The sequence below is a fragment of the Pseudomonas sp. FME51 genome, from assembly GCF_014897305.1.
Map to the genome: position 1 here is coordinate 230685 of NZ_JABUYN010000006.1, position 42539 is coordinate 273223.

The 42539-nt window shown below is 58.3% G+C and carries 34 protein-coding genes and 1 pseudogene (1 of these 35 only partly in view); 26 read left to right on the forward strand and 9 right to left on the reverse strand.

Annotated elements, in window-relative coordinates; all coding sequences use genetic code 11:
• The 20 genes and pseudogenes from INT39_RS12960 to INT39_RS13055 form a co-directional block, all read left to right on the forward strand.
• A protein-coding gene (locus INT39_RS12960; protein WP_193074335.1) for an NAD(P)/FAD-dependent oxidoreductase crosses the window boundary here: on the forward strand, window positions 1–1121 show its 3' portion. 163 nt of this gene lie to the left of the window's left edge; 1121 of the gene's 1284 nt are visible here — the last part of the coding sequence; its start codon lies off the left edge, out of view; the stop codon is at window positions 1119–1121.
• Window positions 1122–1217: 96 nt separating this feature from the next.
• A complete protein-coding gene (locus INT39_RS12965; RefSeq protein ID WP_193074336.1) occupies window positions 1218–1622 on the forward strand; it encodes a PA2779 family protein in 405 nt (134 codons plus the stop codon).
• A gap of 3 nt (window positions 1623–1625) precedes the next feature.
• Complete coding sequence (locus tag INT39_RS12970) at window positions 1626–2552, forward strand: PA2778 family cysteine peptidase (protein ID WP_193074337.1); 927 nt, start codon at window positions 1626–1628, stop codon at window positions 2550–2552.
• A gap of 415 nt (window positions 2553–2967) precedes the next feature.
• On the forward strand, window positions 2968–4548 hold the full coding sequence (gene tssA / locus INT39_RS12975; RefSeq protein WP_193074338.1) for a type VI secretion system protein TssA: 1581 nt from the start codon (window positions 2968–2970) through the stop codon (window positions 4546–4548).
• Window positions 4549–4566: 18 nt separating this feature from the next.
• Complete coding sequence (gene tssB, locus INT39_RS12980; RefSeq protein WP_193074339.1) at window positions 4567–5073, forward strand: type VI secretion system contractile sheath small subunit; 507 nt, start codon at window positions 4567–4569, stop codon at window positions 5071–5073.
• A gap of 18 nt (window positions 5074–5091) precedes the next feature.
• Window positions 5092–6570, forward strand: a complete 1479-nt coding sequence (gene tssC / locus INT39_RS12985) for a type VI secretion system contractile sheath large subunit (protein WP_193074340.1) — start codon at window positions 5092–5094, stop codon at window positions 6568–6570.
• 6 nt (window positions 6571–6576) lie between these two features.
• Window positions 6577–6981, forward strand: coding sequence for a type VI secretion system baseplate subunit TssE (gene tssE / locus INT39_RS12990; protein WP_193074341.1), 405 nt, complete (start codon window positions 6577–6579; stop codon window positions 6979–6981).
• 9 nt (window positions 6982–6990) lie between these two features.
• Window positions 6991–7260, forward strand: a pseudogene (locus tag INT39_RS12995) (PAAR domain-containing protein); the annotation flags it as partial.
• 37 nt (window positions 7261–7297) lie between these two features.
• Window positions 7298–9088 (forward strand): type VI secretion system baseplate subunit TssF, encoded by a 1791-nt coding sequence (gene tssF, locus INT39_RS13000; protein WP_193074343.1) that lies wholly within the window; start codon window positions 7298–7300, stop codon window positions 9086–9088.
• Window positions 9052–10059: a type VI secretion system baseplate subunit TssG gene (gene tssG / locus INT39_RS13005; protein WP_193074344.1), complete on the forward strand. Its 1008-nt coding sequence runs from the start codon at window positions 9052–9054 to the stop codon at window positions 10057–10059. Before tssF ends, tssG begins: the two co-directional genes overlap by 37 nt.
• Window positions 10060–10069: 10 nt before the next feature.
• Window positions 10070–12685 carry a type VI secretion system ATPase TssH gene (gene tssH / locus INT39_RS13010; protein ID WP_193074345.1) on the forward strand — a complete coding sequence of 872 codons (2616 nt, stop codon included), beginning with the start codon at window positions 10070–10072 and terminating at the stop codon, window positions 12683–12685.
• Window positions 12686–12695: 10 nt separating this feature from the next.
• Entirely contained in the window at window positions 12696–14228 is a 1533-nt protein-coding gene (locus INT39_RS13015; protein ID WP_193074346.1) for a sigma-54 interaction domain-containing protein, read from the forward strand.
• Between the two features lie 45 nt (window positions 14229–14273).
• Window positions 14274–14447: a type VI secretion protein gene (locus INT39_RS22830; protein ID WP_319021356.1), complete on the forward strand. Its 174-nt coding sequence runs from the start codon at window positions 14274–14276 to the stop codon at window positions 14445–14447.
• An 18-nt stretch (window positions 14448–14465) separates the two neighbouring features.
• Window positions 14466–15653 carry a type VI secretion system-associated FHA domain protein TagH gene (gene tagH / locus INT39_RS13025; RefSeq protein WP_193074347.1) on the forward strand — a complete coding sequence of 396 codons (1188 nt, stop codon included), beginning with the start codon at window positions 14466–14468 and terminating at the stop codon, window positions 15651–15653.
• A gap of 5 nt (window positions 15654–15658) precedes the next feature.
• A complete protein-coding gene (tssJ, locus tag INT39_RS13030) occupies window positions 15659–16126 on the forward strand; it encodes a type VI secretion system lipoprotein TssJ (protein WP_193074348.1) in 468 nt (155 codons plus the stop codon).
• A 2-nt stretch (window positions 16127–16128) separates the two neighbouring features.
• Window positions 16129–17460: a type VI secretion system baseplate subunit TssK gene (tssK, locus tag INT39_RS13035; RefSeq protein WP_193074349.1), complete on the forward strand. Its 1332-nt coding sequence runs from the start codon at window positions 16129–16131 to the stop codon at window positions 17458–17460.
• Window position 17461: 1 nt separating this feature from the next.
• On the forward strand, window positions 17462–18349 hold the full coding sequence (gene icmH / locus INT39_RS13040; protein WP_193074350.1) for a type IVB secretion system protein IcmH/DotU: 888 nt from the start codon (window positions 17462–17464) through the stop codon (window positions 18347–18349).
• A gap of 2 nt (window positions 18350–18351) precedes the next feature.
• The gene (gene tssM, locus INT39_RS13045; protein ID WP_413468924.1) at window positions 18352–21822 is read left to right on the forward strand and encodes a type VI secretion system membrane subunit TssM; all 3471 of its coding nucleotides are present in this window, start codon (window positions 18352–18354) and stop codon (window positions 21820–21822) included.
• Window positions 21822–22550 carry a PP2C family protein-serine/threonine phosphatase gene (locus tag INT39_RS13050; RefSeq protein ID WP_193074352.1) on the forward strand — a complete coding sequence of 243 codons (729 nt, stop codon included), beginning with the start codon at window positions 21822–21824 and terminating at the stop codon, window positions 22548–22550. Before tssM ends, INT39_RS13050 begins: the two co-directional genes overlap by 1 nt.
• 15 nt (window positions 22551–22565) lie before the next feature.
• Window positions 22566–23570 carry a serine/threonine-protein kinase gene (locus INT39_RS13055; protein ID WP_193074353.1) on the forward strand — a complete coding sequence of 335 codons (1005 nt, stop codon included), beginning with the start codon at window positions 22566–22568 and terminating at the stop codon, window positions 23568–23570.
• A gap of 276 nt (window positions 23571–23846) precedes the next feature.
• Here INT39_RS13055 and INT39_RS13060 read toward each other — a convergent pair whose 3' ends face one another.
• Both INT39_RS13060 and INT39_RS13065 read right to left on the reverse strand, forming a co-directional pair.
• Window positions 23847–25211: a DUF1329 domain-containing protein gene (locus INT39_RS13060; RefSeq protein WP_193074401.1), complete on the reverse strand. Its 1365-nt coding sequence runs from the start codon at window positions 25209–25211 to the stop codon at window positions 23847–23849.
• Between the two features lie 29 nt (window positions 25212–25240).
• Window positions 25241–27025: a DUF1302 domain-containing protein gene (locus INT39_RS13065; RefSeq protein ID WP_193074354.1), complete on the reverse strand. Its 1785-nt coding sequence runs from the start codon at window positions 27023–27025 to the stop codon at window positions 25241–25243.
• A 493-nt stretch (window positions 27026–27518) separates the two neighbouring features.
• On the opposite strand from INT39_RS13065, the gene INT39_RS13070 reads away from it, so the two are divergent.
• The gene (locus tag INT39_RS13070; protein WP_193074355.1) at window positions 27519–28544 is read left to right on the forward strand and encodes an AraC family transcriptional regulator; all 1026 of its coding nucleotides are present in this window, start codon (window positions 27519–27521) and stop codon (window positions 28542–28544) included.
• Window positions 28545–28639: 95 nt separating this feature from the next.
• On the opposite strand, the gene INT39_RS13075 is transcribed toward INT39_RS13070, so the two are convergent.
• On the reverse strand, window positions 28640–29482 hold the full coding sequence (locus tag INT39_RS13075; RefSeq protein ID WP_193074356.1) for a class I SAM-dependent methyltransferase: 843 nt from the start codon (window positions 29480–29482) through the stop codon (window positions 28640–28642).
• A gap of 181 nt (window positions 29483–29663) precedes the next feature.
• Between INT39_RS13075 and INT39_RS13080 the strand changes: the two genes are divergently transcribed.
• The 5 genes from INT39_RS13080 (at window position 29664) to INT39_RS13100 (ending at window position 34573) form a co-directional block, all read left to right on the forward strand.
• The gene (locus tag INT39_RS13080) at window positions 29664–30860 is read left to right on the forward strand and encodes an acyl-CoA dehydrogenase family protein (protein ID WP_193074357.1); all 1197 of its coding nucleotides are present in this window, start codon (window positions 29664–29666) and stop codon (window positions 30858–30860) included.
• Between the two features lie 164 nt (window positions 30861–31024).
• The gene (locus tag INT39_RS13085; RefSeq protein ID WP_193074358.1) at window positions 31025–31789 is read left to right on the forward strand and encodes an SDR family NAD(P)-dependent oxidoreductase; all 765 of its coding nucleotides are present in this window, start codon (window positions 31025–31027) and stop codon (window positions 31787–31789) included.
• 104 nt (window positions 31790–31893) lie between these two features.
• Window positions 31894–32943, forward strand: coding sequence for a phosphotransferase (locus tag INT39_RS13090; protein WP_193074359.1), 1050 nt, complete (start codon window positions 31894–31896; stop codon window positions 32941–32943).
• Window positions 32944–33158: 215 nt separating this feature from the next.
• Complete coding sequence (gene surE, locus INT39_RS13095; protein ID WP_193074360.1) at window positions 33159–33950, forward strand: 5'/3'-nucleotidase SurE; 792 nt, start codon at window positions 33159–33161, stop codon at window positions 33948–33950.
• Between the two features lie 92 nt (window positions 33951–34042).
• On the forward strand, window positions 34043–34573 hold the full coding sequence (locus INT39_RS13100; protein WP_193074361.1) for a methylated-DNA--[protein]-cysteine S-methyltransferase: 531 nt from the start codon (window positions 34043–34045) through the stop codon (window positions 34571–34573).
• Window positions 34574–34671: 98 nt separating this feature from the next.
• Here INT39_RS13100 and INT39_RS13105 read toward each other — a convergent pair whose 3' ends face one another.
• The 6 genes from INT39_RS13105 to dctP all read right to left on the reverse strand — a co-directional run bounded on the left by INT39_RS13105 (window position 34672) and on the right by dctP (window position 42321).
• Window positions 34672–36471, reverse strand: a complete 1800-nt coding sequence (locus INT39_RS13105; RefSeq protein ID WP_193074362.1) for an acyl-CoA dehydrogenase — start codon at window positions 36469–36471, stop codon at window positions 34672–34674.
• Window positions 36472–36577: 106 nt separating this feature from the next.
• Window positions 36578–37762, reverse strand: a complete 1185-nt coding sequence (locus INT39_RS13110; RefSeq protein WP_193074363.1) for an acetyl-CoA C-acyltransferase — start codon at window positions 37760–37762, stop codon at window positions 36578–36580.
• A 60-nt stretch (window positions 37763–37822) separates the two neighbouring features.
• Complete coding sequence (locus INT39_RS13115) at window positions 37823–39157, reverse strand: MFS transporter (RefSeq protein ID WP_319021357.1); 1335 nt, start codon at window positions 39155–39157, stop codon at window positions 37823–37825.
• A 202-nt stretch (window positions 39158–39359) separates the two neighbouring features.
• A complete protein-coding gene (locus INT39_RS13120) occupies window positions 39360–40670 on the reverse strand; it encodes a TRAP transporter large permease (RefSeq protein ID WP_193074364.1) in 1311 nt (436 codons plus the stop codon).
• A complete protein-coding gene (locus INT39_RS13125; protein ID WP_193074365.1) occupies window positions 40667–41209 on the reverse strand; it encodes a TRAP transporter small permease subunit in 543 nt (180 codons plus the stop codon). Before INT39_RS13125 ends, INT39_RS13120 begins: the two co-directional genes overlap by 4 nt.
• Window positions 41210–41280: 71 nt before the next feature.
• Entirely contained in the window at window positions 41281–42321 is a 1041-nt protein-coding gene (gene dctP, locus INT39_RS13130) for a TRAP transporter substrate-binding protein DctP (protein WP_193074366.1), read from the reverse strand.
• Window positions 42322–42539 lie beyond the last annotated feature (218 nt).

The window sequence follows — 42539 nt, forward strand, 5'->3', positions numbered from 1 at the left end:
TGACTGTGCTGGAAGCTGCCGGAGTCGGATTCGGCGCGTCCGGACGCAATGGTGGGCAGATCGTCAACAGTTACAGTCGTGACTTGGATGTCATTGAAAAGCAGGTCGACCCGGAACACGCCCATCTGTTGGGCGAAATGGCCTTTGAGGGCGGACGCATCATCCGTGACCGGATCCAGCGTTACGGCATCAACTGCGACCTGAAGGATGGCGGTGTCTTTGCCGCAGTGAATGCCAGACAGCTCGATCACCTGGAACAACAGAAGAAGCTCTGGGAGCGTTACGGTCATGATCAACTCGAACTGCTCGACGCTCAGGCGATCCGCAGCGTGGTCGACACTCAGCGATATGTCGGCGGCATGCTGGACAGGAGCGGCGGACATATCCATCCGCTCAATCTGGTTCTCGGCGAGGCCGCTGCAGTGGAGTCCCTTGGAGGCATAATCCATGAGCAGTCCCCCGTGATACGGGTCCAGCAAGGCGCAACGCCTGTGGTGCATACCGAACATGGTCAGGTCAGCGCGCAATTTGTCGTGGTGGCAGGTAATGCTTATCTGGGTGATCTGCTGCCCGCGCTGTCCGCCAAGTCCATGCCTTGCGGCACCCAGGTGGTGGCTACCGAACCGCTGCCGCCCGATCTGGCTCGCTCATTGCTGCCGCAGGACTACTGCGTTGAGGACTGCAATTATCTGCTGGACTACTATCGTCTATCCGCCGATAAACGTCTGATCTTCGGCGGTGGTGTGGTTTATGGTGCACGGGATCCGGCGAACATCGAGAGCCTGATTCGACCGAATATTCTGCGTGCGTTTCCGCAGTTGCAGAAAGTTAAAATCGATTATGCCTGGACCGGCAACTTCCTACTGACCCTGTCGCGCCTGCCGCAAGTGGGCAGGCTGGGCTCCAATATCTTCTATTCCCAAGGCTGCAGCGGCCATGGTGTGACCTATACCCACGTGGCCGGCAAGGTACTGGCCGAAGCCATTCGAGGCCAGGCGGAACGCTTCGACGCCTTCGCAGCCTTGCCGCACTACCCCTTCCCCGGCGGCCGCCTGTTTCGCGTGCCCTTTACCGCCATGGGCGCCTGGTATTACCAGGTGAGGGATCGTCTCGGCTGGTAGCAGCCGGAACCGCAGGGGCGTTGTGCGGTCACAGAAGATGTTGCAAGGGTTTACCCAAAAAACGAAAGCAAGAAGCCAACCCAGGAGTTGTCCCCCATGAAACACACATCCACCACCCGCCGCTATCTGGCCATCATCATGGCCACCCTCTTCATGCTCACCAGCATGGCCAGCATCCATGCACAGGCCTCCATGGTCGGTACCCATGAAGTAATCGCCTCTGAACAGCTCAGCGTCGATCGTGACCAACTCAAATCAATGTTGGACGACGAAGCCGTACAGGACAAACTTGCGAGTATGGGTGTCTCTCCTGAGCAGGTTGAGCAGCGGATCAACAGCCTGACAGCTGATGAGCTGGCCCATTTCAACGCCCAGCTGGATGAAGCCCCCGCGGGTGCCGGCGTGCTAGGTGTGATCGTCTTGTTTCTGGTGATCTTCATCATCACCGACATGCTCTGCGCCACCAATATCTTCAGATTCGTCAACTGCATCAACCGCTAACCGGTGCGGTTCTCGTTACGTCTTGCCGCCCTGCTCGGACTGACCGTTCTGCTGTCAGCCTGCGCCGGGCGCGCACCCATAGCGCTTGATGCAGCCACCCTGTCCCAGTTTCCCGACAGGGTCATGCTTGACAACGTACCCTTCCACGCTCAAGACGCCTATCAATGCGGTCCTGCCTCACTGGCAATGATGCTGAATCATCGCGACATTGCGGCCACCCCCGATCAGCTGAAAGACCGAGTCTACCTCCCCGAGCGCAACGGTACCCTGCAGGTGGAAATGGTATCCGCTGCACGTGAGCAGGATCTGTTGGTATACCCGCTGGAGAAGAAACTCGATGCCATTCTCAGCGAACTGAACGCAGGAAACCCGGTAGTGGTCATGCAGAATCTGGCATTCGACTGGTACCCACAATGGCATTACGCCGTGGTGATCGGGTACGACCTGGCTGCCGAAGAGATGATAGTCCACAGCGGCTTGAACGCTTCTCAGAAAGAGCCTTTCCGGGTCTTCCTTCGTACGTGGCACAAGGCCGACCGATGGGCCAGAGTTATGCTCCCGCCGGGCCAACTGCCTGCCACCGCCAAACCGCTCAATTACCTGAAAGCCGCCAGTGATCTGGAACAAACCGGCCGCTTGCAAAGCGCCCTGCGCTCCTATGAACGCGCCGCAATCGAATGGCCAGACCAACCGACAGCCCGCCTGGGGTTGGGCAACACCCGCTGGGCCCTCAACGACAAACACACCGCTCTGGAAGACTTCCAGCGCCTGGTGAATGAATTTCCCGACTTCCAGCCGGGCTGGAATAACCTGGCTACCGGACTGGAAGATCTCGGGTGTCCAGCGCAGGCAGCAACAGCCAGAGAGTGCAGCCAGTCAGTCGACAAACCCTCCTCTTGCACAAACCTGAAGTGCGGAACAAGTCATTAACATAAAACTTGTGACGCACCTCACCTTAAACTCCGATAACTTGCAGATTGACTAGAAACACTCAAACTCAACAATAAAAAATCAGCCTCTTTCATACATACAGATCAATAACCCATTCACGTCAAAGCCTCTCAAAGCAGAACCAGGTCACACACGCCTTCGCGCATACAGCCGTCTACCCCGCAGCTTCCAGCTCCGCACCCATATACTGCTAATTACCCATAAAGCAGATCAGTTCACATTATTCGCCTTGAATAGCGACCCACTCATCAATAGCATACGAGCCGTCTTTAACTGAAACTGCGCAACTTGCTGCACAGTTAAAGTGCGCAACTTCTTGCGCTAATACGACACTGGCCATACCCACTTCTCGGGTGATGACGAAACTCACTATTCATCAAGGATTGATGTAAACATGCTCGACCAACATTACATCAATTTAATGCAATCACCGATCGCAGAGCATGACTTCGCCGGCGAAGACACCCGCTATACACCCGAATTTGAAGCGCTGGAAGAAGAGCTGACCAAGGATGCCTCGGTTCATCGCACCACAGGGACCGATTGGTCGGTCATGCGTGAAGGCGCAGAATTACTGCTGCAGACACAATCCAAAGACCTGCGTGTTGTCTGCTGGCTGGTCTGGAGCCTGTATCACACCGAGAGCTTCGCTGGCCTCGCGGCCGGACTTGGCATGCTGCGACATGCATGCTCGCAACATTGGCAGGAACTGCACCCGTTCAGAATCCGTACCCGTACTGCAGCTATCGATTGGCTTTGCAAGCGCCTCGAGCAAGTATTGGGCGAACAGGCTCCCAATGCCGCCCAAATAGACACCTTCAGCAGTATCGCCACCCATTTGCGCGAACTCGACAGCCTGCTGACAGAACATCTGCAGGAGGCTGCACCGCAGCTCATGCCGTTGTATCGACGTGTGGATGAACAGGTGAAGCGCGCCGAAGCGGAACCGCAGCCCCAAACAGTGGCCGCCCCATCATCAACAGCAAATATCAGTCAACCAGCGATATCCGCAGCAGCCCCAGCAGAAGCCATCACGCCGCTCGACGCACCTATCGTCGATAACCGTGATGCCCATCGCAGCCTGCGCGCCCTGCAGGATCAGGCCCGTTCCCTGACCGCCTGGTGGTTGCAACAGAACCCCGGCGATGTCCGCGCTATCCGGCTGGCACGCACGTTATTGTGGCTGCCGATCGACAGCTTGCCGGAACATAACGCCGAGCAGATCACCAGCTTGCGCAACCTGCCCGCCGACCGGCTCAAGACATATCAGGAGCGCCTCAATCAGGGGCAATATCAGGCGCTGCTGTCTGAGGTCGAAACCAGTCTCAACCGCGCCCCATTCTGGCTTGGCGGCCAGTATCTTGCCTGGCGCTGTCTCGAAGCACTGGACGCGCAGGCCGCGATGCAGGAGTTGGAATCTCAGCTTCGCCACCTGCTGGAACGTCTACCGGGGCTGGATGATCTGCGCTTTCATGATGGCGAACCTTTTGCCGACAGCGACACCCGCCAGTGGCTGGCCAGCCGCGTCTTGACTGGCAGCCTGGCTATGCAGAGCACTGCCTGCGAGCCCGCAGAACAAGCAGCCGCGCCTTGGGATGTCGCGTTTCAGGAAGCACTGCTACTGCTGCGTCAGGAGGGGTTGCGTCCAGCCATGCAATTACTGATGCAAGGCAGCCGCCAGAGCGACAGTGAGCGTGCTCGTTTCTATTGGCAGCTGGCCGAAGCGCGACTGTGCCACCAGGCCCGCCAGCATGAAATAGCCTGCGCTCGGCTCGAGGCCTTGCAGCAGACTCTTCAGTCCTCCGGACTGGATAAATGGGAACCCACACTCAATCTGGAAGTACTGCGTCTGCTGTATGCCTGCTGTGAAGTGCTGCCGCAGAACCAGCTAGTGCGTGATCGCAGGGAAGAGATCTTCCACCGGCTGTGCCATCTCGACTTCGAGGTGGTACTGAACAAGGCCCTCGGGCCATAAAAGTAGCGGAGAAACAGCATGGCCAAAGAAGGCACAGTAGCCCCCAAGGAACGCATCAATGTGACGTTCAAGCCCGACACCAATGGTGCTTCGGAAGAAATCGAGCTGCCCCTGAAGTTGATGGTGCTGGGCGACTTCATCCAGCGTGAGGACGACCGCAAGATCGAGGACCGCAAGCCCATTGCCATCGACAAGGCCACCTTTGACGAGGTGCTGGCCAAGCAGGAACTGAACCTGAGCTTCAATGTGCCCAACCGACTGCAGGACGAGGCCGCCCACGAAGATCTGGCAGTCAACCTGCAGATCAACTCGATGAAGGATTTCAACCCAGCCAGTTTGGTGGACCAGGTGCCGGAACTGCGCAAGCTGATGGAGCTGCGTGATGCGCTGGTGGCCTTGAAAGGGCCGCTGGGCAACGCTCCGGCCTTCCGCATGGCTATTGAAAGCGTGCTCAGCGATGATAATTCCCGAGAGCGCGTACTCGCCGAACTGGGCTTGGCCCAGCAACAGACACCGGACGCCTGATTACACAAGGATGCAAGCATGAGCACCCAGACAACCATCATCAGCGCACCCAGCGCCAGCGAAGACGCCAGCATTCTCGACCGCATCATCGCCGAGACCCGCCTGACTCCAGACGACGAGGCCTATGGCATTGCCCGCCGCGGCGTGTCCGCCTTCATCGAAGAGCTGCTGAAGCCGCAGAACGAAAAAGAGCCAGTCAAGAAAGCCATGGTCGATCGCATGATTGCCGAAATCGACGCCAAACTCAGTCAGCAGATGGACGAGATTCTGCACCACGCCAACTTCCAGGCGCTGGAGTCCTCCTGGCGCGGCCTGAAACTGCTGGTCGACCGCACGGACTTCCGTGAAAACATCAAGTTCGAGATGATCAATGCCTCCAAGCAGGATCTGCTCGATGACTTCGAAGACAGCCCGGAAATTGTTCAGTCTGGCCTGTACAAGCACGTCTATACCGCGGAGTACGGTCAGTTCGGTGGTCAGCCGGTCGGTGCCCTGATTGCCAACTACTTCTTCGACCCGAGCTCTCAGGACATCAAGACCCTGCAGCACGTGGCCAGCGTTGCGAGCATGGCCCATGCGCCCTTTATCGCTGCCGCCGGACCTCGCTTCTTCGGGCTGGAAAGCTTCACCGGGCTGCCTGACATCAAGGACCTGAAGGATCACTTCGACGGTCCGCAATTTGCCAAGTGGCAGGGCTTCCGCGAACGCGAAGAGGCGCGTTACGTCGGCCTGACACTGCCGCGCTTCCTGCTGCGCAACCCCTATGATCCTGAAGACAACCCGGTGAAGAGCTTCGTCTACAAGGAAAGCGTCGCCAATAGTCATGAGCATTATCTGTGGGGCAACACCGCGTTCACCTTCGCTGCCCGGCTGACCGAGAGTTTCGCCAAGTTCCGCTGGTGCCCTAACATCATCGGGCCACAGAGCGGTGGCGCGGTCGATGACCTGCCATTGCACCATTTCGAAAGCATGGGCGAAATCGAGACCAAGATCCCCACCGAAGTGCTGGTATCGGATCGCCGCGAGTATGAACTGGCCGACGAAGGCTTCATTGCTCTGACCATGCGCAAGGGCAGCGACAACGCCGCCTTCTTCTCAGCCAACTCGACGCAGAAAGCCAAGTTCTTCGGCAACTCCGAGGAAGGCAAGACCGCTGAGCTGAATTACCGGCTCGGCACCCAGCTGCCCTATATGTTCATCGTCAACCGTCTGGCGCATTACCTGAAGGTGCTGCAGCGCGAGCAGATCGGCTCCTGGAAGGAACGTACCGACCTGGAGCTGGAACTCAACCGCTGGATCCGCCAGTACGTCGCCGACCAAGACAACCCCAACCCTGAGGTACGCGGTCGTCGTCCGCTGCGCGCCGCGCAGATCAATGTTGCCGATGTGGAAGGTGAGCCGGGCTGGTATCGGGTCACCCTCAGCGTTCGCCCGCACTTCAAATACATGGGAGCGGATTTCACCCTGTCGCTGGTCGGCAAGCTGGACAAGGAGTAATCGGCGATGGGCTACGGCAGTCTGTTCGAACGTCTCGGAGGGGAGTCTGCACACCGCGCCGGCTGGGGGCTGCAACAGGCGGCGACCGACTCGGTGGCTTGCCACTTGTCCAAGATGCTCAGCACCCGCGCCGGCAGCGTGTTGACCCTGCCCGATTACGGGCTGCCCGATCTCAATGATATGCGCCTGTCTCTGCATGATTCACTGCAGCAGGCGCGGCTCGCCATCGAACGTTTCATCGAGGTCCACGAGCCTCGATTGTCCCAGGTGAGGGTTTTGGCCCTCCCTCGAGACCATGACCCGCTGAGCCTCGCCTTCGCCATCGAAGGTCGGCTGGAAGTGGAAGGATTGAAGTGCAACGTCAACTTTTCCGCACGCCTGGATGGCAGCGGCAAGGTACAGGTCGAATAGGATATTTCCATGTCTGGGAAACCCGCCGCCCGTCTGGGCGACCCCACAGCCTGTCCGAAAAAGGGCCACGGCAACAATCCCATCGTCGCAGGATCGGCCGATGTGCTCATCGACGGTAAACCGGCGGCACGGATGGGTGATCCCACCGCCTGCGGTGCCAGTTTGGTGGGTGCCACCAGCGCAACGGTATTGATCAATGGCAAGCCCGCAGCAGTGCTGGGCAGCACCGGCAACCATGGCAGTACCGTGATCGCCGGATCCGGAACGGTGATCATCGGCTGACGCCGACCACCCCACCACTACACAGGGATGCATAGTGTCGTTCAACCATTACTACCAGAGTGAACTGACCGCGTTGCGGCAGCTCGGCAAGCGCTTTGCCGAGCGCAGCCCCGCGCTTGCGCCATTCCTCGGCCAGAGCGGCAAGGACCCGGATGTCGAACGCCTGCTCGAAGGATTCGCATTTCTCACCGGGCGACTGCGCCAGAAGCTCGATGACGAGCTGCCGGAACTGACCCATTCCCTGATGCACCTGCTGTGGCCAAACTACATGCGACCGCTGCCGGCCATGAGCATCCTGCAGTTCGACCCTCTGCGCCATGCCGGTGAGTCACTGGTGGTGCCGCGCAATACACCGGTGGAATCCAAGCCGGTGGACGGAGTCAATTGCCGCTTTCGCACCAGTTACGCTACCGAGGTGCTGCCGCTGGCAATGCATGCGCTGGATTACTCCATCAAAGGCAAAGGCGCCCTGCTGAACCTGCAACTGATGATGACGGCCTCTGGCAGCCTGCTTGATGTCAATCTGCGGCAACTGCGACTGCATTTCGCTGGCGAGCGCTATATCAGCCAGATGCTGCTGCTCGGTCTGCTGCGCAATCTGGAGAACATCGAACTGGTATTGCTCGACAGCGATGGCGCGCCCCTGACACTGCCCGCCGAGGTCACGCCACGGATGCTGCAGTTGGGCCCGGAACAGGTACAACCGGTAGGCTTTGCGGATGAGGAAGCGATGGTGCCTTATCCGCTCAACACTTTCCGAGGCTATCGCTACATCCAGGAGTATTTCGCTTTCCAGGACAAGTTTCTGTTTGTCGACATCCTGGGGCTGAACCTGCTGCAACGGCTCCCGGAAGAGCTGTTGAAACAAGCCCGGGGGCTGGAGCTGCGTTGCAATATCGCCAAGGCCGGCGAGCAGCGCATCCGGCCATCGGTAGACAACGTCCGGCTGTATTGCACGCCTATCGTCAACCTGTTCAAGCATGATGCGACGCCAATCCGGCTGGACGGGCGTCAGGATCATTATCTGCTGCGCCCCGCGACCTATGGCAATCGCCACTGCGGTGTCTTTTCCATCGACAAGGTGACCGGCTGGAAGCCCAGCGGCCTGGGTTATGAAGAGTATGTTCCCTTCGAGTCCTTCGAGCACGACACCAGTTTCGGCGCCGAATCGGCTCGGCCGCATTACAGCGTGCGGCAATATGCGTCTCCGGTGGGCGACGGACTGGAAACCTACCTCAGCTTCGGTTTATACAGCCTGGAATATCACGAGACGCTGTCCATCGAGCTGACCTGCACCAATCAGAACCTGCCTTTGAAACTGGCGCTCGGCGATATCTGTCAGCCCTGTGAAGGCACGCCTGAATTCCTCGGCTTTCGCAATATCAGTGCGGTAACGCCCTGCCATTCACCCCCGCTGAACCGGGACTTCCTCTGGAAGCTGATCAGCAACATGTCACTGAACTACCTGTCGCTATCCAACGTCGAGGCGCTCAAGGTCATTCTCGAAACCTACGACCTGCCACGGCATACCGATCAGCATGCAGCCAAGGTCAGCAAACGCCTGCTCAGTGGATTGAAAGGCATCAGTCATAGCCACGTCGACCGGTTGCATCGCGGCCTGCCCGTTCGGGGTATCCGCACCGAGCTGGTCATGGATGCCGATGGTTATCTGGGCGAAGGCGATCTGTTTGTATTCGCCTCCGTTCTCAACGAATTTTTCGCACTTTACGCAAGCCTCAACTCCTATCACGAGTTGCGGGTCAAGAGCACCAAGGGAGAGGTTTATCAATGGTCGCCACGGATGGGGCAACAACCCCTGCTTTGACCCCAATCGCCCGCAACATCCGCGAGTACAGCATGTTTCAGGGCGTACAGCTGGTGCTGGAGCGTTTGCGGCACGCCCATCCCGATCTGGATGATGAGGCGCTGTACGAGCGATTGGAGTTGCAGGCAAACCCGAGCATGGGGTTTCCCGGCAGTGAGATCGAATCGGTACGGTATTTCGAAGAGCATGGCGAACTGCGGGCCTGCCTGCGCGTAAATCTGGTCAGCCTGTTTGGTGCCGGCTCACCGTTGCCGGCGTTCTACGGTGAACAGGCATTGGGCGATAGCGCTGACGGCAACCCCACCCGCCTGTTCATGGACCTGTTCAATAACCGGCTGCAACGACTGCTGCTGCCGGTCTGGCAGAAATACCGTTATCACGCACGCTTTTCCCCGGGCGCACGCGACTCGGTTTCTGCCCTGCTGTTTTCGCTGATAGGACTCAGCGGCGACACCATTCGCAACTCGACGGAGCTCAACTGGAAGCGCCTGCTGCCCTATCTGGGGCTACTGAGCCTGCGGGCGCAGTCAGCAGCAATGATCGAGTCGGTGCTGCGTTACTACTTCAAGCATGAGCAGCTGCACATTGAGCAGTGTCTGGAGCGCGAAGTGGACATTCCTGGGGATCAGCGCTGCCAGCTGGGTCTGGGCAACAGCACGCTCGGTGACAGCTTGGTACTCGGTGAGCGGGTGCGTGATCGCAGCGGCAAGTTTCGCATTCACATTCTCAATCTTGACTGGGCACGTTTTCACGACTTTCTGCCACCAGGCTGTGACAACCAGCCGCTGCGCGTGCTGATTCGTTTCGTGCTGCGTACCCCTCTGGACTACGACGTGCGCCTGCATTTGCGGCCGGACGACATTCATGAGCTGCGCCTGGGTGCAGGCAATGCCTGCCGCCTGGGCTGGACCAGCTGGCTGGGCTGTGAACACGCCGACGGCATGGTGACTCTTGGCAGTTGCGCTCCCTAAGGAATAAATAATGATCAATGTAGATTTGCAACAACTGGTACAGGCCCTTGATGCCGATAGCCGTCGGGATCTGGAAGCCGCTGCCGAACGCTGCGTCAGCCGCGGCGGTTCGAAGGTGCTGATCGAAGACTTGCTCGACGGCCTGTTGAACCGTTCCGACAGCCTGCTGGCACGGGCACTGCAGGATGCTGATGGCAAAGCCGATGAGCTGGCCGCCGTGCTGCACCCACGTCCCGAGTCCAGCAAAACCAATAACCCGGTGTTTTCCACCGAGTTGGTGCAATGGCTACAGGACGCATTGCTGATCGCCTCGCTGGAGCTGAATCAGAGCCAGATTGACGCAGCAGCTCTGATCCTCGCGCTGTTACGTAACCCGCTGCGTTACGCCGGCACGCGCTACATGTCCATCCTCGGCACATTGAATGCCGACCGGCTATGCGAGTTTGCCCGCGCGCAGCAGCCCGCCGCTTCCGCACCAGGAATACCGCGCAGTGACGAATCCGCGCTGCAGCGTTTCACGCATAACGTCACTCAGCAGGCCCGCGACGGCAAGCTCGACCCGGTGCTCTGCCGGGACGGCGCGATACGCCAGATGATCGACATCCTCGCCCGTCGCCGCAAGAACAACCCCATCGTGGTCGGCGAAGCCGGTGTCGGCAAAACCGCCATTGTCGAAGGCCTGGCCCTGCGGATTGCCCAGGGTGAGGTGCCGGCAGTCCTGCAGCATACCGAGCTGCTGTGCCTGGACATGGGTCTGCTGCAAGCGGGCGCCAGCATCAAGGGTGAATTCGAACGGCGCCTGCAGGGGGTGCTCGACGAGGTCAAGGCGTCTGCTCAGGCCATTATCCTGTTCATCGACGAAGCCCACACCTTGATTGGCGCCGGTGGTCAGGCCGGCGGTTCAGATGCCGCCAACCTGCTCAAGCCAGCACTGGCGCGAGGCGAACTGCGCACTATCGCCGCCACGACCTGGAGCGAATACAAGAAGTACTTCGAGAAGGACCCGGCGCTAGCCCGCCGCTTCCAACCTGTGCAGCTGCATGAGCCAACGGTCAATGAGGCTGTCACCATCCTGCGCGGATTGGCACCGATTTATGAACAGAGTCATGGCGTCTATCTCCGCGATGATGCTGTCGTGGCGGCAGCCGAACTGTCAGCACGCTATCTGGCTGGCCGCCAGTTGCCGGACAAAGCCGTCGATGTGCTGGATACCGCCTGTGCACGGGTACGTATCAACCTCGCTGCCGCTCCGGAGGCCGTCGAACGCCTGCGCCAGGAACTGGCCGAAGGCGAACGCCAGTGCGACGCCATGCGGCGCGATCAGGATGCCGGGTTGGCGATTGATACCGAGACTCTGGATCACCTGGAAAACCGTCTGTTCAGCGCGCGCAGCGAGCTGAGTGAACTGCAGCAACGCTGGGAGGCTCAGCGTGGCCGAGCCCTACGCCTGCTCGAGCTGCGCAAGGCCTGCGCTGACGCCAGGCAGAAAAGCGGCGAAGCACGCGCAGAAACAAGTGAGCTACCCGAGCCAGACGTCAACCTCACCGAACTGGAAACTCAGCTGCGTGAAACCCAGATCGAACTCGTCAACGCGCAGACTGCCGGCGTGCTGGTCAGCCATGAAGTCTGCCCACGACTGGTCGCCGAAGTCATCAGCCACTGGACCGGCATTCCGCTGTCCCAGCTGGCCCGTCAACATAATGCCAAGGTAGCGACCTTCAACGAGGATCTGGGACAACGCCTGCGCGGTCAGGATCAGGCCATCAACGCCCTGAACCGCGCCATACGCTCCGCCGCTGCCGGGATGACCCCGGTGGATGCACCGACCGGCGTATTCCTGCTGGCGGGGCCGAGTGGTGTCGGCAAGACCGAAACAGCCCTGGCGCTGGCCGACCTGCTGTACGGTGGTGAACGTTTTCTTACCACCATCAACATGTCCGAGTTCCAGGAAAAACACAGCGTCTCGCGCTTGATAGGCGCCCCGCCCGGCTACGTCGGGTACGGTGAAGGTGGCATGTTGACCGCGGCCGTTCGGCAAAAACCCTACTCGGTCATCCTGCTCGATGAAGTGGAAAAGGCCGACCCCGATGTACTCAACATTTTCTATCAGATCTTTGACAAGGGCGTCGCCAATGATGGCGAAGGCCGCGAGATCAACTTCCGTAATACGTTGATTCTGCTCACCTCCAATCTGGCCTCGGACACCATCGTCGAGCTGTGCCGCAGCGCTGAGCGCCCAACGGCCGAGCAGCTGGAAAAAGCCATCCGCCCGGTCCTCAGCCATCACTTCAAACCCGCCTTGCTGGCACGCATGAATGTGGTGCCTTATTTCCCGGTAAACGGAGAGGTGTTGCAAGAGCTGGTCGCGCTCAAACTGGAGCGCTTCGGTCAACGTCTGCTGCGTCGTCATGTGACCTTCAGCCATACGCCGGAATTGGTGGCGCATTTCGCCCACCTCTGTGTGGACAGCGATATGGGGGCACGCCTGATCGATCAACTGATTGACCGGCATCTGCAGGCCCAGACCGTCGATCGACTGTTGGACGCCATGGCCAGCGGCGAGACACTACGGCAGATGCAGGCCAGCGTGAATGACGAAGGGCGGGTGGTCTGTGACTTCGCTTGAGTCCCCGCCCATGTTCAGCCAGCTGGCGCAGCCGCTACGTTATGCCGAAGCCTTGCTTGAGCATTTCTCCCGATTGGCCGGGTTGACGGAAAGTCACAACCTGCGTCAGGGGCTGGTCGAAGCGGCCAGCCTGCTGACCGGCTGCGAGCTGAGCCAGCTGTATCTGCTGGACGCTACTCATACCCGTCTGACCCTGACTGCCGAGTGGCACCAGGGGCACTGGCATATCCGGGAAAATGCCAGTCTGCCAAGTGATTATCACCGCGAGCAGCTGTTGCAATATTGCCTGTGCCAGAATCAGACACTGGCCATTGATGCTCTCGACAGCAGCCTGCATGACACCGCTTTTCTACCCGACAGTAGCCAGCCATGGCGCACCCTGCTGTGCCTGCCGCTGCTCTCTGAGGCTCAACATGTGGTCGGTGTGCTGCTGACCGCCAGCATGCAACCGCTGCGGCTGGGTAGCTTCTCCGACTCTCTGGGGCTGCTGGGCAACTTCGTGGTTGCCCAGCTTGATCTGCTGCAGCGGGTTGGTACATTTCAGCCAGCCGAGACAGATGACCTGCCGTTGGATAAAGCCTGCCCTGCCGGTTACGGTCTGATTGGCGAGAGCCCCGCCATGCGCTCGCTGTACCAGCTGATCGGCAAGGTGCTGCACAACCCGGTGAACGTGCTGCTGACCGGCGAGACCGGCACCGGCAAGGAACTGGTGGCCCGGGCAATTCATGACTATGGCTTCCGCCGCACCCGTCCCTTTATCGTACAGAATTGCGCTTCGCTCCCCGAGAATCTGCTGGAAAGTGAAATGTTCGGTTATCGCAAGGGTGCATTCAGTGGCGCCGACCGGGATCGCTCCGGGCTGTTGGACGCAGCCGATACCGGCACCCTGTTTCTCGATGAGATCGGCGACATGCCGCTGGCCCTGCAGGCCAAGCTGCTGCGCGTACTGCAGGAAGGCGAAGTACGCCCGCTGGGCAGCACCGACACCCACAAGGTGGATATACGCATTATTGCGGCAACCCACCGTGACCTGAAAGCACTGGTGGAAGCCGGCACCTTCCGGGAAGACCTCTTCTATCGCCTATCGCATTTCCCCATTGAACTGCCGCCTCTGCAGGAGCGCGGCCCGGATATTCTGCAGCTGGCCCATCACTTTTCCGAGCAGGCCTGCGCCTTTCTCCAGCGCCAGCCCTGCCGTTGGTCACCGGCTGCAGAATCACACCTGCTCGGTTACACCTTCCCCGGCAACGTACGCGAACTCAAAGGCGTGGTTGAACGCGCCATCCTGCTGTGTGACGGCAATGAGCTGCTGCCAGAATATTTCTCGCTGCATGGCACTGTCGACACCAACCTGAATCTGCGCGAACGCCTGGAACAGGTCGAGCGCAACCTGCTGATCGAATCGCTGCGGCGCAATCAGGGCAACCAGACCAATGCCGCCACCGAACTGGGGCTACCGCGTCGAACTCTGCTCTACCGCATGCAGCGCCTGAACATTTCCCCGGCGGAAATCAGATTTCGAGAGAAAGCCGATGCCCGTTGAGAGATGCCATTTGAACCGTCCGAATTACCCAAGGAGTAGCAACAGATGATGCTCGGATTTTCCCTTTCGACACTCGCTCAACAATCCCGGCGCCGCTTGGGCAGCCTGATGCTGCTGGCGATGGCTCTGTGGCTCACCGGCTGCGGTGCCAATTACAAGTTCAGCGACGGTGATTACCGTCCGCTGGGTGATCCCACCGCAGCCGAGCGCCGCCCGTAGCGCTAGGAGTAGCTCACCATGGAACTGGTATTCGATGTAGTCAGCGCCCCGCAGCAAATGCCTGGACTGGCCACCAGCAAGACCTTCAAACATGCGGGCGGCGTCATCGGCCGTGCCGATAGCTGTGACTGGGTGATTCCCGACACCCGACGGGTCATTTCCGGTCAGCACGCGCGGGTCAGTCATAGCGACGGGCACTTCTACCTGACCGATACCAGCAGTAACGGTATCGAGCTGAAGAGCAGCGGTGCGCGGCTCGGCAAAGGTGAGCCACAACGCATCGAACATGGCAACATCTACTGTTTTGGCGAACTGGAAATCCGCGCCCGGCTGACCCAGGACCCATCCGTTTTTCTCGACCATGCCAGTGCACCGAATGCCGGCGGCAACATCATCCCCGATGACGCCTTCCTCGATCTGGACCCGTTGAGCGCGCTTGATCAGCAGGAGCGGCTGTACAACGAGACCGATGACCTGATGCCCGGTCTGTCACCGGACCGTCAGGCGCAGCAGGACTATGCACGCATCGATATGGAAAGCCTGGCGGTGCCCGAGCTGGTCACACCAACCGTTGCACCGGCGCCCACGCCGGCACCAGAACCCCAGTGCATGCCGCCGCGTTTCTGGGAACGCTTCGGTGCCGAGCTGGGCATCGATCTGGAGCAGATGGATGATGAGCAGCGCGAAGCCCTGGCTGTGCGTGTCGCCAAGCTGCTGAGGATCAGCGTCGGCAACCTGCAACAGAGTCTGCGCACCCGCAGTGAACTGAAAAGCGAGATGCGTCTGGCACAGACCACGGTCCAGACTGCCGGCAACAATCCGCTCAAACACAGCAGCGATACCACAGCGGCTCTGACTATTCTGCTACGGGACAGCGAGCCCGGCCAGCTGCCCGCCGAGCAGGCGGTAAGTCGCGCGTTCCGTGACCTGCAGGCCCATCAGGTGGCACTGATCTCCGCCAGCCGAGCGGCGGTCAAGGGCATGCTGGAGCATCTTTCCCCCGAGCAGCTGACGCTGCGCTTCGAACGTGAGAGCAAATCACTGATCAGCACCTCCGGTGGGCGTTGGCGCGCTTATATGCGGCTGTACAACGCACTGGAAGAAAACAACGAATGGAGCGAACGCCTGTTCGCCCGGGACTTCGCCACTGCCTACGAAGAACAGATACGTCTTATCGCCACTCTCAACACCGATTTTCAAGGATGATCGACATGCCACGCCATATCGTTTTGCTGACTTTCTGCGCCCTGCTGGCCCTGACCGGCTGCTCGCCCTTCTCCACCACCACCAAACTGGACCTGACCCTCGAAGGCAGCCCCAGGCTGAACCCGGACATCAATGATCGCCCCTCGCCGATCGTGGTTCGACTGATTGAGCTGCGCAATCCCGTGGCGTTTGAAAACACCGAATTCTTCTCACTTTACCAGCGCCCACGGGAAGTCCTTACGCCGGACCTGGTGAGTCTGGAAGAACTGGAACTGCGTCCCGGCGACAAGCGCAGCTACAAGCTGTCAGCCCAATCCGAGAGTCGTTATATCGGCGTGTTGGCAGCCTACCGCAATTTGCCCGAGGCCAACTGGCGTTACGTGATTCCGCTCAGACAGAAACGCCACAACAAGGTTGAGTTGTATCTTGATGCAAGAGGCATCAGTGCGCCTGCCACCGTCACGGAAGACTGATCATGGCCACACAGAAAGTCATATGGCAGGAAGGCATGCTGCTGCGGCCGCAGCACTTCCAGCAGAACGACCGATACTATGATCACCAGCTGAAAACCCGCACTCAACGACAGTCCAGTTGCAGCTGGGGTTTTTTCAGCCTGGAGATCGATCATCAATTCCTCACCACCGGCAAGCTGGTTATCAGCCACGCCAGCGGTATTCTGCCCGATGGCACGCTGTTCGAACTGGGCGCCGAGCAGGAACCTCTGGCCCTGGATATCCCACCCAACACCAGTAACAAGCCGGTGTTTCTCACCCTGCCCCTGGTCAGCGGCAATCACATCGAGGCGCGTCGTCCCGAACAGAAGGATGTGTTGGCCCGTTATATTGCACGACAGGCTGAGGTGGCCGACTCCAATGCCGGTGACAGCAGCGCGGCCCAGGTCAGCTGCGGCCAACCGGACTTTCGTCTGGTGCTGGGCGAAGCAGAAGACTATCAGGCCTGCATACGCCTGAAGCTGTGCCAGGTGCTGGATACTACTCCCGACGGGGTGGTGAGCCTGGATCAGGACTTCATTGCCAGCCACCTGCACTTTCAGGCCAGCCAGTTTCTGCAATCGTGCGTCCAGGAAGTCGTCGGCATGCTTGCCCATCGCGGCGACATTCTTGCCGAGCGCGTGCGTGCGACCGGCAAAAATGTCGCCGCCGAAGTCGGTGATTTCCTGATGCTGCAGCTGATTAACCGGGTGGAGCCGGTGTTGCGGCATTACCTCACGCTGGAACAGGTACATCCCGAACAGATCTACCGCGATCTGCTGGGCATGCTCGGTGAGCTGTCCAGCTATTCCGGAGAGGTCCGCCGACCGCGCCTGGAAAGTCGCTATCAGCATGGCGACCAAGGGCCCAGCTTTCGCAAGCTGATGGCCGCCATCCGCCAGGTACTGTCCATGGTCCTCGAGCAGCATGCCATTGAAATGGGCCTGCAACAGCGACAGTACGGTATTCAGGTATCGCCGCTCAACGATCACAAACTGCTGGGCAGCGCCTCCTTTGTACTCGCGGCCAGTGCCCACTGCGATTCCGAGGAGCTGCGCCAACGCCTGCCGGCACATCTCAAGGTCGGACCGGTGGAACGTATCCGCCAGTTGGTCAACCTGCACCTGCCTGGCATCCGTATCCGGCCCATGCCAGTGGCACCAAGACAGATCCCCTTCCACTCGGACAAGACCTATTTCGCGCTGGAACTCAACTCCGAAGACCTGGCACAGCTGGAGCGTTCAGGCGGTTTCGCCTTTCACGTTTCCGGTGAGTTCTCCGGTCTGGAAATGACGTTCTGGGCAATCAGGAGCTGACATGACAATCAGGGAATTACACCACGGCCAGGACGACCAGACCGTCATCCTCCATCGCGGCAACGAGGCGCCGGCACAGATCGCGCTGACCGACTTCACCCCAGCGGCGAAATTCGAACCGCTGGATGATCGCATGATCCACGCGACCCGTGTGCGCCCGGCCGAAAGTTACAACCTCAGTCTCAATGCGCTCACCGGCGCAGCCGCCACGCTGTTGTCCGAAGTGGTCCGATTGAGGCACAGCCACTCGGCAGAAGACCTGCCGAGTCTGCGTGAATATCTGATTACCGAGATCAAGTTGTTTGAACACCGCACTCTGCAGGAAGGCATGGAGAGCAGCCAGGTCATGGCAGCCCGTTACGTCATCTGTACGACCATTGACGAAGCGGTGGTCACCACGCCCTGGGGTAATGAAAGCGAATGGTCACAGATGAGCCTGCTCAGCAGCTTTCACAACGAGACCTTTGGTGGCGAGAAGTTCTTCCTGCTGCTGGAGCGCTTGTCGCGCAACCCGGTGAAGCACCTGGCGATGCTGGAGCTGATGTACCTGTGCCTGTCGCTGGGCTTCGAGGGCAAGTACCGCGTGCTGCCACGCGGCATGCAGGAGCTGGAGCTGATCCGCGACAGTCTGTTCCGGCAGATCCGCCAACTGCGCGGCGACATTCCCCGGGAAATATCCCCACATTGGGAAGGCATGCAACACAAGGGCGGCCAGCTGGTTCGCATCATCCCCGGCTGGCTGGTGGCACTGTTCACGCTTATCTGTCTGGCGGTTATCTATGGCGGCTTCAGCTGGGTACTCAGCGAACAGCGCAGTAACGTGTTACAGCCCTGGTCGAACCAGCCCCCCCTTGAAACACCGTTGTCATCCAGGGAAGACGGAAAATGAATATCAGATCCCTCTTGAAACGCGCACTCCCGCTGTTTCGTCGTGGCTGGGCCTTCAGTCTGTGCGCCGTACTGGCGCTGGCTGTTCTGGTCTGGTTCACCGGCCCGGCGCTGGCCATCAACGACAACAGGTTTCTGGCGCCGGTCGCCAATCGTCTGTTGCTAATTAGCCTGATGCTTCTCGTCTGGGGGCTGTGTATGGCGTTCGCCTACTGGCGCAGCATCAGGCAGAAAAAGGCCGAAGAGGATGACGAGCAGGCGCAGGAACGTCTGCGCCGCGAAGGCCGCATCGTCGAAGAGCAGTGTGAACTGCACAACCGTTACCGCAACGCCGTACGTACCCTGCGCCGCTCCAGTTTCTATCGCGGCCGTAGCGAGCGCTGGCGCAGCGAGTTGCCCTGGTACCTGGTGATCGGCCCACAGGGCAGCGGCAAGACCAGTCTGCTGGATTTTTCCGGCATCGAGTTCCCACTCAACAAGAACGAACAGGGGCGGATGACCCGGGATATTTCCCCGACCCGCTATGCCGATTGGTATTTCGCCGAACATGCGGTGCTGATCGATACTGCTGGCCGCTATCTGACACAGCCGGACACACATATCGACGGTCTGGCCTGGCAAACCCTACTCACTCTGCTGCGCCGTCGCCGCCAGCGTCCGCTCAATGGCGTGCTGGTGAATGTGCCGATGGACCAGCTGCTCGGTCACAACGAGCTGGAGCTGGAAACCCTGGCCCGTCAGACCCGCCAGCGGTTACTGGAGATCAATCAGAAACTCGGGATGGACGTGCCCGTGTATCTGGTATTCAGCAAAGCCGATGAACTGTCCGGCTTCGATGAGTACTTTGATCAACTGCCGCGCGATGAAGCCGACCAGGTGCTCGGCGCCACCTTCAGCGAAGGTCAGGACGGCACCAGTGTCCAGGTGGTACGCGAGGAGTTCGAAGAGCTGCTGCGTCGGCTCAACAGCCAGGTCATCACGCGCCTGCATCAGGAGCGTGACACTCAGCGCCGCGGCCGCATTCTGGATTTCCCTCACCAGCTGGGGCGGATCGGCGAGCGCCTGGGCCTGTTCATCGAACTGGCATTCTCCGGCAACCGCTATCAGCGCGCGACGCAGCTGCGCGGGTTTTACCTGACCAGCGCGCCGCACCAGCAGAACCAGGTTGATCCGCTGACCGCCAGCATCGGTCAGAATCTGTCCCCGCTGGCCAGCGACATGCCGTCCTTGCGCAGCGGTCAGGCGCGCTTCATCCATCACCTGCTGAGCCGTGTGGTCTTTCCCGAGTCGGAACTGGCTGGGCTTGATCAACGCGAAATCAAGCGCATCAACTGGCGCCAGCGCAGCATGTATGCGTGCGCGGTGGTATGTCTGCTGGTTCTCGGCATCACCTGGACGGCCAGTTTCTCCAATAACCATGGCCGCCTGGAACAGCTGCAGGAAATGGCCCGGGACCTCGGTCATGAGCGCCGCGCTATCGAGGTGCGGGACGATGCCCGGGATATTCTCGGTGTGCTCGATGCCAGCTACGCCGCTAATCAGCTCTTCCCGCCCGCGCCGGACGTCACCTGGCGCCACCGTGGCGGCCTGTATCAGGGCGAAAAAGTCGAATCGACGCTGCATCAGGCCTACCGCCGAGATCTCGAAACTCTGCTGTTGCCCAGAGTAGGTCAACACCTGGAAAGGCAAATCCGTTACAGCATGAACAACCGCGAGCGTCTGCTGGACAACCTGCGCGCCTATCTGATGCTCAATCTCGACACCCGGCGGGACAACGGTTGGCTGCAAAATTGGATGGCCGCTGACTGGTCGCGTCTGTATCCGGGCAACAACCGGGTTCAGGAAGGTCTGAACGAGCATTTCAGCCGGCTACTGGACGAGCCCTTTACCTCATACCGACTCAATGGCCGCCTGGTTGCCGAAGCACGCTTGCAACTGCGTAGCGAGTCCCTGGCCAGCATTCTCTATCGCAGCCTTGGGGAGCAGGCCGAAAGTCTGCCCGAATACCGTCTGGCTCACCATCTCGGCCCCAACGCCACCCTGATTACCGGCGGCAACTACATCATCCCCGGCTTCCATACCCGCAAGGGCTATCAGAAGATGTTCGCTGATCGGGGCGCCAGTCTGGTTGGCAATATCCTCAAGGACAACTGGGTACTCGGTGAGAGCGACAAGCTGAGCAGCAAGGACATGCAGCGTCTTCAGACGGAAATGGAACAGCTGTATTTCCAGGATTACGCCAACTACTGGTCCGAAGCCCTATCGCACCTGAAGTCCGAACCGCTGGTGGATGCCAGCCAGGCCGCACAACAACTGGCCGGTCTCACCACTGCCAGCTCACCGCTGCTGCGGCTGTTGACCGAGGTGCGTGACAACACCCGTTTCAGCACGGTTGATCTGTCTGCTGATGCGTTGCCTGATGCCGACGCTCTGCCGATGCTGCATGACCCTGCTGCCAGTAATGCCCGGCAGTTGCTGGAACGCCGCTTCGAGCCGCTGCATCGGCTGCTGGACGAGCAAGGTGCTGCCAGCCCGGAATTGGCTGCGGCAATGCAGGCACTCAATGCCCTGCAACAACAGCTGTCCGGGCTCGCCCATGCCAGCTCGCCGCAACAGGCAGCATTCGACATGGCCAAGGTGCGCATGACCGGCCGCCAGGATGCGATCAATCAGGTACGCGCCAGTGCTGACCTGCTGCCGCAACCCATCGGCAACTGGTTCAGCGTCATGGCGGCAGAGAGCTGGGCGCTGGTTCTGGATGATGCCCATCGCTATATTGCCGAGCGGTATCGCAGCGAATTCTATGCGCCGTACCGCGCGTCCCTCCATCAGCGCTATCCATTCCGTGCAAGCAGCGAAAGTGAAGTCGCGCTCGCCGACTTCCGCGCGTTTTTCAAGGCCCAGGGCGTGGCAGACAGCTTCTTTGACAGTTACCTGCGTCCCTTCGTCAGCGGCAGCGCCAATCAGTATCATCTGCGTCGGGTCGACGGACGTGGTCTGCCGCTTTCCAGGCAGTTTCTCGCCCAGATGAGCCGCATCCAGACCATCCGCAAGAGCTTCTTCAGCGAAAGCCCGGGTGAGCCGCAGATCGCATTCAAACTGGAGCCCTATTCACTCGACTCCAGCCTGGGCCGGGCCAGCTTCCGTTTCGGCGACCAGAACATGGAATATCGTCATGGCCCCATCGTGCAGACACCGTTCCGCTGGCCCGCTACGGCAGAAAACGGTGGTATCACCTTGACCGTGGAGGATCTCGGTGGCAAACGCACGAGCCTTGAGCAGAACTCCGGTGCCTGGTCGCTGTTCCGTCTGCTGGATCAGATGGAAGTCACCCATCACAACGATCGGGACGTTTTGCTGGTCAAGGCCAATCTGGGGGGCATGCGCGCCAATTATCTGCTGCATAGTCAGCGTTCGCCCAACCCCTTTGATATCAGTCTGATGCGCGGTTTCAGTCTGCCGGCGAGTCTGTAATGACGGTCTCAACCAGTTGGCGCAGCGCTGCCCGCACCGATACCGGCAAGGTCCGGGCGCGCAACGAGGATGCTTTCCTGGCGTTGCCCGAACTGGGCCTGTGGATAGTCGCAGACGGCATGGGCGGTCACCAGAATGGCGACCTCGCCAGTCGCCTGATCATCGAACGGCTCTCCGAGCTGCCGGACTTTCTCGAGCTGGAGCAACAGGTCGAGTGGTTGCGATCGGCATTGCATGGGCTGAACCGGCATCTGGCCTTGGATCTGACGGTGCATGCCGATCAGCCCGAGGCCATTGTCGGCAGCACCGTGGTCGCCCTGCTCGCCCGCGGCGATCAGGCCTGTTGTCTGTGGGCCGGAGACAGTCGCTGTTACATGTGGCGTGGCGGGCGGCTGTTTCAGCTGTCCCGCGATCATTCTTTTCTGGAGGAGCTGATTGCAGATCGGAAGATGAGCCCGGCCGAGGCCGCGCGCCACCCGTCGGCACGCGCCTTGACCCGAGCCATCGGTGCCCATGAAAAGCTGGATCTGGACATGATCCGCTTCACTGTCTACCCCGGCGATACACTGCTGTTGTGCAGTGACGGGCTTTATCAGAGCTTGTTACCAGAGGCCATCGGCGCAGCAATGAACCTTCCCTCTCCCTCTCTGGCACTCCAGCGACTGTTCAATCAGTGTCTGGAAGGTCCTGCTCGGGACAATATCAGTGCCGTGGTAATCCGCCGCTGAGCCATGGACATCAAGATGACGACAACAGAGAAAAAACCACAGTCTTCCAAACTGACCCGTCTCGCCAGCATCGAGGACGATTCGTTGACAGCACAGCAGTCTGCCGCCGGAAGCACAAGCGTGCTGCCGCAGGTGCTATGTCAACGTTATCGCATCGAACGATTATTGGGAGTTGGCGGAATGGGCGCCGTGTACCGCGCCAAGGATTTGCTGCGAGCTCACTTCGGCGACCCCGCCCCCTGGGTCGCGCTGAAGGCATTGAATGAGAGTTTTCTCGAATACCCCGATGCAAGCGCCCTGCTCTATAGCGAATATGCGCTGACCAATCGTCTGCATCATGCGCATATCGTGCGCTTGCATGACTTCGCCATTGACCAGCCAAGCCAGCGCGCCTTTATCACCATGGAGCTGCTCAAGGGCCCGACACTGGATCAGTTGATCGACGCACACCCTAGCGGTTTGCCCTGGACAGAACTGCAGAGTATTGCCGTTCCTTTGCTTCAGGCACTGGTCTGCGCGCACAAGCATGGGGTGCTACACGGCGACCTCAAGCCCAGTAATGTCATTCTCACCGATGACGGCGTACGCCTGTTCGATTTCGGCCTGGGGCAGGCTCTGGATGGATTACTGCCGGGACTACCCCGCCTCAGCCGCAAGCGCATCGCCGCTTGGACACCCCGCTACGCAGCACTGGAATTGATCACTGGCGAACCTCTGACAGCATCCGCCGACGTCTACGCCATGGCCTGCATACTCTATGAGCTTAGTGGCGGCCTGCACCCATTCAGCCGCTTGACCGCGCAACAGGCCAAGGACATGCAGCAGGATCAGTCACTGCAACGCCCGACCAATCTGCCCGCGCACTGCTGGCCAGCCTTGCGCAATGCTTTGGCCTTCGACAAACAGCAGCGCACCATGGATGCCGTCGGCCTGTTGGAAGTGTTCAGCGCGCCAAAAGCGAACTGGCTCACAGATGTTCTGCGGATACCCTGGCCGGTTCGCCCGCGCTTCGGCAATTAACGGAACCCAAGGAAGGAAAGGATAGCCAGGACAATGACCACGGCACCGACGATATAGACGATATTGTTCATGAGGTTACCTCTTGCTGAATTAAGAGTTGAACCGCAGCGTTCCGCAGTCCTGGTTTAACGGGTAGGCCTCTGCTTTCCCAGAACCCGTCCCGTTGTGATTTGGACAGCGTTACTTCGAAGAAAGTTTGGTTCGTTTCATTTGAGCGGCAACACATAAAAAAGGGAGCCCGAAGGCTCCCTTTTCAATCACCGAAGTGATCAGCTATTAACGAACACCCGAAGAGCGCAAGGCTGCAGGAGTGAATTCGTTATACGAAGGGCTCATGCCGAACTTGGGTGCGGACGCCTCTTCGTTGTACATACCCAGAGCAATGTAACGGCCTGCCAGCAGGTCGTACAGAGTCTCGGTGCTGTAGCCCGGCAGCTGCTCACTGTAGGCGTGAGCCAAGTGACCTTCCGCTACGCGCCAGAGCGTGCCGCGACCATCGTAGTGGTCCGCCAGGTTCAGCATCCAGGAGTCTTCATCAAAGAAGAAGTTACGCTGGGCGTAGATGTGACGCTGACCGTCCTTCACGTTGCCCTGAACTTCCCACACGCGGTGCAGCTCGAAGCGGGTGTGTTCCGGGTTGATGTGACCAGCCTGCAGGATGTCCTCGTACTTCAACTCAGGATCGGACAGCTTGTAGCTGTTGTACGGAACGTAGATTTCCTTCTTGCCAACCAGCTTCCAGTTGTAGCGATCCGGCGCGCCACTGAACATGGAGAAGTTGTCAGTGGTACGCATACCGTCAGAAGCGGTACCTGGACCATCGTAGGCAACCTGCGGAGCACGACGAACGCGACGCTGACCGGCGTTATATACCCACGCCATGCGTGGCTCTTTCACCTGATCCAGGGTGTCGTGTACCAGCAGTACGTTACCGGCCAGACGCGAGGGCGCGTTTACACGCTGCTTGAAATAGACCAGGGTGTTGGCGGCCTTTTCCAGATCCACGTCAGGCATGAACTGCGGATAGGCAACATGTTCCTGGAACTTGATCAGGGTGTAGGAGCCATTGGTCTGCGGCATCGCCTGAACGTAGGAACGCTCGATGTTCTTGCGATAGCGAGTCAGATGGTTCCATACCACTTCACCGCCTGCTTTCGGAATCGGGAAAGCAAAGCTGCCGTGGGTGAAGTTGTCGATACCGTCACCACCGTTGACCAGCGAGGCCTGACCAGCAGTCTCTTTGATCTGGTCATATACAGCCTGCGGCAGACCTACGCTGCGGTGAGACTTGTACACCGGCATGCGGTAAGTTTCAGGATAGCGCTCGAACAAGGCAACCTGGCCAGGCGTCAGGTGCTCTTTATGCTCCTGATAGTTCTGAGCAGTAATGACGAACTCGGGCTGCTCATTTTTATAGGGGTTTTCCCAGAAGCCGCGCTCGAGGCGCTTGCCCGCATCGGTGGCCAGGCCGCCGGTCCACTCGGGAATGGTGCCAGCAGCGTTGCCGGCCTTTTCCGCGCCGACCGGAGTCAGCGTGGTGCCCAGCTGACCGATCTCGGCCTGGGTCAGGCTTTGCGCCATCACACCGGTGGCGATCATGCTCAAGGCCAGACCACATGCACCGATTACTGTTTTTTGCATACGCATATTATTTTTCTCCAAAACCTGCTTTAGAAACTTACGCCAACGCTGACAGCGGCAAAGTCACGGTCAACCAGCGTGTTGTACTTACCATCAAAGAAGTTGGTGTAGCTGATGCTGGCGTTGTACTTGTTCGCGTAGTCGGCATTCAGACCGAGGCTGACCGACTTGGCGTTCTCTACAAAGTTCGGGCTGTAACCCTCAACGTCATGCGAGAAGGCCATGTTCGGACTCAGGTTGATACCGGCAATCACGTTGCTGTAGTCCAGGGACGCGCGCAGACGGTAGCCCCAGGAGAAATCAGTGAAGAAACCGTCGTTTTCGCACCAGCTGGCACCGTGTGGGTTATCCGCAACATTGGAATCGCAGCTACCATCGGCGTAGGGGCTTTGACCAAACAGCGAATCACGACCGAACTTGGTTTCCCCATTGCCGCTACCGATACCACTGATATAGTTCGCGCCAACTTCACCGATCAATGCCAGTCGGCTCGCACCCATAACGCGATCAATAAAGTGAACCGCGCTCATGGAGGCCTGCCAGAACTCCTTGCGCTCATAGCCTTGGAGATAATCGCCGACCTGCATCTCACCGGGCTGGTAGCGGTGCGTATTATCCGCAGCGCCGGCCCCTAAATACAATGCAGCGCGACTCATGTCACCAGTATTGATCTGGATCGGCATATTGGGACGATAGCTGATCTCACCGGCTACAGACACACCGGCAATGTCGGTACCAAAGCTGACGCCATACAGACGTATGTCTTCCGGGTACTCGAAGAAGTAGCCAGCACCACCGAAACCACCGTCGTAACCCTGAGTCGGAGCACCTCCAGCCAACAGGCCACCTACCTCGTTGGAGTAGACGGGGCCCCGGCTATGGTAATTCATCGCGTAGAAGCCAAACTCGGTATTGTTCAACTCTGGCACAAACCAGCGGAACGCCACCCCGAACTGGCCACTATCACTGGCGTCTTTATCTTTTTGGGTGCGGGCGATGTAGAAAGGAGCTTGAGCCTCCCCCTGTGGGAAATCCACACCATTAAAGATCAACCGGTCGTTACACCCGCGCGCCGCCACGTCGGTAGTGGAGAAGAACGTACCGCAGTTATCCGCTACAGTGCCGTGCCACTTGAGCTGGTAGAAGGCTTCCATGCTCAGGTTTTCGGTCAGGCCCTGGGAGATGTAGAGCATCTCAACCGGCAGCAGACCTTCCTTCAGCTCAGCGCCCGGCCGACGGAAAGCAGAAGCATCAATCGGGTTGATAGCGTTGATGCCGTTCTGGATAAAGACACCCTCACCCCAGCTGACGACCTGACGACCCAGACGAACGTTACCGGGGTTATTGCCGATAGCGTAGTTGTGATAAACGAAGGCATCGAGCAGTTGAATGCCGGAGCCCTTCTGCAGCGGATGACGACCGGAGTCGCTGATATCGTAGAAATCCTGGTGACCGTCCTTGGTTTCAAAGTCATACCAGTAGTTGCCGCGGATAAAGGCACCCGAGTCGCCATAGCGCAACTCGAGGTCATGGGAGCCTTTGAAGATTTTGGAGAATACATCGCCTTTGTCGTAATTCAGGCGGCCATCATCGGAAGTACGGGCTGCAGCTTCACCGCCTTCGCTGCGCAGATAGTACAAGCGCTTATCCCGCCCAGCAGTCGACATACTCGCACCGATCGACATTTGCGAGTCCAGCTGCGCGTCAATCTCCCCGATGTTAAAACTGACTGCGTTAGCAGAACCTGAGAAACTAGCCAATCCGATGGCCAGGGGCAGGGCCGCGAGCGACCATGCATGCATTTTTTTTGTCATTGTGCTGCTCCGTTTGGGTGACATGAACCTGTGTATCAAGAGACACGTTCAGGACATTGCCGAGTCTGTCATGAGCGCCATCAAAATGACCTGTCCCAAATGGCCAAATCATTTGTCCCCTGCGGCCATTCATCAAACAAATCTGACCAATAAGTCACATGAAACCAGCTTGCCTCCGATCCGTCACAGGGATGCAGTAAATTGCATTTCAAACGAATGTTTGATAGAAAGAGTGCTCTGGACAGGAGATCGGCAGACTGACAGGTGTCATATTGTCGACAATAGGGAAATCACTAATGCGTCCACGACCGAATGTTTGATACACCACCCGAACGGGTGATCGGATTCGGTCAGTCATCATGCTAACCAAGCTGAAATTTCGCCAAGCGAAATAGAGTTTCGGGGTTTGACTGACCAGCAGGAGCATTATAGCCTAGCACGGGTGAGACAAAATATTGATTTGTCCATTCCTCCATGCTTTAGAGGGTGCAGTATGCCGGCAAGCCTGAAACAGCAGCCGCAAGCCAGGATTCGCGAGCATGGTCACTGGGTATCCAGTATCGACCGGGCATTGGCGCATTATGGCGTTGCACTGGCACAATCCAGCCTTGCGTATAATCTGACGAGCAGCACTCGCCCCGTCAGTCCTTTTATCGAACAAGCCAATTGCAATCTGATCTGGAACGAAGCCACCCGGCTCGCCGATGACGACTTGTTCGGTTTGCGCCTCCATCGCCTATTCACGCCCACCGTTTTCAACATGCTCGGCCTGTCGGCCAGTGCCAGTGGTACGGTTGCCAGCGCCCTTGACCAGCTGACCCGCTTCTTCCCGGTAATCAGTACGCAGGTCCGGCTGGAGCTGGACCGAACAGTCAGCGAGCCGTCACTGACACTTGTACCCTTGGGAAATCCGCATCCACAGCAGCTCGAAGCTGTTCTTGGCTATATCTGCCGTCTATTGGGACAGTTGGAGCATGCCAATACCGGGTTGGTCAGGCGTGTTATCGCTGGGCGGCCGGTAAAGGAGGCGGAGGTATACCGTCGCTTGCTGGGCTGTGAAGAAGTCGATTTCGGTGAGCAATACCAAGTGGTCCTGCCTCAGGCACTGCTGGATAGGCCGCTGGCGACAGCCGATACCTTCATCGCCACCCGCCTGGCTGATACGCTGCAGGACATGATCGCCAACCTGCCGTCCCATGATCTGGTCGAGCAGGTCAAGCGCCGGGTTCAGCTACTGCTGGGTTCTGGGGACATCTCGGTTGAGCGCATTGCCTGTCCGATGAATATCAGCCCGCGTCATCTGCGGCGCAAGCTGAGCCAGGAAGGCACCTCGTATGAGCAGTTGGTAGATGAGGTGCGCCGGGAAACAGCCATGCGCATGATCGGCGAAGGCCAGCTGTCACTGACCAGCATCGCCTATGAACTGGGCTTTCTTGATCCCAGCAGTTTTACCCGCGCCTTTCGCCGCTGGACCGACATGAGCCCGACCCGCTTCCGGCAACAGGTTGCCGACCAGTGACCCTGAGCATACTGTGGGAGCCAAGACCGCGAATGAATCTGGCAGAAGAACTTCGCGGCCGAGGCCGCTCCCACAAAAACGTTAGATAGCGTCAATCACTCAGGTTTGATGAACAACAGCGTCATCCGGTCGCTTTCACCGATGGACAGATACTGGGCGCGATTCTCGTCACCAAGGCGCAAGGTGGGCGGCAGCGTCCAGACCCCCTCAGGATGATCAGTAGAGTCCTGGGAGTTCTGGTTGACAGGGCTGCGTGACAGCAATTCGAATCCCGCCTGCTCCGCCAATTCAGTCACCAGCTCCTCGGTTACATAGCCTGAACTGATCATGGTTTCCAGATCGGTGCCTATGCGCGCACGATGCTCGACCAGCCCCAGCAGCCCGCCCGGTTTGAGCGCAGCATGCATCTTGGCGAACACCAGCTCTGCCTCTTCTCTGCCCTGACTCAACCAGTTATGCACATTGCGGAATGTGAGCACCCGATCTGCCGAACCCGGCGGCGCGATAGGCAGGTCGGGATCATAATTGAGCACACTCAGTTCGACCTGGTCATAGGTTTCAGGGGAATCTGCGAGCTTCTCCCGGTACTCTTTCAATGAGTTTTGAAAGTAATCGACCTGACTTTCAGGATCGAAATGCGCAGCGATGAGCTTGCCTTCTTCACGCACCAGCGGCGCGAGGATCTCAGTGTACCAACCTGTTCCAGGCCATATTTCGATCACAGTATGTTGCGGCTCGACAGCGAAGAAGCCCAGCGTCTGGGCCGGATTGCGACCCGCATCGCGCATGACATTGGAAATTGTCCTTACGCTGCTGCCGACGGCCTGTCTGATCACTTCCTGCTGTTCCGGCTCCAGCCGAGGTGGCATAGCGGTTGGCTGTGCGTGAACCAGCCCTGCGGCAAGCAGCAAGGCGCCGCCAATCATATTCTTCAACATCTTCAACTCCATGGTGGTTGGTTTACCTGACGGGCGCTCCTCATGGCCCATCAGACTTGCTTATGCACCTCCATTCCAGCAATGGGACATGCTTTTCCAGCTGTCAGTCCCTCTATAAGGTCGGCCTCAACCAACCACGTACCAGTGGTTCAATCTTACTCCGACTGCCCAGGGATCCATTATGTTCGATCTAAGCCCCCGAATTCAGGAACTGAAACAACAACTCGAAGCCTTCATGGACGAGCATATCTATCCAAACGAAGCGCTGTTCTACGAGCAAGTGAAGCAGAACAAATGGTCCCACCCGGCCATTCTGGAAGAGTTGAAGCAGAAAGCCAAAAGCCAGGGCCTGTGGAACCTGTTCCTGCCGCACAGTGAACGCGGTGCGGGTCTGAACAACGAAGAATATGCCCACCTGTGTGAAATCATGGGCCGCGTCTCCTTCGCCGGCGAGGTATTCAACTGCAACGCCCCGGACACCGGCAATATGGAAACCATTGAGCGCTACGGTAACGACGAGCAGAAAGAGAAGTGGCTGAAGCCGCTGCTGGCCGGTGAGATCCGCTCCTGCTTCTCCATGACCGAACCCGATGTCGCCTCCTCCGATGCCACCAATATCGAATGTGAAATCCGTCGTGATGGCGATGAGTACGTTATCAATGGCACCAAATGGTGGTCTTCCGGAGCCATGAACGAACATTGCAAGATCGCCATCGTTATGGGCAAGACGGACCCCAACGCAGCCAAGCACCTGCAGCAAAGCATGATTCTGGTGCCGCTTGATGCGCCGGGTGTCACCATCGTCCGCGAGCTGCATGTATTCGGTTACGACCACGCTCCGCATGGCCACGCCGAGATCCGCTACGAAAATGTACGCGTACCCGTCTCCAACATTCTGCTGGGCGAAGGTCGTGGTTTCGAGATAGCCCAGGGCCGTTTGGGGCCAGGCCGTATCCATCATTGCATGCGCGCTATCGGTCAGGCCGAACGCGCTCTGGAAGCCATGTGCCGCCGCGCCGCCGACCGGGTTGCCTTTGGCAAGCCGATGTACCGTCTGGGTAGCGTTCCGGAAATGATCGCCAAATCCCGCTGTGAGATCGACCAGGCCCGTCTGCTGACCCTGCATGCCGCGCGCAGCATGGACAAATACGGCAACAAGGTTGCCCGTCAGCAGATCGCCATGATCAAAGCCGTGGCACCGACCATGCTGTGCAACGTGATTGATCGTGCCATCCAGGTCCATGGCGCCAAAGGCGTATGCCAGGACTCCTTCCTCGCCTCTGCTTATGCCAAAGCGCGTACCCTGCGCCTGGCCGACGGCCCGGATGAGGTGCACCTGAACACCATCGCCAAGCTGGAAATGGGTCAGTATCTGTAATTAGCACGGCGAGCCCTGCAAATAAAGCCGCTCCCACGGGAAGTGCATGTAAGCAAGTGAGAGCGGCTGTTTAATGAGAGGGACGCCCTCGCCGCGACGCTGGCCGCCAGGCCAGCCAATGCGGTCAGCACCGAATCATCCTTTATTTCTGAACAGGAGCGCCTATGAGCACGCTGTTTGATCTGACTGGCAAAGTCGCCATCATTACCGGCTCCACCAAGGGTATCGGCAAGGCCATTGCCGAAGAATATGCCAAAGCCGGCGCCCGCGTCGTCATTTCCAGCCGCAAGGCTGACGTCTGCGAAAAAGTCGCCGGCGAGCTTCAGGCCCAGGGTTTCGAGGCACTGGCGATCCCCTGCCATGTCGGCGACAAAGCACAACTGCAGAACCTGGTGGATACCACCATCAACACCTGGGGCAAGATCGACATCCTGGTATGCAATGCCGCTACCAACCCAGTATACGGCCCGACTGCTGACGTCAGCGATGAAGCCTTCGACAAGATCATGGCAACCAACGTCAAGGGCACCTTCTGGCTGTGCAACATGGTCATTCCGCAAATGACCCGTCTGGGTGGCGGCTCCATCGTGCTGCTGTCGAGCATCGCCGGGCTGCGCGCCAGCGCCAATATCGGCGTATACGGCATGTCCAAGGCAGCCGAAGCCGGACTGGCACGCAACCTGGCGCTGGAATATGGTCCGCAGAATATTCGCGTCAACTCCATTGCTCCGGGGCTGATTCGTACCGACTTTGCCCAGGCCTTGCTGGATGATCCGGACCGTCTGACTCGCGTTGAACAAGCTCTACCGCTGCGCCGTGTCGGTGATCCAGTGGATATTGCCGGTGTGGCGCTGTTTCTGGGATCCTCCGCGGGTGCCTATGTAACCGGCCAGACTATTGTTGCTGATGGCGGCGACACCATTACCTGAGTTGCTCACGGTCAGATGCCTGCCTGCTGGCATATTTTCTTCCGCGGTGGCAGGCTCTGGCAGTCCAATCACAACCATAAAACCAGATACACGGGATCTTCTACATGAGCGAAGCCACCCTGATTGATGTATTGTCGGCCCACCGTTTCGATGAAGCGAAACTGACTGCCTACCTGAAAGGACGCATACCGGGCGTTGAGCACGGCATGGCTATTCAACAGTTTCAGGGTGGGCAATCCAACCCGACCTTTCTGCTGAGCATTGGCGAAAACCGCTATGTGCTGCGCAAGAAGCCACCGGGCAAGCTGTTGCCCTCCGCACACATGGTCGAGCGCGAATATCAGGTCATCAGCGCGCTGGGTAACACCGACGTGCCAGTGCCCACCGCGCACCTGTTATGTGAAGATCCTGAGGTGATCGGCACGCCGTTCTATATCATGGATCACGTGGCAGGCCGAGTGCATTCCCACCCGCTGCTGGAGAAGGTGGACATCGAGCAACGCATGCCGATCCATCGTTCGATGATCGAGACCATGGCCAAGCTGCATAAGGTCGACTGGAAGGCGGTCGGGCTGGACAACTACGGCAAGCACGAAGGTTACGTGCAACGCCAGATCAAACGGTGGAGCGGCCAGTTCGAGGCCAGCCGTACCGGAGACATGCCTTCCATGGATGCACTCATGGCCTGGCTGCCGGCAAACGCGCCGCAGGATGACGTCACTACCATCGCTCACGGCGACTTCCGCATCGGCAACCTGATACTGCACCCCGAGCGTCCGGAAGTAGTCGCCATTCTTGACTGGGAGCTGGCCACCCTCGGCCATCCGCTGTCCGACCTGGCCTACTGCTGCCTGCCCTATCACCAGAACACCGGTTTCGAGGGGATGCGCGGCCTGAAGGGGCTGAATCTCAAGGACTACAACGTGCCGGAGGAACAGCAGGTACTGGACTGGTACTGCGAGTTCACCGGACGCACGGAGATCCCCAACTGGAACTTCTTCCTCGCCTTCTCGCTGTTCCGTCTGGCAGCGATTGTCCAGGGTGTCTATCACCGGGCATTGCAGGGCAATGCCAGCAACGCCGACGCCCTCGAAGTCGGCAAGCGCGCCAGCCTGCTGGCAGACACTGGCTGGGAAATCGCACAGGGTAAGTAAGGTTCTGCTCCCCACAGAAACGCGGGGGACACACTGAGCAGTTGTGGGAGCGGCAAGCCCGCTCCCACAACCCGGGTCGCTCCTACAATATGCTCCGTGTGCAGGGCCAGCGGAGAGTTCTCAGCGGAGCCTGGGCATCATCTTCCCTTACAACGCAACGCTTTCACTGCCTTTCCCCAAGTCATACCAAGAATACAACTCTAAAAGGTCTCTTCATGTCCAAACTCATTAAACGCGTTCTGCTCACCAATGATGACGGCTGGCGCGGGCCCGGCCTCAAGGTCATGGAAGACATTGCTGAACAGATTGCCGAAGAAGTCTGGATCGTATCGCCGGATCTGGATCAAAGTGGCGTTTCCATGTCGGTCACACTGCATCATCCTCTGCGCGTACATAGCTTCGGTGAGCGTCGTTTCAGCGTCAGCGGCACCCCGAGCGATTGCGTCCTGCTGGGCGTGTCCGAACTGATGCCTGAACCGCCGGATCTGGTTCTATCCGGGGTCAATCACGGCGCCAACTTCAGCGACTCGGTGGCCTTCTCAGGCACCATCGGCGGCGCACTTACCGCTACCTTGCTGAACATACCGGCCATTGCCCTGAGCCAGGCCTACCACCGCGGCGTACCGGCACATTGGGATACCGCACGCGAACTTGGGCCCGCTGTGGTACGTCAGCTGCTGCAACGTGGATGGCCAGAAGACTGCGCAATGAACATCAACTTTCCTGCCATGACCTCAAAACAGGTAAAGGGCGTCGCCATCTGCCAGCCACGCCGCGGCAGCATAGGTGGAGTCAATATCGAAGCGCGCCGGGATACCCGTGACATCCCCTATTATTGGATGGGCTTTCAGCGCCAGACCGACCGGGTAGATGCACCGGAAAGCGATGTGCGTGCACTGCGTGAAGGCTTGATCAGCATGTCACCGCTGCGCCTGGAACGCGATATCGCCGCTGGCTGGGGGATAAACACCGACGACATGGCGCGGGAAATGGGCATCAAAGGCTGAGCAACGCCGGCCCCATAAGGGGGCCGATGATTGAATTCCAACATCCGGGGCTGCGTTGTAAGATGAGTTGTCCAACCATCAGTGGAGCCCCCATGAAAACGCTGCCTGACCATCTGCGCTACACCACCGGTCACTGCCGGCTCGGCGGTCTGTTGCTGGCTGTCTGTCATACCGGTATCTGCGCAATCCTGCTGGGTGACGACGATCAGACATTGATCGCCGATCTGCAAAAACGCTTTCCCGGCGCAAGACTAGAACATGATGATGCCGAACTGGCCGGCGATATGCAGACGCTGCTGCAGTACGTCGATCGACCCATTGGCGAACTGCACCTGCAACATCCGCTGAGCGCCTTTGGCAGCGTTTTTCAGCAACAGGTATGGGCCGAATTGGCCAAAGTCCCGGCCGGCCAGACCGTCAGCTATACGGAACTGGCACGCCTTGTTGGCAAGCCCTCGGCGATGCGCGCTGTAGCAGGTGCCTGCGCAGCCAACCCTCTGGCTATTCTGGTGCCCTGTCACCGAGTGTTGCGCAGCGACGGCGGCATTTCCGGTTACCGCTGGGGTGTTGAACGCAAAGAGCAACTGATCGAGCTCGAACGCCGGCTGTCCGCTGCTTCCTGATGATCCCCGCCGGAAAAGAATGCAGCGCACCCGGTCGGCGGACCCGTAGGCTACAACATCACTCTGCGCCGGGTGTACCCGACGCAGAGTACGGGTACCTAGAAGCTCGCTTCAGGCATGTCCAGGGTGATGCGGTCCGCTTCGCCCAGTACCTTCGCCAGTGACAACGGCTTCGGCAGTTCATAACGCAGGAAGTACTCGCAGGCCCTGAGCTTGCCCTCATAGAATTCCGGCCTACGCTGACCACCCTGCTCCAGGCCCCGCAGTGCTGCCTGGGCCTGACGCAACCACATCCAGCCAACCACAACATGCCCGAAGCATTCCATATACAGATAGGCATTGGCCAACGCCCGCTCTACATCGTCTCGGCGCATGGTTTGCAGCGCGTCTGTGACTGCCTGCAGCGTATCCAGCGCGTCAGCCAGCATCAGCCGTGAAGTGTCCAGTTGCGCGCGGCCTTTGCATTCCGCCAATGTAGTACGAATGAGTTGAACCAGCGATTTATAGAAACGCCCGTCCTGCATGGCTACCTTACGGCCCAGCAGATCCTGACCCTGAATGCCATGGGCACCTTCATGGATCGGGTTGAGGCGGTTATCCCGATAGAACTGCTCCACCGGATACTCACGGGTATAACCGTAGCCGCCATGCACCTGAATCGCCAGACTGTTGGCCTCGACACAGAACTGCGACGGCCAGGACTTGACGATGGGAATCAGCAGCTCGAGCAGCCCGGCGGATTCCTCACGCACTTGCGGGTCCTCAGCGTATTTCTTCTCGTCGGAGAGCGTTGAAGCGTACAGACACAGCGCCAGCCCACCTTCGACAAAGGACTTCTGCGCCAACAGCATGCGGCGGATATCAGCATGCTGAATCAACGGGATCATCGGACTCTGCGGGTCGCGCTCTTTCAGCGGCCGGCCCTGGCGGCGTTCGCGCGCGTACTCGAGCGCATGCAGGTAACCGGTGTAACCCAGCATGACCGAGCCCAACCCCACACCGATGCGGGCCTCGTTCATCATGTGGAACATCTGCGCCAATCCCTGATGTGGCTCGCCCACCAGATACCCCACCGCCCCGCCCTTCTCGCCGAAGTTGAGCATGGTTGATGTCGTACCGCGATAGCCCATCTTGTGGATCAAGCCAGCCAGGGTCACGTCATTGCGCTCGCCAAGACTACCGTTCTCGTTGACCATGATCTTCGGCACGATGAACAGCGAGATCCCTTTCACGCCCGGCGGTGCATCAGGCAACTTGGCCAATACCAGGTGCACGATGTTCTCGCTGAGTTCATGGTCACCCGCCGAAATGAAGATCTTGTTGCCGGTTATTCGGTAACTGCCGTCATCAGCAGGCAGCGCACGGGTCTTGATGTCAGCCAGAGAGGACCCGGCCTGCGGCTCAGTCAGACACATGGTGCCAAAGAAGCGGCCCGCCATCATCGGCTCCGCGAAGCGGCGTTTATACTCTTCGCTGCCGTGAGCCATAATCAGGTTGCAGGCGGCAATGGTCAGGCCTGCGTAGGCCTGAGTGCTCACGTTGGCTCCCTTGATCAGACCGATACAGGTCTGGGCAATCACCGATGGCAATTGCATGCCGCCACGCTCGTAATCCTGGGACGCCGCCATCAGGCCGGTGTCACGCAGCACCGCCAGCGCCTCGGATACTTCGGGGCGGATAACCACCTTGCCATTCTCGAAACGGGGTTCGTCACCATCGCAAAGGTGATTGTGCGGCGCAAAGGTTTCAGCGCCGACTTTCAGAGCCAGCTCGATCGCTGCGTCAAAAGTGTCGCGATTATGATCAGCATAGCGAGGGAATTCGGTGAAACGCTCGACGTCCAGCAGCTCGTACAACAGAAAGGCGAGATCGTCGGTATTGATGATCTTCTGTGTCATGAAAAAATGCTCCGGAATCTCAGCTTGAGACAATCAACAGTAGCCTAAAAGCAAAACCCGAGCATAGGCTCGGGTTTGCTTGTCAGCCCGCAGCGCAATGCTGCTATCAGACGATTTCGAACAGGCCGGCTGCGCCCTGGCCACCGCCAATGCACATGGTGACAACCACGTATTTGACGCCGCGGCGCTTGCCTTCGATCAGCGCGTGCCCGGTCAGACGCGAGCCGGTAACACCGTAAGGGTGGCCGATGGCGATGGAGCCGCCGTTGACGTTCAGGTTTTCCATCGGGATGCCCAGACGGTCACGGCAGTAGACAACCTGAGAGGCGAAAGCTTCGTTCAGCTCCCACAGACCGATATCATCCATTTTCAGGCCATTACGCTCCAGCAGACGCGGAATCGCAAATACCGGACCGATACCCATCTCGTCAGGCTCGCACCCGGCAACGGCGAAGCCACGGAAGATGCCCATGGGCTCGATGTTCAGCTGCTCTGCAACCTTGCCGTTCATGACAGTACACACCGAAGCACCATCGGACAGCTGGCTTGCGTTGCCTGCAGTGATGAAGTGCTCAGGACCACGGATCGGGTTCAGCGAGGACAAGCCTTCGAGTGTCGTCTGCGGACGGTTGCACTCGTCACGGGTCAGAGTGACCTGCTTGTCGGAAACTTCACCGGTTTCCTTGTTCTGCACTTTCATGCTGGTGGTGAACGGCACAATCTCGTCGTCAAACTTGCCCGACTCCTGGCCTGCCGCCACGCGCTGCTGGCTGATCAGCGAGTACTCATCCTGGGACTCACGGCTGACGTTGTAGCGTGCGGCAACGATGTCAGCGGTTTCGATCATGGACAGATACAGCTCAGGCTTGTTCTGCTTGATCCACTCGTTGGTGCCGCGGAACATGTTGAGCTTGTCGTTCTGGCACAGGCTGATGGACTCAACGCCGCCGGCAACGATGGCCGGGATCTTCTCGCTGATCACACGCTGCGCGGCAATAGCGATGGACTGCAGACCGGAGCTGCAGAAACGGTTGATCGACATGCCGGCAGTGGTCACCGGCAGGCCACCACGGATGGCCGCCAGACGTGCCATGTTCTTGCCCTGAGCACCTTCGTGGAAGGTAGCGCCGAGGATCACGTCCTCAACCAGTGCAGGGTCGATACCAGCACGTTTTACCGCCTCTTCGATAACGAAACCAGCCAGGTCAACACTATGCGTGTCATTCAACGCACCGCGGTAGGACTTGCCCAGGCCGGTACGGGCCGTGGATACGATTACTGCGTCAGTCATGGTTCAGCTCCTGTTTCCCAAACACTGCGCCAGCTGGCGCACAAGTTGAATTGCGACGGCTCACGCCGTCTGTTCCTGTCGTTCGCCCCAGGCGGCAAGGGTATCTCGCGCCTCGCGATAGGGCTTGATACCCATCCACAACAACACCACAGCACCAATGGTGGTTATGCTCGCGACCCAGAAAATCGAATAACGCACCGCCATATCGTCCTGAAATACATAGTCGGTCACCAGTGCAACAGCGGTCGGACCAATGCCCAGGCCGATCAGAGTGATTACGAACAGATAGATCGCCGATGCCTGCCCACGCATGGCGTTGGGCATCACTTCCTGAATTGCCGCCGGCGCGACACCAAAGGGCATGGCAACGGTAAACACATTGAAGAACATGATGATCCACAACAGGGTCATGTTATCGACCAGATAGACAACGTTGCAGAACAGCGTCAGCGCAGCCGCCAGCAGTCCGACGCGCATGTTCGAATCCTTGTAGCCACGGCGTGACAGATAGTCGGACAGACGACCGCCAAACACGATTCCCAGTGAGCCTGCGACCATCACCAGGCTACCGTAATACATACCGACTTCCCCGGGGGTCAGGCCGTGATTGCGGATGAAGAAGGTCGGTATCCATGCTGAGGCGCCGTAGGAAGCGAACGACAGGCAGGCGAAGCCGAAGTTGTGACAGATCACTGCCTTGCGGATGCTCAGCAGATAGGCGCCCACTTCCTTCAGCGGTACCGCCACGCCTGCGCCAACGCCTTTGCGCGTCGGCTCCTTGATGGCCAGCAGCACCAGACAGAAGAGTGCACCGACAGCGCCCAGCACCAGGAAGATCAACTGCCAGGGCCGCACCGCGCCAAGAATCGGCAGCATCATATCGCCGCGGGCATTGGCCCAGGTGATAACAATCCCGCCCAGCAGGAAGGCCAGGCCCGCGCCCAGATAGATACCCATGGAGTACACGCTGATAGCCGTTGCGCGTTTTTCCGGTGGAAAGCTGTCAGCCATTAAGGAATAGGCTGCCGGTGACAGCGCAGCCTCGCCAGCACCCACGCCGATACGGAATATAACGAACTGCCAGTACTGCTTGGCCAGGCCGCAGGCGGCCGTCATCAAGCTCCAGAACAGGATGCCCCAAGCAATCAGACCACGGCGGCTGCGGCTGTCCGCTACACGTCCGAGAGGAATACCGGCAATGGTATAGAAGATAGCGAAGGACAGGCCCATCAGCAGGCTCATCTCGGTGTCGGAAATGCCCAGATCCGCACGAATCGGTCCCACCAGCAGACTGAGAATCTGCCGGTCGATGAAGGACAGCACATAGGCCATCAACAGAATAGAGACCGTGAACCAGGCGCGAGCAGTAGAGGGGTAGCTATTCTTATTTATCACTGGGCACTTCCGAGGCGGCGGTGAACGTCGCAAGAAGACTATCAGGTCCGCACTGCGGAAGTCGATTTCGAAAACCCTGCATCAGTGAACAGGATGCGGAACTATCATTTTAAGCTATGACGGTATCAAGTCGTGCAGCAGAGCCTTCCGAAACAATAAATCCCGGAGGCCCGGGATTTATTGTTTCGCCTACTTCACCCCCCTAGAACAACAGGTTCGGCAGGTAAGTCACGATCTGAGGGAAGATCATCAGAATGATGATGGCCATGATTTCCAAGAGAACGAAGGGAATGACAGACCAATAGATGTCCTTCATCGTGACCCCGGGCGGCACTATCGCTTTCAAGTAGAACAGATTGAAGCCCAGGGGCGGCGTCATGTAACCAATTTCCATATTGATTACGAAAAGTATGCCAAACCAGATCGGATCAAAGCCCAGCGCCTCCACGATCGGCAAAAACACCGGCAGAGTGATCAGCATGATGCCCAGCGGGTCCAGCACCATGCCCAACAGGAAGACAATGATCATCATCGTGAGGATGATGCCCCAAGGCCCCCCTGGAATCAGCTGCATCAGGCTTTCTATCAGCTGCTGTGCGCCCATGCTCTGATAAGCAGCACTGAATGCATGCGCAGAGAACAGGATCCAGGCAATCATACCGGTCAGCTTGAGTGTCCGGATACTCGCCTCATGCAGCATGGAGAAGCTCAATTGGCGGTAGACGGCTGCGGATATCAGCGCACCCATCACCCCCATCGCGGCCGCCTCCGTTGGCGTGGTCAGACCACCAATAATGGAGCCCATTACCATCACCACCACCAGCACTGGCAGTATGACGGACCTCACCGCACGGAACTTCTCCGGCCAGCTGGCCCGCTCATTCAATGGCAACGCGGGCGCCAGCTCAGGCTGCAGGAAGCTCCGGATAATGACATACAGCACCGTGATCACGATCAGCAGTAGCCCGGGCAAGATACCTGCCGCAAACATCTTGCCTACCGACACGCCGGAAATCAGCGCATAGAGAATCATCATGATGCTTGGCGGTATCAGAATTCCCCATCCGCCACCCGTATTGATCACCCCAAGCGCCATGCGCTTGTCGTAACCGCGCTCCAACATGGCAGGCAATGCAATGGTACCCATCGCCACAACCGCAGCTCCACTGATCCCGACCATGGCTGCAAATATCGCGCAGATACCCAACGTGCCTACGGCCAACCCGCCGCGCATACCACCGAACCAAAGATGCATCATGTGGTAAAGATCACGAGCCACGCCTGTACGCTCGAGAATCATTGCCATGAACACATATAGAGGGATCGCGACCAGCGTGAAGCTGCCCATGGTGCCGTAGATCTGCGACGACACCATATAAAAGGAATCAATACCCCAAGTGAAGTAAAGAAATATTACTGAGACGCCGCCAAGCACGAAGGCCAACGGCAGACCCATGAAAATAAAGAATATCAGTGCACCGAAAAACAGTAGGGTAAGAACTTCAACGCTCACAATGTATCCCCTGTTTCACCTGCGGTAGGGTCGCAACACTCAACACCCAATGCAATTGCAATATCTTGAAGAAGTTTGACGACACCCTGCAGAAGCAACAGCCCAGCGCCGAGAGGAATGGCCAACTTAACTGGCCAGATTGGCGGATTCCATGCTGAGTACGATGTCTCCCAAGTGTCGATTGACTCTTTGGCCATTTCATAACCAAACCAGCCAAATGCCATGACAAATATGAAAAAAAGTACCGATGTGAAGATATCGATGATCGCACGCGCCTTGACGGGTAGTGTCGAATGCAAGATATCCACATTCACATGTCCACGGTGAGCCAGAATATACCCACCTGACAACACGGTGTAGGCGCCAAAAAGCATCTGGGTCAATTCATTAGTCCAGACAGTAGGCGCGTTAAAAAGATAGCGAAGAAAAACTTCTATAAGAATAAATATGAAAATCGGGATAATAAGGTAGGCGATGAGACGACCCACCCACTCGTTAAGTTTCGTAACGCCATTCATGAATGCAGATATTGCACGCATTATACCCTCCCCGGATATATGTATGGCCTATTGGGATTCCCGGAGGTAGACACCTCCGGGATAGTGGTCAATTAAAGATAACCCAGATCACCCAGGAACTCTTTGAGCATAGTCAGTGCTTTCTTGGAGTTGTCGCTGCGCTGACCTTCCGTTTCCCACTGTTCCACTGCGACCTTCATCAAATGATCCATTACCGGCTCGGGAAGCTCATTGACCTCCACACCCTGCTCGGCAATGGCTTTAGCCAAGGCCACACGTTCCTGGTAGAGGTACTCGTTGGTACGGAACCAGAACTGCTCCTCCAACACCTCTTTCACAATGATTTGCAGGTCTTCTGGCAGCTTGTCGAGAGAGCGCTGACTGACGATATTCACGTCCGTACTGGCGATATTCAACGCTGGCTTTACGTGGTACTTCGCGACTTCATACAGCGCCATGCTATTCGCGCCCTGTGAACCACCCCAGTGCGCACCATCCACAATACCGCCATCCAGCGCGGAGTAGAGTTCGCCACCCGGAATATAGGACGCAGCGGCACCCGCCTTGGTCAGGAAACTCTGCAGTGTGCCGGATGAACGGATCTTCAATCCGCGAAAATCGTCGAGACTCTTGACCGGACGCTTGATCACCATTTCCGTGGGATAGATCTTATCCGTTGACCAATAGACTTTGTGCGCAGCGGCCTCCTCCCTCAGCATGTCCTCGAAACCCATGACTTTGTGGAAGTAGGTGACTTCCCATACATTCCGAAAGGCGAAAGGCAAACCAGAGGCGATACCGGCGAGGCTGATACGATTCTGGGCATATGAAGGGGAGATAGTGCCCATATCAATGATACCGCGGCTGACCGCGTTGAATGTTTCCTGTGCGCCAAACAAGGATCCAGCTTCGAACAGCTGCAGTTTCAATCGACCCTCAGAACGTTCTTCAATATTGTTCTTCAACCTCACCAGACTGTCTTCATAAGAAGAACTTGATCCTGGCCAATGCGACTGTACACGCCATGTGACCGAGTCAGCGGAAAGTGCAGCCGTGGAAGTAACGGTAGCTGTCGTAGCGACAACCAGTGATGCTGCGACAATACTTAGCTTGTGACGTAGAGTTTTCAACATAACTGCCTCATTATTTATTATTTGTTTCGCTCTGCGAAATATTAGTCCACATGGCGGCACACAGAATGAAACCATATCACACAAAAAGGGGATGACAACATCCCTTTCTTCACTATCAAAAGCGCCTTGCAAAACACTCTCCGCCTGCTTAATTTCCCACAGATGCGTATTCCGGCGAGCGTGACCGGTCATTCCGGGCATCGTGACCGGTTTGCACA

Coding starts and splice junctions, on each gene's coding strand:
- dctP (WP_193074366.1), bottom strand. CDS start 42,321: ATGTTGAAAACTCTACGTCACAAGCTAAGTATTGTCGCAGCATCACTG.
- tssA (WP_193074338.1), top strand. CDS start 2,968: ATGCTCGACCAACATTACATCAATTTAATGCAATCACCGATCGCAGAG.
- INT39_RS13065 (WP_193074354.1), bottom strand. CDS start 27,025: ATGACAAAAAAAATGCATGCATGGTCGCTCGCGGCCCTGCCCCTGGCC.
- INT39_RS12965 (WP_193074336.1), top strand. CDS start 1,218: ATGAAACACACATCCACCACCCGCCGCTATCTGGCCATCATCATGGCC.
- INT39_RS13085 (WP_193074358.1), top strand. CDS start 31,025: ATGAGCACGCTGTTTGATCTGACTGGCAAAGTCGCCATCATTACCGGC.
- tssC (WP_193074340.1), top strand. CDS start 5,092: ATGAGCACCCAGACAACCATCATCAGCGCACCCAGCGCCAGCGAAGAC.
- tssB (WP_193074339.1), top strand. CDS start 4,567: ATGGCCAAAGAAGGCACAGTAGCCCCCAAGGAACGCATCAATGTGACG.
- INT39_RS13060 (WP_193074401.1), bottom strand. CDS start 25,211: ATGCAAAAAACAGTAATCGGTGCATGTGGTCTGGCCTTGAGCATGATC.
- tssK (WP_193074349.1), top strand. CDS start 16,129: ATGGCCACACAGAAAGTCATATGGCAGGAAGGCATGCTGCTGCGGCCG.
- INT39_RS13105 (WP_193074362.1), bottom strand. CDS start 36,471: ATGACACAGAAGATCATCAATACCGACGATCTCGCCTTTCTGTTGTAC.
- surE (WP_193074360.1), top strand. CDS start 33,159: ATGTCCAAACTCATTAAACGCGTTCTGCTCACCAATGATGACGGCTGG.
- INT39_RS13075 (WP_193074356.1), bottom strand. CDS start 29,482: ATGTTGAAGAATATGATTGGCGGCGCCTTGCTGCTTGCCGCAGGGCTG.
- INT39_RS13055 (WP_193074353.1), top strand. CDS start 22,566: ATGACGACAACAGAGAAAAAACCACAGTCTTCCAAACTGACCCGTCTC.
- tssJ (WP_193074348.1), top strand. CDS start 15,659: ATGCCACGCCATATCGTTTTGCTGACTTTCTGCGCCCTGCTGGCCCTG.
- INT39_RS13090 (WP_193074359.1), top strand. CDS start 31,894: ATGAGCGAAGCCACCCTGATTGATGTATTGTCGGCCCACCGTTTCGAT.
- tssH (WP_193074345.1), top strand. CDS start 10,070: ATGATCAATGTAGATTTGCAACAACTGGTACAGGCCCTTGATGCCGAT.
- INT39_RS13100 (WP_193074361.1), top strand. CDS start 34,043: ATGAAAACGCTGCCTGACCATCTGCGCTACACCACCGGTCACTGCCGG.
- icmH (WP_193074350.1), top strand. CDS start 17,462: ATGACAATCAGGGAATTACACCACGGCCAGGACGACCAGACCGTCATC.
- INT39_RS13015 (WP_193074346.1), top strand. CDS start 12,696: ATGTTCAGCCAGCTGGCGCAGCCGCTACGTTATGCCGAAGCCTTGCTT.
- tssE (WP_193074341.1), top strand. CDS start 6,577: ATGGGCTACGGCAGTCTGTTCGAACGTCTCGGAGGGGAGTCTGCACAC.
- tssG (WP_193074344.1), top strand. CDS start 9,052: ATGGTCGCCACGGATGGGGCAACAACCCCTGCTTTGACCCCAATCGCC.
- INT39_RS13110 (WP_193074363.1), bottom strand. CDS start 37,762: ATGACTGACGCAGTAATCGTATCCACGGCCCGTACCGGCCTGGGCAAG.
- INT39_RS13050 (WP_193074352.1), top strand. CDS start 21,822: ATGACGGTCTCAACCAGTTGGCGCAGCGCTGCCCGCACCGATACCGGC.
- INT39_RS22830 (WP_319021356.1), top strand. CDS start 14,274: ATGATGCTCGGATTTTCCCTTTCGACACTCGCTCAACAATCCCGGCGC.
- INT39_RS13070 (WP_193074355.1), top strand. CDS start 27,519: ATGCCGGCAAGCCTGAAACAGCAGCCGCAAGCCAGGATTCGCGAGCAT.
- tagH (WP_193074347.1), top strand. CDS start 14,466: ATGGAACTGGTATTCGATGTAGTCAGCGCCCCGCAGCAAATGCCTGGA.
- INT39_RS13080 (WP_193074357.1), top strand. CDS start 29,664: ATGTTCGATCTAAGCCCCCGAATTCAGGAACTGAAACAACAACTCGAA.
- INT39_RS13125 (WP_193074365.1), bottom strand. CDS start 41,209: ATGCGTGCAATATCTGCATTCATGAATGGCGTTACGAAACTTAACGAG.